At 52.8% G+C, this 57671-nt stretch carries 49 protein-coding genes, 18 tRNA genes, 1 riboswitch and 1 other annotated feature (1 of these 69 running past the window's edge); of the genes, 57 read left to right on the top strand and 10 right to left on the bottom strand.

What is annotated here, in order from left to right:
* Positions 1–3 precede the first annotated feature (3 nt).
* The 18 genes from EKM84_RS10830 (at position 4) to EKM84_RS10915 (ending at position 1673) form a co-directional block, all read left to right on the top strand.
* Positions 4–76: transfer RNA gene (locus EKM84_RS10830), tRNA-Val, on the top strand.
* Positions 77–81: 5 nt separating this feature from the next.
* A tRNA-Lys gene (locus EKM84_RS10835) sits at positions 82–154 on the top strand.
* Between the two features lie 48 nt (positions 155–202).
* A tRNA-Thr gene (locus EKM84_RS10840) sits at positions 203–275 on the top strand.
* 8 nt (positions 276–283) lie between these two features.
* Positions 284–355: transfer RNA gene (locus EKM84_RS10845), tRNA-Gly, on the top strand.
* A 39-nt stretch (positions 356–394) separates the two neighbouring features.
* A tRNA-Arg gene (locus tag EKM84_RS10850) sits at positions 395–468 on the top strand.
* A 6-nt stretch (positions 469–474) separates the two neighbouring features.
* Positions 475–548: transfer RNA gene (locus EKM84_RS10855), tRNA-Pro, on the top strand.
* Positions 549–576: 28 nt separating this feature from the next.
* Positions 577–650: transfer RNA gene (locus EKM84_RS10860), tRNA-Met, on the top strand.
* 14 nt (positions 651–664) lie between these two features.
* Positions 665–738 (top strand) — tRNA-Ile (locus EKM84_RS10865).
* Positions 739–771: 33 nt separating this feature from the next.
* A tRNA-Ser gene (locus EKM84_RS10870) sits at positions 772–861 on the top strand.
* Positions 862–877: 16 nt separating this feature from the next.
* Positions 878–951, top strand: a tRNA-Met gene (locus EKM84_RS10875).
* A gap of 2 nt (positions 952–953) precedes the next feature.
* Positions 954–1027, top strand: a tRNA-Asp gene (locus EKM84_RS10880).
* Positions 1028–1080: 53 nt separating this feature from the next.
* Positions 1081–1153 (top strand) — tRNA-Phe (locus tag EKM84_RS10885).
* 21 nt (positions 1154–1174) lie between these two features.
* Positions 1175–1245: transfer RNA gene (locus EKM84_RS10890), tRNA-Gly, on the top strand.
* Between the two features lie 6 nt (positions 1246–1251).
* Positions 1252–1326, top strand: a tRNA-Ile gene (locus EKM84_RS10895).
* A 4-nt stretch (positions 1327–1330) separates the two neighbouring features.
* A tRNA-Ser gene (locus EKM84_RS10900) sits at positions 1331–1418 on the top strand.
* Between the two features lie 9 nt (positions 1419–1427).
* Positions 1428–1500: transfer RNA gene (locus EKM84_RS10905), tRNA-Glu, on the top strand.
* Positions 1501–1520: 20 nt separating this feature from the next.
* Positions 1521–1594, top strand: a tRNA-Met gene (locus tag EKM84_RS10910).
* 5 nt (positions 1595–1599) lie between these two features.
* Positions 1600–1673 (top strand) — tRNA-Asp (locus EKM84_RS10915).
* 128 nt (positions 1674–1801) lie between these two features.
* Here EKM84_RS10915 and EKM84_RS10920 read toward each other — a convergent pair.
* Both EKM84_RS10920 and EKM84_RS10925 read right to left on the bottom strand, forming a co-directional pair.
* Positions 1802–3016 (bottom strand): DUF2075 domain-containing protein, encoded by a 1215-nt coding sequence (locus EKM84_RS10920; RefSeq protein ID WP_125765784.1) that lies wholly within the window; start codon positions 3014–3016, stop codon positions 1802–1804.
* 112 nt (positions 3017–3128) lie between these two features.
* Entirely contained in the window at positions 3129–3632 is a 504-nt protein-coding gene (locus tag EKM84_RS10925; RefSeq protein WP_125765785.1) for an antibiotic biosynthesis monooxygenase, read from the bottom strand.
* 144 nt (positions 3633–3776) lie between these two features.
* On the opposite strand from EKM84_RS10925, the gene EKM84_RS10930 reads away from it, so the two are divergent.
* The 3 genes from EKM84_RS10930 (at position 3777) to EKM84_RS10940 (ending at position 6000) form a co-directional block, all read left to right on the top strand.
* The gene (locus tag EKM84_RS10930; protein WP_125765786.1) at positions 3777–4517 is read left to right on the top strand and encodes an MBL fold metallo-hydrolase; all 741 of its coding nucleotides are present in this window, start codon (positions 3777–3779) and stop codon (positions 4515–4517) included.
* A gap of 201 nt (positions 4518–4718) precedes the next feature.
* Complete coding sequence (spxA, locus tag EKM84_RS10935) at positions 4719–5132, top strand: transcriptional regulator SpxA (RefSeq protein WP_125765787.1); 414 nt, start codon at positions 4719–4721, stop codon at positions 5130–5132.
* Positions 5133–5271: 139 nt separating this feature from the next.
* Entirely contained in the window at positions 5272–6000 is a 729-nt protein-coding gene (locus tag EKM84_RS10940; protein ID WP_125765788.1) for an adaptor protein MecA, read from the top strand.
* Positions 6001–6099: 99 nt separating this feature from the next.
* Here EKM84_RS10940 and dapF read toward each other — a convergent pair whose 3' ends face one another.
* Positions 6100–7080, bottom strand: coding sequence for a diaminopimelate epimerase (dapF, locus tag EKM84_RS10945; RefSeq protein WP_125765789.1), 981 nt, complete (start codon positions 7078–7080; stop codon positions 6100–6102).
* A gap of 4 nt (positions 7081–7084) precedes the next feature.
* Entirely contained in the window at positions 7085–8452 is a 1368-nt protein-coding gene (locus EKM84_RS10950; RefSeq protein WP_125765790.1) for an aspartate kinase, read from the bottom strand.
* Positions 8453–8627: 175 nt separating this feature from the next.
* Positions 8628–8810: riboswitch (Lysine riboswitch) on the top strand.
* A gap of 88 nt (positions 8811–8898) precedes the next feature.
* Between EKM84_RS10950 and lysA the strand changes: the two genes are divergently transcribed.
* The 11 genes from lysA (at position 8899) to EKM84_RS11005 (ending at position 20649) form a co-directional block, all read left to right on the top strand.
* On the top strand, positions 8899–10200 hold the full coding sequence (gene lysA, locus EKM84_RS10955) for a diaminopimelate decarboxylase (protein ID WP_125765791.1): 1302 nt from the start codon (positions 8899–8901) through the stop codon (positions 10198–10200).
* Positions 10201–10300: 100 nt separating this feature from the next.
* Positions 10301–11005: a 2,3,4,5-tetrahydropyridine-2,6-dicarboxylate N-acetyltransferase gene (dapD, locus tag EKM84_RS10960; RefSeq protein ID WP_125765792.1), complete on the top strand. Its 705-nt coding sequence runs from the start codon at positions 10301–10303 to the stop codon at positions 11003–11005.
* 3 nt (positions 11006–11008) lie between these two features.
* Complete coding sequence (locus tag EKM84_RS10965; RefSeq protein ID WP_125765793.1) at positions 11009–12154, top strand: N-acetyldiaminopimelate deacetylase; 1146 nt, start codon at positions 11009–11011, stop codon at positions 12152–12154.
* A gap of 14 nt (positions 12155–12168) precedes the next feature.
* A complete protein-coding gene (gene dapA, locus EKM84_RS10970; RefSeq protein ID WP_125765794.1) occupies positions 12169–13056 on the top strand; it encodes a 4-hydroxy-tetrahydrodipicolinate synthase in 888 nt (295 codons plus the stop codon).
* The gene (gene dapB, locus EKM84_RS10975; RefSeq protein WP_125765795.1) at positions 13053–13826 is read left to right on the top strand and encodes a 4-hydroxy-tetrahydrodipicolinate reductase; all 774 of its coding nucleotides are present in this window, start codon (positions 13053–13055) and stop codon (positions 13824–13826) included. The genes dapA and dapB overlap by 4 nt, the downstream gene beginning before the upstream one ends.
* Positions 13827–14680: 854 nt before the next feature.
* Entirely contained in the window at positions 14681–15889 is a 1209-nt protein-coding gene (locus tag EKM84_RS10980) for an aminotransferase class I/II-fold pyridoxal phosphate-dependent enzyme (RefSeq protein ID WP_125765796.1), read from the top strand.
* A gap of 6 nt (positions 15890–15895) precedes the next feature.
* On the top strand, positions 15896–16972 hold the full coding sequence (locus EKM84_RS10985) for an aspartate-semialdehyde dehydrogenase (protein WP_125765797.1): 1077 nt from the start codon (positions 15896–15898) through the stop codon (positions 16970–16972).
* Positions 16973–17488: 516 nt separating this feature from the next.
* Entirely contained in the window at positions 17489–18316 is an 828-nt protein-coding gene (locus EKM84_RS10990; protein WP_125765798.1) for an EAL domain-containing protein, read from the top strand.
* Positions 18291–18824, top strand: a complete 534-nt coding sequence (locus EKM84_RS10995) for a hypothetical protein (protein WP_125765799.1) — start codon at positions 18291–18293, stop codon at positions 18822–18824. Before EKM84_RS10990 ends, EKM84_RS10995 begins: the two co-directional genes overlap by 26 nt.
* An 8-nt stretch (positions 18825–18832) precedes the next feature.
* Entirely contained in the window at positions 18833–20158 is a 1326-nt protein-coding gene (locus tag EKM84_RS11000) for a glycosyltransferase family 2 protein (protein ID WP_125765800.1), read from the top strand.
* Positions 20159–20325: 167 nt separating this feature from the next.
* Complete coding sequence (locus EKM84_RS11005; RefSeq protein WP_125765801.1) at positions 20326–20649, top strand: MazG nucleotide pyrophosphohydrolase domain-containing protein; 324 nt, start codon at positions 20326–20328, stop codon at positions 20647–20649.
* 61 nt (positions 20650–20710) lie between these two features.
* On the opposite strand, the gene EKM84_RS11010 is transcribed toward EKM84_RS11005, so the two are convergent.
* Together EKM84_RS11010 and EKM84_RS11015 are read right to left on the bottom strand one after the other, a co-directional pair.
* Complete coding sequence (locus EKM84_RS11010; RefSeq protein ID WP_125765802.1) at positions 20711–21277, bottom strand: class I SAM-dependent methyltransferase; 567 nt, start codon at positions 21275–21277, stop codon at positions 20711–20713.
* Positions 21278–21916, bottom strand: coding sequence for a phosphatase PAP2 family protein (locus EKM84_RS11015; RefSeq protein WP_125765803.1), 639 nt, complete (start codon positions 21914–21916; stop codon positions 21278–21280).
* A gap of 560 nt (positions 21917–22476) precedes the next feature.
* Positions 22477–22678, top strand: a binding site (T-box leader).
* Positions 22679–22749: 71 nt separating this feature from the next.
* Here EKM84_RS11015 and leuS point away from each other — a divergent pair.
* The 4 genes from leuS (at position 22750) to EKM84_RS11035 (ending at position 27472) form a co-directional block, all read left to right on the top strand.
* Positions 22750–25179: a leucine--tRNA ligase gene (gene leuS, locus EKM84_RS11020; RefSeq protein ID WP_125765804.1), complete on the top strand. Its 2430-nt coding sequence runs from the start codon at positions 22750–22752 to the stop codon at positions 25177–25179.
* 433 nt (positions 25180–25612) lie between these two features.
* A complete protein-coding gene (locus EKM84_RS11025) occupies positions 25613–26371 on the top strand; it encodes a hypothetical protein (protein ID WP_125765805.1) in 759 nt (252 codons plus the stop codon).
* Between the two features lie 10 nt (positions 26372–26381).
* Positions 26382–27053 carry an ATP-binding cassette domain-containing protein gene (locus EKM84_RS11030; RefSeq protein ID WP_125765806.1) on the top strand — a complete coding sequence of 224 codons (672 nt, stop codon included), beginning with the start codon at positions 26382–26384 and terminating at the stop codon, positions 27051–27053.
* A gap of 20 nt (positions 27054–27073) precedes the next feature.
* Positions 27074–27472, top strand: coding sequence for a hypothetical protein (locus tag EKM84_RS11035; RefSeq protein WP_164511383.1), 399 nt, complete (start codon positions 27074–27076; stop codon positions 27470–27472).
* A 640-nt stretch (positions 27473–28112) separates the two neighbouring features.
* Here EKM84_RS11035 and EKM84_RS11040 read toward each other — a convergent pair.
* Together EKM84_RS11040 and EKM84_RS11045 are read right to left on the bottom strand one after the other, a co-directional pair.
* Positions 28113–28877, bottom strand: a complete 765-nt coding sequence (locus EKM84_RS11040; protein ID WP_125765808.1) for a flavodoxin family protein — start codon at positions 28875–28877, stop codon at positions 28113–28115.
* Between the two features lie 536 nt (positions 28878–29413).
* Positions 29414–29734 (bottom strand): hypothetical protein, encoded by a 321-nt coding sequence (locus tag EKM84_RS11045; protein ID WP_125765809.1) that lies wholly within the window; start codon positions 29732–29734, stop codon positions 29414–29416.
* Between the two features lie 235 nt (positions 29735–29969).
* Between EKM84_RS11045 and EKM84_RS11050 the strand changes: the two genes are divergently transcribed.
* Positions 29970–31610: a putative polysaccharide biosynthesis protein gene (locus EKM84_RS11050; RefSeq protein WP_125765810.1), complete on the top strand. Its 1641-nt coding sequence runs from the start codon at positions 29970–29972 to the stop codon at positions 31608–31610.
* A gap of 15 nt (positions 31611–31625) precedes the next feature.
* The gene (locus tag EKM84_RS11055; protein WP_125765811.1) at positions 31626–32312 is read left to right on the top strand and encodes a pseudouridine synthase domain-containing protein; all 687 of its coding nucleotides are present in this window, start codon (positions 31626–31628) and stop codon (positions 32310–32312) included.
* Positions 32313–32729: 417 nt separating this feature from the next.
* Here EKM84_RS11055 and EKM84_RS11060 read toward each other — a convergent pair whose 3' ends face one another.
* Complete coding sequence (locus EKM84_RS11060; protein ID WP_125765812.1) at positions 32730–33557, bottom strand: NAD(P)H-hydrate dehydratase; 828 nt, start codon at positions 33555–33557, stop codon at positions 32730–32732.
* A 301-nt stretch (positions 33558–33858) separates the two neighbouring features.
* Between EKM84_RS11060 and pepV the strand changes: the two genes are divergently transcribed.
* Both pepV and EKM84_RS11070 read left to right on the top strand, forming a co-directional pair.
* The gene (pepV, locus tag EKM84_RS11065) at positions 33859–35259 is read left to right on the top strand and encodes a dipeptidase PepV (protein WP_125765813.1); all 1401 of its coding nucleotides are present in this window, start codon (positions 33859–33861) and stop codon (positions 35257–35259) included.
* 30 nt (positions 35260–35289) lie between these two features.
* The gene (locus EKM84_RS11070; RefSeq protein ID WP_125765814.1) at positions 35290–35796 is read left to right on the top strand and encodes a universal stress protein; all 507 of its coding nucleotides are present in this window, start codon (positions 35290–35292) and stop codon (positions 35794–35796) included.
* A gap of 118 nt (positions 35797–35914) precedes the next feature.
* Here the strand turns inward: EKM84_RS11070 and EKM84_RS11075 are convergent, their stop codons facing one another.
* A complete protein-coding gene (locus tag EKM84_RS11075; protein ID WP_125765815.1) occupies positions 35915–36238 on the bottom strand; it encodes a PepSY domain-containing protein in 324 nt (107 codons plus the stop codon).
* Positions 36239–37041: 803 nt separating this feature from the next.
* Here EKM84_RS11075 and EKM84_RS11080 point away from each other — a divergent pair.
* From EKM84_RS11080 to rplT, 17 genes are all read left to right on the top strand, one after another.
* Entirely contained in the window at positions 37042–37374 is a 333-nt protein-coding gene (locus EKM84_RS11080; protein WP_125765816.1) for a thioredoxin family protein, read from the top strand.
* A 23-nt stretch (positions 37375–37397) separates the two neighbouring features.
* Entirely contained in the window at positions 37398–38036 is a 639-nt protein-coding gene (gene ytpR / locus EKM84_RS11085; RefSeq protein ID WP_125765817.1) for a YtpR family tRNA-binding protein, read from the top strand.
* A gap of 197 nt (positions 38037–38233) precedes the next feature.
* Entirely contained in the window at positions 38234–41404 is a 3171-nt protein-coding gene (locus EKM84_RS11090; RefSeq protein ID WP_125765818.1) for a DNA translocase FtsK, read from the top strand.
* A gap of 135 nt (positions 41405–41539) precedes the next feature.
* A complete protein-coding gene (gene murC / locus EKM84_RS11095) occupies positions 41540–42871 on the top strand; it encodes a UDP-N-acetylmuramate--L-alanine ligase (protein WP_125765819.1) in 1332 nt (443 codons plus the stop codon).
* Positions 42872–43181: 310 nt separating this feature from the next.
* Positions 43182–43853, top strand: coding sequence for a nicotinamide riboside transporter PnuC (pnuC, locus tag EKM84_RS11100; RefSeq protein WP_225418190.1), 672 nt, complete (start codon positions 43182–43184; stop codon positions 43851–43853).
* Positions 43854–44007: 154 nt separating this feature from the next.
* The gene (locus EKM84_RS11105) at positions 44008–44712 is read left to right on the top strand and encodes a Bax inhibitor-1/YccA family protein (RefSeq protein WP_125765821.1); all 705 of its coding nucleotides are present in this window, start codon (positions 44008–44010) and stop codon (positions 44710–44712) included.
* 574 nt (positions 44713–45286) lie between these two features.
* Positions 45287–47947 carry a DNA polymerase I gene (polA, locus tag EKM84_RS11110; RefSeq protein WP_125765822.1) on the top strand — a complete coding sequence of 887 codons (2661 nt, stop codon included), beginning with the start codon at positions 45287–45289 and terminating at the stop codon, positions 47945–47947.
* Positions 47948–47967: 20 nt separating this feature from the next.
* Positions 47968–48828: a bifunctional DNA-formamidopyrimidine glycosylase/DNA-(apurinic or apyrimidinic site) lyase gene (gene mutM / locus EKM84_RS11115; RefSeq protein ID WP_125765823.1), complete on the top strand. Its 861-nt coding sequence runs from the start codon at positions 47968–47970 to the stop codon at positions 48826–48828.
* Entirely contained in the window at positions 48821–49450 is a 630-nt protein-coding gene (gene coaE / locus EKM84_RS11120) for a dephospho-CoA kinase (protein ID WP_125765824.1), read from the top strand. The genes mutM and coaE overlap by 8 nt, the downstream gene beginning before the upstream one ends.
* A complete protein-coding gene (gene nrdR / locus EKM84_RS11125) occupies positions 49450–49968 on the top strand; it encodes a transcriptional regulator NrdR (protein WP_125765825.1) in 519 nt (172 codons plus the stop codon). The genes coaE and nrdR overlap by 1 nt, the downstream gene beginning before the upstream one ends.
* Before the next feature lie 3 nt (positions 49969–49971).
* On the top strand, positions 49972–51354 hold the full coding sequence (locus EKM84_RS11130; protein WP_125765826.1) for a replication initiation and membrane attachment family protein: 1383 nt from the start codon (positions 49972–49974) through the stop codon (positions 51352–51354).
* A 3-nt stretch (positions 51355–51357) separates the two neighbouring features.
* The gene (gene dnaI / locus EKM84_RS11135; protein ID WP_125765827.1) at positions 51358–52284 is read left to right on the top strand and encodes a primosomal protein DnaI; all 927 of its coding nucleotides are present in this window, start codon (positions 51358–51360) and stop codon (positions 52282–52284) included.
* A gap of 392 nt (positions 52285–52676) precedes the next feature.
* Positions 52677–54620: a threonine--tRNA ligase gene (gene thrS, locus EKM84_RS11140; RefSeq protein ID WP_125765828.1), complete on the top strand. Its 1944-nt coding sequence runs from the start codon at positions 52677–52679 to the stop codon at positions 54618–54620.
* A gap of 219 nt (positions 54621–54839) precedes the next feature.
* Positions 54840–56327, top strand: a complete 1488-nt coding sequence (locus EKM84_RS11145; protein ID WP_125765829.1) for an MDR family MFS transporter — start codon at positions 54840–54842, stop codon at positions 56325–56327.
* A gap of 296 nt (positions 56328–56623) precedes the next feature.
* Entirely contained in the window at positions 56624–57127 is a 504-nt protein-coding gene (infC, locus tag EKM84_RS11150) for a translation initiation factor IF-3 (protein ID WP_125765844.1), read from the top strand.
* 46 nt (positions 57128–57173) lie between these two features.
* The gene (rpmI, locus tag EKM84_RS11155) at positions 57174–57368 is read left to right on the top strand and encodes a 50S ribosomal protein L35 (RefSeq protein WP_020090102.1); all 195 of its coding nucleotides are present in this window, start codon (positions 57174–57176) and stop codon (positions 57366–57368) included.
* 76 nt (positions 57369–57444) lie between these two features.
* Positions 57445–57671: the 5' portion of a 50S ribosomal protein L20 gene (rplT, locus tag EKM84_RS11160; protein ID WP_125765830.1), read on the top strand. Its footprint extends 133 nt past the window's final position; the window shows 227 of its 360 coding nt (coding positions 1–227); the start codon lies at positions 57445–57447; its stop codon lies beyond the right edge, outside the window.

Genomic DNA, 57671 nt, shown 5'->3' on the forward strand with positions numbered 1-57671 from the left:
TTTGGAGGATTAGCTCAGTTGGGAGAGCGTCTGCCTTACAAGCAGAGGGTCACAGGTTCGAGCCCTGTATCCTCCATATATGAGCCGTTAGCTCAGTTGGTAGAGCATCTGACTTTTAATCAGAGGGTCGACAGTTCGAGCCTGTCACGGCTCATTCGCCTTCGGGCGGTGAGTAAATTAGATACACAATGATACTGACTATGCCGACTTAGCTCAGTTGGTAGAGCACCTGTCTTGTAAACAGGGGGTCGGAAGTTCGAATCTTCTAGTCGGCATTAATTTTGCGGAAGTAGTTCAGTGGTAGAACATCACCTTGCCATGGTGGGGGTCGCGGGTTCGAATCCCGTCTTCCGCTTAATACCGAGAGGTATTAAGCATCACAATTAGATATTTTGCACCCATAGCGCAATTGGATAGAGTGTCTGACTACGAATCAGAAGGTTGTAGGTTCGACTCCTACTGGGTGCATTTTAACGGGAAGTAGCTCAGCTTGGTAGAGCACCTGGTTTGGGACCAGGGGGTCGCAGGTTCGAATCCTGTCTTCCCGATTAAATAAATATATTTTATTTAACACTTCGCGGTGTAGCTCAGCTGGCTAGAGCGTTCGGTTCATACCCGAGAGGTCGAGGGTTCGATCCCCCCCGCCGCGATTAAGACTTGAACTGGACCTTTAGCTCAGTTGGTTAGAGCAAACGGCTCATAACCGTTCGGTCGTAGGTTCGAGTCCTACAAGGTCCATCACCAGAGGGCACTTGTATGGTGTTTTATTATGGAGGATTACCCAAGTCTGGCTGAAGGGAACGGTCTTGAAAACCGTCAGGTGAGTAAAATCACGCGAGAGTTCGAATCTCTCATCCTCCTTTTACCTTAATATTATCGCGGGATGGAGCAGTCTGGTAGCTCGTCGGGCTCATAACCCGAAGGTCGCAGGTTCAAACCCTGCTCCCGCAATTGGTTCGTTGGTCTAGTTGGTTAGGACGCCTCCCTGTCACGGAGGAGATCACGAGTTCGAGTCTCGTACGGACCGTTACCGTGTTTGGTCGCCCGAATACGGTATCCATAATTTCTAAATGGTTTAATGGCTCGGTAGCTCAGTCGGTAGAGCAATGGATTGAAGCTCCATGTGTCGGCGGTTCGATTCCGTCCCGCGCCATTGATTATATCTCACCATATTGCGGGTATAGTTTAGTGGTAAAACCACAGCCTTCCAAGCTGTTGTCGCGAGTTCGATTCTCGTTACCCGCTTTATATGGGCCTATAGCTCAGCTGGTTTAGAGCGCACGCCTGATAAGCGTGAGGTCGATGGTTCGAGTCCATTTAGGCCCATTATGGAGAAGTACTCAAGTGGCTGAAGAGGTGCCCCTGCTAAGGGTATAGGTCGCGGAAGCGGCGCGAGAGTTCGAATCTCTCCTTCTCCGTTTAGTTATGACCCGTTGGTCAAGTGGTTTAAGACACCGCCCTTTCACGGCGGTAACATGGGTTCGAATCCCGTACGGGTCATTTTCACAATTTAATATTATCGCGGGATGGAGCAGTCTGGTAGCTCGTCGGGCTCATAACCCGAAGGTCGCAGGTTCAAACCCTGCTCCCGCAATTGTTGGTTCGTTGGTCTAGTTGGTTAGGACGCCTCCCTGTCACGGAGGAGATCACGAGTTCGAGTCTCGTACGGACCGTCAGTTAAAGTCTTCCTTGTTGGGGAAGGCTTTTTTGATATCTAGATGACAACTTGACCTGTTAACCCAAAGGGACTCACCAGCGTTGTAGGCATTGGCCTGCGCGTTGGTGAGTCCCTTTGTTCGTATTAGTCGTTAGTAGCGAGGTAGTCCCGCAAGCGTGGGTCATGGGCGTAGATGTAGAGTCCCTGTACGCCACGCTTCATTAAGACGTTGATGGAGTTAAGGACTAATTGCTGCTTAATCAGAGTTAACTCATGAGGGTCCGTTAAGTCTGCTCGGTGTTTAAAGGCTTCCACGTCTGTATACTGGTCCAGGTCGATGACCAAGTGATTGTGGTCGTCCAGCTTGACCGGTGGACCGAGAATCACGCCTACGTAGTTCAGGTCAAAGCCCTGACAGGTATAGATAGAGCCCACTTCATTGATGGTCTGCGGTAACTCCGCCCAGGGCGTACTGGTATAGTTGTACTGGTCCCAGGGGAGGTGAAACTTGCCTTCCGTAATATAATGCTTGCCACCATCTAGAGTTGACGGGTAGCCAGATGTCGAGACGATACGTGAGAGCCCCACGGCTTGGTTTCGCTGGACAATGGCTTGGCGCATCTGCTCGGCGTCCGTGAAGACGCGTAAATCGTAATGTTTGCCGGCGGAAGTGGGTAAGGGTCTTAGCCGCTGATGGGTGAAGTCATTGATCCATGAAATCAGTGCGTCACTTGCCTGCATACGGAATTGGTGCGTTAGGCGGATCGTCTCATGCGGATAAGGGGCCAGGAGAGTTTCTAGGCGGCGTTCCGTCCAGAAACTCTTTAGTCGTAGGACCTGGGTCTCGTCAAAGACTAAAATGATGACCTTGGCCGTAGCCATTAGGGCAGTTAACTGATTGTTGCCGTAAAAATTGTTGTAGTGGTCCGCCTGTGAGAGAAGGAGATGGGCCTCGTCGATGACTAGGACGTCCGCGTGCTTCTTTCCCTGGCTAATCTGATTGATTAACGTCGTGGGTCGTTGGAAGTCCTTTTTGAACAGGTGGGGTTGCTGTCCAGCAATTTCCCGGTAGACTTTGAGAATTTCCGGATGATTGACGAGGAAATAATTTTCGGTGTCAGCCAGTGGGCTGGTTGCGTCGGTCCGGGCGGCTGCTTGAATGGCCGCGAAGAGGTGCGCTAAGACAACACTTTTTCCTGTACCGGCGTCGCCATAGATGGTGAACATAGCTGGACCCTCACCAGTTACGTGCGTCGTGGTGAAGGTGAATACCCGTTCGACCAGCTCGGCCTGTTCGGTGGTGAGGGGCAGCAACGGCGAAATCTTGTCCGTCGCTGCGTTAGATGCTGAGAGGGTCAAATAATCGCTGCCTTTCTGAAACAGAATAGTCCTATTGTAACGCAAAAAATAACGCACCGTCAGACCATGCTAATTGGCCCATGGTGCGTTAGGTTGTTTATCCTGATAATGGCTAATGCTGATCCTTTTCCGCCTTTACTTGTTGATACGATGCGGCGTGGAAATGGTTGGCGCTGGTACTGTACACGTCAAATGGCGCGAAGGCCGGTGAGTGGCGCCAGAGAGAGTAGGCCTGACTGTCGGCCCAAATGGTCAGTAGGACGTACTCGTTGGCACTCTTTTGCTTCGTCAAGACGTAGAATGCTGTCATGCCGCTCGGTAAACCGTTGCTGGCAAAGCGGTTAGCCTTGGCGTTGAAGACCTTGGCAGCATCCGGGTCCAGGGTGAAGTAGTTAAAATTAAAGAACCCTTGCCACTGCTGACTTCCTTGATGGAGCTGAACCTGATAGTCCAGATTGCTCTTAAACACACTAGGTTGGCCGGAGACGTCGACTAGCTGTAAGCCCTCGTCGCCACCGGAATCAGCCATTAAAACCAACTGACGGTCTGGATTTTGCGCAATGATACCATCTAACATATCCCGACTCCCAAAAGTTGCTGATACTTGATGAAGCATGCTCATCCCTCCTGACTGGTTTGTTACCTTTATTATAAGGTTCTTCTGAACAAAAGCGAAACGTTTACACTCTGCGGTCAGCGCGCTAAACTAGAAATAAGTAGCGTTGGTGCAACGCGATGATTCGTATGAGAGGATGATTGGATGAAATTAACAGTTCTAGGGTGTTACGGTGGGTATCCCCACAACGGTGTGGGAACCAGCAGTTATTTACTGACCAGCGGCGAATTTAACTTGTTGTTGGATTGCGGAAGCGGGGCGTTGATTGCCTTGGAGAAGGTCTTGGATCCCTTACAGTTGAACGCCGTGTTATTGACGCATTACCATCACGACCACACGGCTGATGTGGGTGTGTTACAGTACCTCTGGCAGTTGAAGCAGGGTCCCCGGGCCGAACCCGTTTTGCCAATTTATGGGCACACGGCGGATCCGCTGAACTTCGGTAGTCTTACCTGGCCCAATGCCACGGTTGGTCAGGCCTATAACCCGGCTGAAACGCTCCATTTAGGGCCCTTTACGATTGATTTCTTACCCACGCATCATCCAGTACCGGCGTACGCCCCACGCATCACGGAGACAGCTACGGGGGCCACGCTGGCCTTCACGGCGGACACGGCTGCCTTTGACGGACTGGCGGAGTGGGCAACCGGCGTGGATGTTTTATTGGCAGACACCAACTTTTTCGCCGACCATCAGGGAACGGCTTGGCACTTGACGTCCACTCAGGCAGGCGATTTGGCTCGGCAGGCGGTGGTTAAACGACTCTTGTTGACGCATTTGCCACAGACGGGGGATCTCCAGCAATTGGCAGCCGAAGCACAGGCGGCTGCTGGGGGGACCACCAAAGTTAGCGTTGTCTCAGCAGGTTCCATTTATAATATCTAATGATTTTTATTCGATAAAAATAAATAGTCCTCAATTGATTAATCGACACAACTGTGGTATTTGAACACGTATTAGCCATTTAGTAGACAACTAGTATAAAATTGTTAATAAAGTTATTTTCAAAAAGGTCTTTCCTTTTTTGTAAAAGTCTGTATAATGAAGCTATTAAAACTTTTATAGACCGTTAAGGAGGAAAAGATTATGACAGTTACGCTCTACACCTCACCCAGTTGTACCTCTTGTCGCAAAGCCCGTCTTTGGTTTGAAGAACACGGTATCGCGTACCGCGAACAGAATATCTTCTCCGAGCCCTTGACGATTGCACAGATTAAATCAATCTTGCGGTTGACCGAGGATGGCACCGAAGAAATTGTGTCCAAGCGCTCGCGGGTTTACCAGGAATTGACCGTCGATCTGGACGATCTACCTTTACGTGAGCTTTACCAATTGATTCAGGCCCATCCTGGCATTCTGCGGCGGCCAATCATGGTCGATGAGAAACGTCTGCAGGTTGGTTTCAACGAAGAAGAAATTCGCCGGTTTCTGCCAAGACAAGTTCGGGCACTTGAGCTCAAGCGGGCCCAACGACTAGTAAATGGCGTAAATGAAGCTTAATTAGTTGCATCTGACCGGATTTGTGAGAAAATGTTACTTGCAGTCCGGTTTTTTGGTATGATGACTTTACAAGCCGGCAAAAATGACTAGAATTAGAATCAAGGACAATACCCAAACCCACGAGAAAGGGGTGTTATTCATGGAATCGGAACGAATCAATGAGAACACGATTCGGGTGGTTATCGGCAATGATGATCTCAGCGAACGGGGGATCACCGTCCTGGATCTGCTCGGTAATCACAAGCAAATCGAAGGCTTCTTTTACAGCATTTTGGAAGAGGTCGACGTTGATCACCAATTTCAAGACAACGAAGCGGTAACCTTCCAGGTACTACCGAACCGTAATGGTCTGGAGTTGTTTATCAGTAAGAATGTGGACGAAGACGACGCGACCATCGATGATAATCAAGGCGACGCGAGTGTCGATAGTGCTCACCCCGATCAAGTATCGGATCAAATTAAGGAACACCTGTCAGCGACGGACGACCAGAAGGATTTCTTCTCTGGGTTTAAGTCTGCGACTGCCAATGACTCCAATGATATCGAGGACTACTTAAGCGACAAGGGTCAACCAACGGCGACCCGCGTGGTTAAGCTACACTCCTTTGAAGATATGATTAGTCTGGCACGGGTGTTGCATTTAGAAAATGCGGCCACGAACCTTTACCGGTACAGTGGCGACTTCTATTTGGAACTGGTCTTCTTCACGAATGAGACCTCACCAGAGTCCATCAAGGACGAATTGGCCGTGGCGTGCGAGTACGCGGATCGAACCAAGGTCGCTCCTGATGTCTTGGCGGAACATGGTCAATTGATCATGGAAAATTCTGCCTTGGAGCTCACAAGATTTCACTTTTTAACTGATTAAAATTAGGCGAGACACTGGTTAACGGTGTTTCGTCTTTTTATTTGCGTAAAAAATGAGTCTGGGGTTCTGTCCCAGGCTCATTTTGTCTAACAATTTACTTTATGCCGTGACCGCCGCCACAAATTCCTGGTAGGCGGCTTCTTCTCCCGTGGGCGTGAGCGTCACGTTTTGTAAGTTGGCCTGGTGGAGGTCGGCCTCGGCGATGGTGAGGGTGGCCGTGAAGGTGGCGTTGCCAATCAACTGAATCTGGCTGGCTGCTGCCGACTGGGCCAGCGTGACGTGCGTCTTGACCAGACCACCGGGATTGAAGACGGTGATGTCCTGTTGCGCGTCAAATTGGTCGGGGTGGAGCTGGGCAAAGGCCAAACTGGTGGCGGACATGCCCGTACCACAGGCGTTCGTGAAGCCGACGCCACGTTCGTACGTTTGGACGAAGAGGGTATTGGTGCCCCGAATCTCAGCGAAGCTCACGTTGACGCCCTCCGTGAAGTAGGGGTTTGCCGCGTTTAGGCGTTCACCCAGCTTGCCGAGTTGCGCGGCGTCAATGTGGTCCACGAAACTAATCAGGTGTGGGTTTGGCACGGCAATGGCCGTGAACGTTTGGCCGGGGATGAATTCCGGTACGGGTTCATCGACCATGGTGGTTAAGTCCTGATAATGGAACGGTAGGTCGGCCGCCGCCAAGGAAATCGGCGCAATTTGAACGCTGAAGGCCGGGACATTTTCGGCTAGACTGGGCGCTTGGTGGACTGGCAAATTGGCTTCCAGGGTGGCGACCTTGAAGGCTGTCTGACCCGTCTTTTCTGCTAAATACCGGCTTACGGTTCGCAGGCCGTTACCACACATCTTGGCTTCGCTGCCATCAGCATTGATGACGCGCATCTGGCCGGCACAGTCCGGTTCCGGGATGTCGCTGATGACCAGGAGCCCGTCCGCACCGTTGTCGACGCCGGTGACGGGCGAACAGAGGCGAATGGCCAGTTGTGTCAGCTCCGCATCAGTTAGGGGCGTGGTGAGGGTGGTTTGGTCGAGCAAGAAGAATTGATTTTCGGACCCGTGGGCCTTGATTAAAGTTGTCATTGATTTATACCTCACTTTTTACGAAAAAGGTGTCATAGATGTGATGGACCGCGGCGGCCGCGTCCTTGCGCTGGGTGCCGATCATGATGGAGATGCGTGAGGCACCCTGGTTGATCATTTGAATGGCGATGCCGTGCTGGGTCAGAGAATCGATCACCTTGCCCATGGTGTCGACGGTGTGGGCAATCCCCTCGCCGACGACCATGATGATGGCGTAATCGTCGATCCACTCCAAGTAATCGGGTTTTAATGTTTCACGAATATCATGGCAAAGGGCCTTGATGGTCGCCGAATCCAATTTACTTTGGTCGAAGATAATCGTGAGGTCGTCGATTCCGGATGGCATATGTTCATAGGAAATACCATACTGCTGGAAAATTTCGAGCAGCTTCAGGGTGAAGCCGACCTCCTTGTTCAACAGGTAGCGGTGCAGGTACAACGCAGAGAACCGGTCGGAACAGGCAATCCCGGTAATCGGATTAGCGGGATTGAAGAGAAATTGTTCCGGCACAATCAGCGTGCCCGGCGCCGTGGGGTTGTTGGTATTTTTAACATTGACCGGAACCTGGCCCTGGACGGCCGGGATAATGGCCTCATCTTGGAAGACAGAGAAACCGGCGTAGGACAGTTCACGCATTTCCCGGTAGGACATCTTGGAGATGACGGCCGGGTGCGGCACGATATGGTTATCGACGGTGTAGATGGCGTCGACGTCCGTGAAATTTTCATAGAGGTCGGCCTTGAGACCGCGACTCAAAATGGCGCCCGTGATGTCGGAACCGCCACGAGTGAAGGTGTAGATGTCGCCGCTGGGACTGTAGCCGAAGAAACCGGGGAAGACGATGCGGGTGGCACTTAGTGAAAGATGACTTAAATTAAGATAAGTTTCATCTAAAACGTCCGCGTTATTGGGTTCCCCATCGACCAGAAAACCGGCTGCGCGGGGGTCTAAAAATTTGGCGGGGATGCCTTGTTCATTCAACACATCCGCCAGTAAAATGGCGTTGAGCAATTCACCGTGGGCTTTGAAAGCCGCCATCAGGTGGTCATCGTCCGTAAAAGTTGTGGTGGCTAAAGCGCCCAGCTTGTGGGTGATGGTTTGGAGCGTTGCGGCCGGTAGCTCAAAGTGGTCACTGATTTCCCGGTAGCGGGTCGTAATCTGGGCCACCGTGGTTGAAAAGTCCTGTTGGGCCAGGACCTGCTGGGCATATTGAATCAGCAGATCCGTCACTTTGACGTCCGCTTTATCCCGTTTGCCAGGAGCCGAGGTCACGATGACCTGACGCTCTGGGTCCGCGCGAATAATGTTAACGACCTTATCAAATTGTTCGCCGGTGGCCAGTGAACTACCACCAAACTTAACGACTTTCACAAAAATCACCTCAAAGTTAGTTTGAAACTCACATTTATTTTTAATGGCAACTTTAGCAGTTTTCCGGATTAAATCAAGCGAAACTTTCTGAATCCAGTTCGTAAAGTTAGAAAACATTGTGAATTTGTGTCAGAAGGCTTGACGGATTATGAGAATTGCTTTAATCTAATAGCAACATCAAATAAGAGGTTGCAACCAACATCAGTACGCAAGGGAGTCCCTGAATGGACCAGGAACTTGTGGAAAGGGGCGGTTGCCGAAGCGTCAGTCGATTCAGCGGCTGATTAGCTGGGACGTGGTTTGAATAAGACGCGGACTGTCGTAGCAAAAATGTCTGCTACGGGGCGCTTACGACGAATACGATGCAGAATGCAAATTTCTGGGATCTCTTTGTTTGTAAGCAAAGAGATCCTTTTTTTGTCCCGTAACGAAAGGGTGGTTGAGAGATGATTAGTCGTGATTTACAAGCCAATGAACAAGGACATCTGTTGTTAGGTGGGGTGGATGCCACGCAACTCGCACGAGACTTCGGCACGCCACTAGTGGTTTACGATGTCGGCAACATTCGCCAACAGATTCAGGACTTCCGGGAAAGCTTTGACCAGAGCGGGCTTCGTTATCAAATTAGTTATGCCAGCAAGGCCTTCGCGACCGTGGCCATGTATCAGGTCATTAAGGAAGAGGGCCTCCACGCCGATGTTGTCTCCGGCGGCGAGCTGTACACCGCGTTACAAGCCGGCTTCCCGGCCGAACGCCTTAGCTTCCACGGCAATAACAAGTCGGTGGCCGAGCTGACCATGGCAGTGGACCACGGCGTTGGCGTCATCATCCTAGACAACTTCCACGAAATTCAGTTGCTCAAGGAAGTCCTCGCGGTCAAGGGAGCCAGCGTCAACGTGATGTTGCGGCTGACACCGGGCATCTCCGCCCATACCCACCGCTACACGCAAACCGGTCAGGTCGATAGCAAATTTGGCTTCGACGTCGCCTCCGGGCAAGCCACCCGGGCCCTGCAGGAAGTCCTGGCGGTGCCGCAGATGCACCTGATCGGGATTCACGCCCACATCGGTTCACAGATCTTTGGGGTCGCCGGCTTTGAAATGTTGGTCCAAAAGTTGGTCAGCATTGCCGCCGAGTGGCGCGATGATTTCGACTTCGTACCGCAAATCCTGAACCTCGGCGGTGGTTTTGGCATTACCTACACGGCCGCCGACGAAGCCATTGGGCCGGACGTCTTCATTCAACACATTGCGGCCACCCTGAAGGCCAATGCGGCGGAAGCTAACCTGGACCTTCCCGAGATTTGGATCGAACCGGGCCGGTCCATCGTGGGTCCCGCCGGCTACAATCTGTACACGGTCGGGTCACGCAAGGACATTCCCAACCTGACCTCCTATCTGAGTGTTGATGGGGGAATGGGCGATAACATTCGACCGGCGCTGTACCAGGCGCAATACGAGGCGGTGGTGGCCAACAAGCTCAACGCCCCGCAACAGGAAACCGTCCATCTGGCCGGAAAGTATTGTGAGTCCGGCGACATTCTGGTTGACCAAGCCAAGCTGCCCCGCACGGAACCCGGCGATTTGATTGCCATGCTGGATACCGGCGCTTACGGCTACTCGATGGCGTCCAACTATAACCGCAACCCGCGGCCCGCGGTCGTCTTCGTTGAAAATGGCCAGGCCAAGGTCGTGGTTCGCCGCGAGACTTACGCGGATCTGACACGATTAGATGAAAGTTATTTATAAAACGGACATGCGGATGAGAACGGCTGAATTTTAAAAATGAGAGAATCGGCCAGCGCAAACTCGGCTGGCACCGGGTGCTTATTATATAGGAGGAAAATTGATGAAAAAGATGACTGCTGAAGAAATTATCACCTACATTGGCACCGCCGAAAAGGTAACGCCCGTGAAAGCTTACGTGCAAGAAAATATTCCAGCCGATAAGGTTCCTGACAGCGTGCAACGCTTTGCCGCTCCCGAGTTTACCCTGTTAATTGGGGATTATCGTGACGTGGCGCCACTCTTGGTTGGCCGGTCGGAAGAAACGTACCACCTCGAGGTGACCGCCCGTAACTCGGCCGTGCCATTACTGGATACGGCCACGACCAACGCCCGCATTGAGCCGGGGGCGATCATCCGTGATCAGGTCACGATTGGTGATCACGCGGTCGTCATGATGGGGGCCATCATCAATATCGGTGCAGAGATTGGGGCCGGCACCATGATCGACATGGGCGCCGTGCTTGGCGGCCGCGCCACGGTAGGAACCAACGCCCACATCGGAGCGAATGCCGTACTAGCCGGCGTGGTGGAACCCGCGTCCGCGACGCCCGTCCGCATCGGAAACAACGTCACGGTCGGCGCTAACGCGGTCGTTTTAGAAGGCGTGCAGGTCGGTGACAATGCCGTGGTCGGCGCCGGTGCCGTGGTCACCAAGGACGTTGCGCCGAATGCCGTGGTCGCTGGTGTACCGGCGCGCGTGATCAAAATCAAAGACCAACAGACGACCGACAAGACCCATATCGAAGAAACCTTGAGGGAGTTGTAAATCATGCTAACGGAAGCGGAACTCATTCAGATTCGTCGCCACCTTCACCAGATACCGGAGCTGGCGCTTCACGAAACGGCCACGCACGCCTATTTGAAAGCGGTGGTCGAGCAGCTGCCAGCGACTTGGTTGACGGTGCGCGAACCCAGCGAGCTCCCAACGGCCTTGCTGGTCAAGGTCGCGGGAAGTCAGCCGCAACGCACGATTGGCTACCGAGCCGACATCGATGCCTTGCCCGTCGACGAGACGGCCAGTTGTCCGTTTCATTCGACCCATTCGGGCGTGATGCACGCCTGTGGTCACGACATTCATATGACCGTGGCACTGGGCCTCCTCAGCTACTTTGCCGAGAATCAACCGCAAGATAACCTGATTTTCTTCTTCCAACCCGCCGAAGAGAGCGAGAGTGGTGGGAAGCAGGCGTATGACCTGGGGCTGTTCACCGGGGCGTGGCACATCGATGAATTCTACGGCTTACATGACAACGCCGACCTGCCCACCGGCACGATTGGCTGTCGCCTCGGCACGTTATTTGCCGGGACCAGCGAGGTCAACGTGACGATTCATGGCACCAGCGGCCACGCGGCCTTTCCCCACCGGGCCAACGATGCGGTCGTGATTGCAGCCAGCTTCATTACCCAGATTCAAACGATCGTTGCCCGTAACATTGATCCCACCGCATGTGGCGTGGTGACCTTTGGCAAAATGACCGCGGGGTCGATTCGCAACGTGATTGCGGGAGAGGCGCGGCTGGAAGGCACGATTCGTGGGCTGACCCAGGACATGATCCTCTTTATTCGGCAGCGCGTGAGTGAGATTGCTGCCGGCGTTGCCCAGACCTACAATGCGCAGATCGACGTGGCGTTTAATCAGGGCGGCTACTACCCCGTGGAAAATGACCCGCAATTAACGGCCAACTTCATCCAGTACATGCAACGGGCCGCCGACGTGGACTTTCAGGAGACCCCGCCAGCCATGACCGGCGAGGACTTTGGCTACTTGTTGAATCAGATTCCCGGCACCATGTTCTGGTTGGGGGTCGACAGTCCGGGCGCGCTTCACGCCGCTAATTTTAATCCCCACGAGGGCGCCATCATCAAGGGCGTGACCGCCATGCGGGGCTTCTTAACTGACAGAATGGCTCATTGAAGGAGAGATTGAGAATGTTTGAAAATGCAGATTTACTCACGGCAATCATCACGCCGTTTACCGCCGATGGGAGCGCCATTAACTACGTTGCTTTGGAGAAATTGACCAATCACCTGCTGGCGACTGGGACCAAGGGCTTCGTCATTGGCGGGACCACTGGGGAAACGCCTACGCTGAGCGAAGCGGAAAAATTAGAGCTCTATACGCGCTTTGGCAAGATGGTCGGTGGCCGGGTGCCCGTTATCGCTGGTGCCGGCAGTAACAACACGCAAGAGACCGTCGACTTCGTCCAGAAGCTGGGTCAGGTGCCCGGCATCGACATGGCGCTGGTCGTGGTGCCATACTACAACAAGCCGAACCAGCGGGGGATGCGCGCGCATTTTCAAACGGTAGCCGACGCGTCGCCACTTCCCGTAATGATCTACAACATTCCGGGCCGAACCGGGGTCTTGATGACCAAGGAAACCGTCGTCGACTTGGCCCAGTACCCCAACATTGGCGGCGTCAAGCAGTGCAATACGATGGCTGATTTCGAGTACATCGTCGAACACACACCGGCAGACTTCCTGGTCTATAGCGGCGAGGATGCCCAGGCCTTATTTGCCACGGCGGTCGGGGGCAACGGGGTGATCTCCGTGGCGTCCCACGTCTACGGCGACCAGATTCGCGAAATGTTAGACGACCTGGCAGCCGGCAACGTCCAGGCCGCCGGGGCCTTACAACGGCAGTTGACGCCCAAGATGGCGGCCCTGTTCATGTACCCGTCACCGTCACCGGTCAAGGCCGTATTAAACGACCAGGGTTACGAGGTCGGAACGTGTCGGTTACCAATTCTGCCACTCAACGCTGAGGAAAAGTCGGCGCTCTATGCAGCCCTCGGCACCAAGGAGGCCCAAGCGTGATTTCAGTAATTGTTGCCGGATTCAACGGCTCGATGGGACAAAAGACCCTCGCCATGATTGCGCAGGCGGCCGATTTAAACCTCGTGGGCGTGTACAACCCCCACGTGACCGACCTGACGCCCGCAACGTATCGGTTAGCTCCAACGGTGGTGGTCGCCAACGACCTCGCCCAGTTACCAGCGGCTGACATTTGGATCGACTTTAGCCTGCCAAGTGGCGTCTACGCCAATGCTAAATTTGCGATTGATCACGGCATCCGACCAGTGATTGGGACCAGCGGCATGACCGAGGACCAGCAGGTAGCGCTCCAACGGGCGGCCGATACGAAGGGCTTAGGGGGCATCATTGCCGCCAACTTCGGGGTCTCCGCCGTTCTGATGATGAAATTTGCTAAGGAGGCCGCGGCCTATTTTGACCACGCTGAAATCATGGAATACCACCATGCGGATAAGCTGGACGCACCGTCCGGGACCGCGCGCAACACGGCCAAACTGATCTACGAACAACAGGGGCATGATGAAGCGACCAATCCGCAGGAACAGGACCCCATGGGTGCGCGCGGTGGCGATTACCACGGGATTAAGATCCACGCCGTGCGGCTGCCGGGCTTTATCGCAGACGAGGAGGTTATCTTTGGTGGGGCCGGTGAGACCTTGACCATCAAGCAGAGCACGACGGACCGGGCATCGTTTATGACCGGCGTGCGCATCGCTATCGACGCGGTCATGCACCGTCAGAACCTGGTCATCGGCCTGGAAAATATTCTTTAAACTTGTCGTTGATGGTGCCTCCGGGCTGGTGAAAACTGGGCCGGGACGCTGTGGGCGCACGTCTGAAGCCGAAGGGCGGTCTCCAGACTTACTTTGAGCCTCTGGGAAGCGAGTCTCAAAGATAGCAGTTGTCTAAGCGGTAAACCGCTAAGACAACTCCCACGGCTGAGCCCATTTTCACCGGCCCTGCGGCTGACACTGGTTTAAAGCAGATTTGCCGGTGACCATGACGCGGGTTATGGGCGGGTCTCAGCGTCTCCAGACTGGTGAAGCTGGGGTCGTGAAGCGGTGGCTGGCCGTTCCCTGCTGTGGGGCCAGTTTCCGCCTGAGGACCGGGCCCCCACCTCAACTTTGAGCCAAAGATCAATTTCAAAGGTTGTCCCATGGGCTAAGTAGCGAAAGTCGTGCTACTAAGGCCATCGACACAGCTGGTCACTAGTATCCACCAACGTGGCCCATTTTCACCGGCCCTGCGGCTGACGCTGGTTTAAAACAGATTTGCCGGTGACCGTGTCGTGGGTTCTGGAGGGGGACTACGTCAATTGTGTTTGGGGTTGTTGTCGGATGACGCCCTGCAATCGGTGGACGTGTTTATGACCATCAGAAATACTGTAGAGATAAGGAAAAGTGTGTCAGCCATAACCCGTCAATCGCAGCCACCACAGGAAATTGAGCGACTACACCAGTATGGTTGCCACGCACAAATGTGAGTGACCAGAGGTGGGCCAAGATGCCCGAGCTGGAAGACCGATTCTCAGGCTGGAAGCGTTCCCCACAGCAGGGCGTCTTGAGCCCACCGCCGGGAACGGCCAGTAAAACAATTTTAAACATAAAGGTTAGGAGAGGTGACCAATTTGCCGCTACTGGATTCGAAACTAAAATCAATTGTTAACCAAACACTTGCGCCAATGGGCGTTTCTCAGATTCGGTTCTTTGCGCAGAAATTTGCGCAGATTCCGGGAATTATTAAGCTGACACTGGGGGAACCCGACTTCAACGTGCCCGAACACGTGAAGGCAGCCGCCATTCAGAGCATTCGGGAGAATCAATCCCATTACTCCGATCAGCGGGGCATCATGGAACTGCGGGTGGCCATCAGCGACTACCTGCAACAACGGTTTCACGTTAGCTACGACGCAGCGTCTGAAATCGTGGTGACCGTGGGGGCGACCGAGGCCATTTTCGCGGCACTGGGTAGTTTAATCAACCCCGGGGACAAAATTCTGGTGGCCACCCCGACCTTTGCCCTGTATTGGCCGGTCATTGAAATTTTCGGTGGCATTCCCGTTCAGGTGGATACCACGGCCGATGGGTTCCGATTGACCGGCAAACATTTGCAGGCCGTTCTCGACCGGGAAGGTGCCGCTAACGTGAAGGCGTTGGTCCTGAACTTTCCTGGCAACCCCACCGGATTCGAGTACAGCCGCGATCAGCTGCAAGAGTTGGCGGACGTCATCAAACAAAACGCCATGTATGTCTTAACCGATGAAATTTATGCGGAATTAACCTATGGTCAGCCGCATACCTCAATGGCCGAGTTGTTGCCGGAACAAACAATTCTGATCAATGGGCTATCCAAGTCCCATGCGATGACCGGCTATCGAATCGGCTACTTTGTCGGGCCCAAGGACTTTGTGGTGAACGCCAGCAAGCTACATGGTTTTGCGGTCACTAGTCCGTCGAATCCAGCCCAGTATGCGGCGTTGGAGGCGTTGACCAACGGCGTCGATGATGCCAAGGACATGCGGCAGGTGTACCAACAACGGCGTGACTACATCGTGCCCAAGTTAAATGCTCTGGGATACGAAACGGCATTGCCGGCCGGTGCGTTTTACGCGTTTGCTAAGATTCCGGCTAGTTTCGGGTTGAGTTCTGTGGCGTTTGCGACGAGACTGGCCGAAGAAGCCAAGGTAGGCGTGACCCCCGGCAGTGCGTTTGGTGCTGGTGGTGAGGGCTACGTGCGCCTGTCCTACGCGTCATCGATGGCGGATCTACAAGAAGCCATGGCGCGGTTGACGGTATTTACGGAAAAGATGCAAACTGAATTAAAAATTAAGGGATGAACGGGTATGAGTGAAGGATTTGTCGTTGCAATTTTAGGGGCCACGGGCGCCGTGGGAACCCGCTTGATTCAACAGTTAGAACAGTCTACGATTCCGGTGAAGAACGTGAAATTATTGGCGTCTTCGCGCTCGGCAGGAAAGGTCTTACAATTTAGAGAACAGGACGTCACGGTTGAAGAAGCCACGCCCGCTGCATTTGACGGGGTCGACCTGGTTTTGGCCTCGGCCGGTGGCAGTGTCTCGAAGAAATTTCTACCGGAAGCCGTGAAGCGCGGAGCAGTCTGCGTGGACAATACCAGTGCCTTTCGGATGGTGCCAGAGATTCCGCTGGTCGTGCCGGAAGTGAACGAATCGGCGTTGTATCAACACCAAGGCATCATTGCCAACCCAAATTGCTCGACGATTCAAATGATGGTCGCCCTAGAACCCATTCGCCAGGCCATTGGGTTGAAGCAGATCATCGTTTCCACCTACCAAGCCGCATCCGGTGCCGGACAGTCGGCCTTGAATGAGCTGTACACTGAGGCCCAGGACTTCCTGGATGGCAAGCAGATGCACGCGGACATTTTCCCAACGAAGGGCGATCAAAAGCATTATCCATTGGCCTTTAATCTGTTGCCACAGATTGACGTGCTGGAGGATAACCTGTACTCCCATGAAGAGTGGAAGATGATTCACGAAACGAAGAAGATCATGCTGGGGGACATGGATGCCAGTGAAATCAAGGTCACGGCCACCTGTGTCCGGGTTCCCGTCCCCATCAGTCACGGGGAATCCATTTGGATCGATACCGGGGACCCCACCGCCACGGTCGACCAATTACGGCAGGCCATTGCGGACGCACCGGGCGCCGTGTTACAGGATGACCCAGCCCATCAAGTCTATCCGCAACCCGTCAACGCGACCGGGACGCGCGACACCTACGTTGGGCGGATCCGGCCCGACCTGGAAAATCCGGGGGCTTTCAACCTGTGGGTCGTGTCCGATAACCTCTTAAAGGGGGCCGCTTGGAATACGGTTCAGATTGCGGAACGGCTGGTTGCCGATGACCTGGTTCATCCGGTGGTGCCGGCAACGAAGTAAAATAGCGGTCAAAGTTTGTCGATTGTAGGTAGCAATTAATCGTGGGACGTTAATTATGCTACATACAAGAAGCCGGTACCACAGCATTTGACCGAATAACGATTTAATTGAATAGCCTATCGACTAAATTTGTGGACAAAATGTCTAACGGAAAAAACAGTTTACTGGTTAAGCCCAAACACTTGGGTAAAACGAGTTAACCCCTGGTACTGCGAGGCCAACGAGCAGCCACCACCACACGCGAATGCGTTTGTGGCGGTGGCTTTTTTGTATCCATTAGTCGATAATCCGTTATTACTATCCATTGTTAACAGGACGTTACATATTCTGGCAAAGAGCTTGAATTCGGCCCCACAAAATATGCAATTAGTGATGATACTGTCTCTGGAAATGCACGTTTACCGGTCGCAAAGACGGGGAGAGGCGCCACCAGAGTCAAACGAGTAGTCATTTTCGACGGCCGTTGCGCAGAAGCGTAACGGCCTAAGAATGGTTCAAAAAGTGAGGACGAAAAGCATGTCGTTAGCCCAATTAGAGTCGGTTTTACTGTGGATCACCCTGGTTGCGGCCGTGATTTTAGTGGTCACGGTGGCAATTTATTTTTGGTATTCGCGGAAAAATTCGAATAACTATTTGGAAAATCAGGAAATAGAGTTACGGTACTTCATTCAAAAGCAGGTCGACTTCCGCGGTCAGACCACCGGGTACGAGTGTCTGCTGCGACAGCACAACAACGATGGGTCTTGGTCGTTGCCCCAAAAGTTGGATTCATTACCCTTACAACGGGTTATCTTTTTATTGGAGGATACCTTCAAGGCCTTGCCCCGCGAAGACATCACCTTGTCGATCAACCTGGAGTACGATCAAATTTTAAGCCCAGACTTCCATTACTTTGTGCGCTGGGCCATTTCAAAAATCACGCCGATGAATTTGGCGGTCGAGTATACGGCTAACGGCCAAGAAGGACGCCTGAATCGGCGGTTATTTCTCAAGCGGATTCGGGATGGGCGGGCGTATGGCATGCGCTTTGACGTGGATAACGTCGGGTCCAGCCTGGAAAACCTAAAGAACGTGAAGTGGCTCTTGCCACAGGTCGATTCGCTCAAGTGTTCCATGCGGAGCTTCAGAAAGGAAGATCCTTCCGTATGGTTGGATTTGAATTTGCAATATTGGAACCGGTTGTCCCAGGAAAATCACATTCAATTGATTTTGATGGGGGTGGAAGACGAGGCGGACGAGCAGCTCGCAGAACAGTTAAGGATTCGGGTCCGGCAGGGGTACCGCTTTGGGCGGCCGGCGAACCCACAGGAGGCAATGGATGACCAAAAAGTCAGCAACAAGTGAGAACGATAGCGCCAAAGTGAAGCAGCAATTGTATACCGACGCTTATTTTGAAAAGGGCCACTGGGGCCTGAAAATTTGGCAAACGCTGGTCGCCATCTTTGGCTGGATCTGCGTCATCGTGCCCGTGGTGATTACGGTCACGTCCTTTTGGGCCGCGTATGACCCGAAGATTCCTCACCTGTGGTCGTACAACGAAGGAATCTTTGAAATCAAGTTTATTGGGATCATCCTGTTGTTTGCCTTCGTGATGGTCTGGCTGTTTGCCGTGGGGATGACGATCATTCAAAACCGTAAACGTGACCGGGTCGTGGAGCAGTGGCCGACGTTTAACCCCATCAATCAAAAGAAGCGGGAGACGGCCCTGGAAAAATTCATGGACGAGCGGTTTGGCGACGAAGAATTTCGCCACAACGTTCGGACCTACCAGGTCAAACCCGAGCAAAATCTCGATACGGATCAGATTCACGACCTGTACGAGAAACATGATCTAAATGATTTGGATGACTAGGAGGTCCCATGTTTAACGTCTTTATTGATAGCATTTTAAAAGCGACACTGGGGCAGACCTTGCTGAACATTTTTCTACTGATTCTCTGCCTGTATCCGGTCGTGGGGTCGTTCTTTTGGTTTGCGGGCGCGCTGTCGTACCGCTTTTTTAAGACTAATAAGCGCGACTACGACTGGGAAAATATTCCGGTGGATCAGCAGCCCATGATCACCATTATGATTCCGGCGCATGACGAAGAGGTCATGATTGAAGAAACCATCACGTACCTGTTTGACCAGCTGAACTATGACAATTTTGAGGTGCTGGTGATGAACGATGGCTCCAGCGACGATACCGGAGCTATTATTAGCCGTTTGCAGGAAAAATATCCGCGGCTGCGGACCGTTGAAATTTTGAAAAATAAGGGTAAGGCCCACGCCTTTAACATCGGCATGTACTTTGCCAAGGGTGAGTACATTCTGAGCGACGATGCCGACACGATTCCCGAGCCCGACGCGCTGATGAAGTATATGAACTTTTTCATGCGCGACCGGGACATGAACACCTCCGCCGTGACCGCCAATATGGACGTGCAGAACCGCTCCAGCCTGTTGGGCAAGTCGCAGACGGTGGAATTTACCAGTATCGTCGGGGTCATCAAGCGTAGTCAGACGGCCATTAACGACTCGATGTACGCCTACAGTGGGGCCAACACCCTGTATAAGAAGGACTTTCTGATCGACGTCGGGGGCTTTCGGCAGAACCGGGCCACGGAGGATATCAGTATCGCCTGGGACCACCAGATGATTGGTGCCGTACCGCGGTTCGCCCCGAACGTGATCTTCCATATGAACGTGCCGGAAACGATTCGGGATCTCTACAAGCAGCGGAAACGCTGGGCGCAGGGGGGCACCGAGGTCTGGCTGACCAATATTAAGAAATTTGTCTTTCATCCGATTCAGCACCGCTACCAGATTTCCATGTTCGTGGACTCCACGCTCTCCATTCTGTGGTCGTTTTTCTTCACGCTGACCTCGCTGTCATTTCTGGCAACGATGGCGATGTTCCTGTTTACCGGCAACTACGAGCGGGTCATCCACGGAATCGTGATTTCATTTATCTTCGTGACCTTTGAAATTTTCGCCGGCTTTATGCAGCTATTGGCGGCATTACTGTTGGACCACCACGGTATCAAGCTCAAGTACATCCTGTTTGCACCGCTGTACATGCTGTTTTACTGGATGGTCAACCCGATTACGGTCGTGATGACGTTCATCCCCGCCTTGAAAACGATTTTGGGCTTTGGCTCGGGAACCTGGGTCAGCCCGAAACGGAAGTCGTTGCAGAAAAAATAAGCGTGGGACAAACGAGTCTGGGGGGGGAAACTCCAGGCTCGTTTTTGCGTAAAGCCACCGCCACTTGGTATAACTAAATTTGTAAGACGTGGTGGGTTGTCGGGGCCAAGCAATATGGTACTGTTAGAGGAGCGACAAATTTTCACGGCAGACAGGGAGGTCGTCACATGGAGATTGATGAACATCAACGGTGGTTAGTGGACTTTTACAAGCAACGGAATTGGTATGATTACTCGCCCTTCATCCATTTGAATTTCTTGACGGAAGAGGTCGGTGAACTGGCGCGGGCGGTTCGCGCCATTGAGATTGGGCGCGACCATCCCGGCGAGGCGCACAAGTCGGCGGCCGTTTGGGAAGCCAATTTGCAAGAAGAGCTGGCGGACGTCTTGGATCAGGTGTTGATGGTCGCCAGTCAGTACGGCGTCGACCCGCAGCAGCTGTTGCAGGCCAGCCAGGATAAATTGACCAAGCGATTTCACACCGAAAAATAAATAGCTGAAACGAAAAAGCGTTAGCCAATGTCCCGGTGGGGATAGTGGCTAACGTTTTTGCTTACCGTCGTTCAATCGCGAGCAGGAACGGTGGGGTGTGAATTTGATTGATAAAACCATATTGCAGGACCTGATACGCCTTTTGCGGCAGTGCCTGGCAGAAGTCCACCACGGCCTGGCGTTCTGTGGGGCCACCGGGGTGACCGGCGTAGACGACCAGGATGATGCGGCCGCCACGAGGCAGGTGGGGTAGCAACGTTTTCACCGCGGCCAACGTGGTTTCCGGTCGGGTGATGACGGATTTGTCACCACCGGGCAGGTAGCCCAGGTTAAACACGGCCGCCGTGACGGGTTCATCGGGCGTTAGGAACTCACCGACGTGTTCGTGGCCGGTCGCGTGGAGCTCGACCTGAGCGCCGAGGCCAGTCAAGGTTAATTGCTGCTGGGTCGCGTCGAGGGCGGCCTGTTGAATGTCAAAGCCGATGACGCGACCGGTCTTACCGACTAAGTTGGCGAGAAAGAGGGTGTCGTGGCCCTGACCAACGGTGGCGTCAACCACGGTCATGCCGGGACCAACGATTTCAGTTAAAAGTGTATGACTATAAGTTAAGGCATTTGGTAAGTTCATTTATAAAGCATCTCCATAACGGGTTAAGTACCATTGGGTCAAAGTCAGGAGGACAAAACCGAGCGACCAGCCGCCAATCACGTCGGTCGGGTAGTGCACGCCCACGTAGATTCGCGTCAGGCCAATGATGACGATCCAGATACTCAGTAGGAGGGTCACCACCCAGCGCGAATTTTTATGCTGGCGCAACGACCAGCCCAGTAAAACAATCAGCGAACCCCACAGGAGCATGGCCGTAATGGAGTGGCCGCTGGGAAAGCTGTAGGAGCTGGCACTGACGAGGCGGTCAACCGTGGGCCGCGGCCGTTGGACCAGATGTTTAATCACGCTGTTGCCGATCCCCGCCCAGATTAGGACGTTGACTGCCAAAAACAGCGCGCCCCGATAACGTCGGAGGATCACTAAGGCGGCAAGTAGTAGTAGCGTGACCCAGGTTACGGGCTTGGGATTACCGGAGTGGGTGATCCAGATAATGGCGTGCGTCAAGCCGGTGGGTAAGGGCTGTCGAATCCAACCGATAATCAGCTGGTCAAACGCCTTGAGCCACGATTGCTGGAAGATAACGCCGAAAAGGTCAATTAAAAAGAGAATTCCCGCGGCCCAGGTAAAGCGCCAGCGGGTTTGTGAAATGGTCGTCAAAAAAGGAGACCTCCTGTGAAATGTAATCATGACGTAAGAACTGACTAATGTTGATGCGAAGGTGTGGCCAGTTCTTCTGATAATAATTTTAGTATAGCACAGGGGGGTCACGAATAAGCGGCTGAGTTGATTGCCTATTGAAAAATTAATATAGACTGGGACTCAAATATACTGGGGATGAAATAAGGGCGGAGATAGGTAGTTGAAATTGTTAAGGGGTGAATGAGTCTAATAAACTTAAAGAAAGTGAAACGTGGTTCTGACGCTCCAAACTAGTGTACGCCGCAGGGCCGGTGAAAATGGACTCAGCCGTGGGAATTACCTTAGCGGCGATCCTAGCCGCTTAGGTAATTGATATCTTTGAGACGCGACAGCGGCTCAAAGTAAGGCGGAAGACCGCCCTGTGGCTTCCGCCGTTCGCCCACAGCGTCCCGGCCCATTTTCACCGGCCCGGAGGCACTGTTTTAGGACACAGAACAGAATGGAATTATTCGCGGAAATGCCGGGCTGGCCCTTGCTTTTCGCGAAGGGGTTTGCTAAGATGAAAACAATCTGATTAAGCAAAGACGTTGATGAGAAGTAGTAGTTTGACGGGGTATTCAGCAAGCGGATGGTCGCTGTGAATCCGTTACCCGGTCGAACGAACTTGTCTCGGAGTCTTCTCCGCTGCAAAGTGGGCGTTTGGCGACGTTATCAGCCGTTAATGAGCCTCGGTACAAGACCGGGGAAATGTAGGTGGTACCGCGCTGACACGCCCTACAGAAGCTGAATTTTGGGCTTCTGGGGGCTTTTTTTGTGGCTCGACGTTGAAATTGAGAAAGGGAGCGAACGATTTGGCATACGAACACCAAATAATTGAACGCAAATGGCAACATTACTGGCGGGTCAATGAAACATTTAAGACCTCTGACAATCAAAGCAAACCGAAGTATTACGTGATGGATATGTTCCCATACCCTTCAGGTCAAGGACTCCACGTGGGTCATCCCGAAGGTTACACGGCAACCGACATCATGGCCCGCTTGAAGCGGATGCAGGGCTTCAACGTCTTGCACCCAATGGGCTGGGACGCTTTCGGTCTGCCCGCTGAACAATACGCCTTGAAGACGGGGCACAACCCCAAGGACTTCACCGCACACAACATCAAGAATTTCAAACGACAAATCCGCTCACTTGGGTTCTCTTACGACTGGAGCCGCGAGGTCAACACGACTGATGAATCCTTCTACAAGTGGACGCAGTGGATCTTTGAACAAATGTACAAAAAGGGTCTGGCTTACGAAGACAAGATCATGGTCAACTGGGCGCCTGATTTCATGGGTGGCACTGTTGTGGCCAACGAAGAAGTTGTCGATGGGAAGACGGAACGGGGTGGCTATCCCGTTTACCGCGTGCCAATGCGGCAATGGGTGCTGAAGATCACGGCCTACGCTGACCGTTTGCTGGATGACTTGGACGACCTGGACTGGCCGGACAGCATCAAGGAAATGCAACGTAACTGGATTGGCCGTTCCGAAGGGGCCAGCGTCTTCTTCCCCGTTGCTGGGCAGGAAGATACCAAGGTCGAAGTCTACACGACGCGTCCTGACACCTTGTTTGGCGCGACCTACATGGTCTTAGCACCAGAACATGCCTTGGTTGAAAAAATCACGACACCGGAACATGCCGACGAAGTTAAGGCTTACCAACAGGCCATTGACAGCAAGTCTGACCTGGAACGGACTGATTTGAACAAGGACAAGACCGGGGTCTTCACTGGGGCCTATGGAATTAACCCAATGAGCGGTGAGAAATTACCAATCTGGATTGGGGATTACGTGTTGTCTTCCTACGGGACTGGGGCCATCATGGCCGTGCCTGCGCATGACGACCGGGACAACGAATTTGCTCAAAAATTCAACCTGCCAATCGTGCAAGTGATTGCGGGGGATGACGATACCGACGTGCAAGCCGCTGCCTACACGGGCGATGGCAAGCATATCAACTCCGACTTCCTGGACGGTTTGAACAAGAAGGACGCCATCGCTGCGGCCATTGACTGGCTGGAGGAACACAAGGCTGGCCACAAGAAGGTCAACTTCCGTCTGCGAGACTGGATCTTCTCCCGTCAACGTTACTGGGGTGAACCGATTCCCGTGATTCATTGGGAAGATGGCGAGACCACGTTGGTTCCGGAAGACGAATTGCCATTGAAGCTGCCCGCAGCTAAGCAACTCGAACCTTCTGGGACCGGTGAAAGTCCATTGGCTAACCTGGATGACTGGGTGAACGTCGTGGATGAAAACGGACGTAAAGGGAAACGTGAAACCAACACCATGCCACAATGGGCGGGGAGTTCATGGTACTTCTTGCGTTACATCGATCCACACAACGACCAGGCCATTGCTGATCCTGAGAAGCTGAAATACTGGATGCCAGTCGACCTCTACATTGGTGGGGCCGAGCACGCCGTACTGCATTTGCTGTACGCGCGGTTCTGGCACAAGTTCCTGTACGACCTCGGTGTCGTGCCAACCAAGGAACCTTTCCAAAAGCTGGTTAACCAAGGGATGATCCTCGGGACCAACCACGAAAAGATGTCCAAGTCCAAGGGTAACGTCATCAACCCCGACGAAATCGTCGACAAGGTTGGGGCCGACACCCTGCGTCTGTACGAAATGTTCATGGGGCCATTAGAAGCTTCCAAGCCATGGAGTACGGAAGGTATCAACGGTTCCAAGCGTTGGCTCGACCGCGTTTGGCGTCTGTTGATCGATGATAACAACCATCTGCGTGACCGGGTCACGATGATCAACGATGGTACGTTGGATAAGATCTACAACCAAACCGTTAAGACGGTGAGTGAAGACCTCGAGGCTATGCGTTTCAACGTAGCCATTTCTCAATTGATGGTCTTCGTCAACGAAGCCTACAAGGCCGACAGCCTGCCATTGATCTACATGGAAGGTTTCGTCAAGATGATTTCGCCAATCGTTCCCCACATTGCCGAAGAACTTTGGGCATTGATGGGTCACGACGACACGATTTCCTACGCCAAGTGGCCAACGTACGATGCCAAGCAATTGGTTGAAGACGTGGTCGAAATGGTCGTTCAGGTCAACGGTAAGGTCCGGGCCCACTTGAAGGTGGCCAAGGACGCTGCTAAGGACGACATCGAAGCCCAAGCTTTGGCTGATGAGACGGTTAAGGCTCACACGGATGGCAAGACGGTTCGGAAGGTCATCGTCGTCCCAGGCAAGCTCGTCAACATCGTCGCCAACTAAGGCAACTCCTGTCCTTGCCGCCTCGGCGGTCAGGTACGCCACCCCCTATGGGGACCGACCGAAGCCACAGAGCGGTCTTCGGTCTCGGTTGTAAGCCGCGAAGAATGCGTCTTACAACACGTCCCGTATTCTAAGACCGGAAAGTCGCCGGCCTAAGAATACCGACACAGGGGGTTCTGTACCTGACCGCCTTCGGCTAGGACTGTGTGTTGAAGTTACTTGGTGCGCGTTGGATTGGTTTCAGCGTTATGAAATGAGCCCAATATAACTAGGTTAATCACAATCTACTTGAAAACTTAAGTGTCAGTCACTTTCCTAATCGAAGGTGGCTGGCACTTTTTGTTTGGCATGGTAGGTTTGATGTGGATAATGAGGGTCATCAATGCGGATCTTTTTGTTTGACGGCGTTGGTGACAGTGAGGAGGGATTCGGAATGTGGCGAAGATTGAAGATTCTTAGTCGCTTTGAGTTGCGGCAGACTTGGGACGAGAAGGCGATTCTTTTTTACACGTTGGTTGCGCCCACGATTTACTTTGTGATTGCGACCGTTAGTTCCGGTGGCCATCCATTTGGCCTACACAACGTGGCGTATCAATTACTGGGGTACTGGGCCTACATCGTCCTGGTTGGCGTGCTGAACGGGTTTCAGTTCGGGCTGATTGGGATGCGAGAGAGCAATTTTCTAAAAATGTTTACGATTATCGCCGGGGACAAGCGGTTGATTTTCTACAGTAATTTGCTGGTCCAGATTGTATTTATTCAGGTTGAAATCGTGGTGTTTGACATCATCGTGCTGCTGTTAAATCCGGCCTCACTGAGTCTAGCTCCCTTGATGGTGGGCGGTTTCTTGCTGAATTTCCTGTTGATTCCGATTGTGGCGGGCTTCACGAACTTTATCTTGATGCTGCCAATCAAGCTCAACGTGGTGTCGCTCATGATGATGGGGTACATTTTCCTGGGAATGCTCCTGATCAATCTGCCGTTTAATCCGGATTCGGCGTTGGGCATCGTGTTGACGGCCCTGAATCCCTGCAGTTACATGATTGTGGCGTACGGGATGCTGTTTAATTTGATGGGGCCGGCGACCGGGATGATGCTGGGCGTGTTGGGCGTCGTTGCCCTGTTCTACTTGGCCGTGGGTTTCTACCCCGTCCGGCACATGAAGCTACAGTCGTACACCAGTCGCTATTAGGAGGCGCACCATGCAAATTGAAAGTTTTTCGTACCAGTTACCCGATGGTCGCCAACTATTTGACCATTTAACGGCGACATTTGAACCGGGGAAGCTCAATATTCTCTTAGGCGTGAACGGCGTGGGCAAGACGACGCTCCTCGACTTGATTTCCGGAGTCAGCGAGCAACGACACTTACCATTCACCGGCTTCCCAGCCATGCAGCGCATCGCTTATCACATGCAGGGCGCACCGTTCACCGGGACCGCCACGGTTTTTGAGACGATTAAAATGATGGCGGATCTGGATCGACCATCAGAGAATTTTCAAGTCGACCAGTTACCTGCGAATCTTCAGGTGATTGCGCAAACGCGATTAAAAGACCTGTCGGGCGGTCAGCGGCAGTTGGTCTTGTTGGCGGGTGTTTGTCAGCTGGAACGCGATTTATATCTGTTCGATGAACCCGAGAGCGGACTGGACGTGAAGGTGGCCGTCGCGGTTATTGACCAGATTAAGCAGCTGGTCGCGCGGGGCAAGACCGTCATCATGACGACGCACCAGTTCCGCAATCTGCCAACGGAAAACGTTCACGTCTTGGTTTTGGCGGGCCAGTGCATCGCGTTTAGTGGCAGTCCGGCCGAGTTAATGGCCGAGACCGACGCCGAGACGTTGGAGGATGCTTATTTGAAAACGGATGCCTAAAAATTGGGGGAGGCACAGCGATGATGCAAGATTCAAAGAGAGTGTTTATGACATTGTCGGCCACGGAGCTGGCTCAAATTGATTTGCTGATTGACCAGGGGATCGTGCACTCACGCACAGAATTCATCCAGCGGGCCATCAAAGAGGAATTAAAGGCCAACCGGGCTATCATTCAAACGGTCAATGCGGAAACATTTCACGGCCGCACGTTGGAAACCCTGGTCGGCAATTATACGTACACCGACGAGGACATCAACGACCGTCTGCGGCGGAAGGGTGCCAGTCAACTGTTCATCGTCGGGCGGCTGGACCTGTCACAGATTCGCCAGGAAGATAACCTGTTTAGAGCCATTAAATCGCTGACGGTCGTTGGCAAGTTGGTGGCCAGTCCCACGATTCAGGCACATTATGAGGACTAGCAAAAAGGGTGATGACCCAGCCAACCGGCTCAGTCATCACCCTTTTAGTGTTGAACAATTTTATTCGCCTCCAGGCTGGTGAAAACTGGGCCTGGTCGCGTCCGTTCCCGGCGGCGCGCTCAAGGAGCCCTACTGTGGGGTCGGTTCCAGCCGAAGGGCGGGCTTCCACCTCAACTTTGAGCCTGAGGTGCGGTCTCAAAGGTTGTCCCGTGAACTAGGCTGGAAAATAACTCCAGCCAAGGTCACCGACACAGCCGGGCACCTTGGCTCGCCTCTGGTCACTCCCACGACTGGCCCAATTTTCACCAGCCCTGCGGCTAATATTGGTTTAACCCGTGGATTGCTTACCTAACACTACTGTTTGGAAGTTGTTTAAATAGTAGTGTTAGGTGTTTCCCCTAAAACGGAAAGGATAAAAACAAGGGAAATGCCGGGGTTAAGCCAGTCTAAGCCGTGAGGACGGCAAAAATGGACTCAGCTGTGGGAATTAAAAAAGCGGCTAGCCGCTTCTTTAATTGGTGATTTTGAGACATGATTCTGTGGCTCAAAACAAGCTAGAAGACCGCTCTTTGGCTTCTAGCGTCCTGCCCACCGCGTTCCGGTCCATTTTTGTCGTCCGGTAAGACGCACTAGAACTGGCTTAACGCCGGCGGTGACGGACGAAGGTGAAGAAGTGCAGGATGCTAGCCAGCAGCACGTAGAAAATCACCACAAACGTTGCGTACGTCAGCCAGAATTTACCAGCCGCAAAGACCCCGAACCACCAGGCTTGCAGGCCCATGGTGATCAGCGCCATGATGGCAATCATAAAGAATAAAAGTATGTAGCGTTTCAACGTGTTATCATCCTTTCGTGGCCGGTCAGCGATTTTCTTGCCCCAGTGCTGACACTCGGCAATTTTTTCGGGTCGGGGCGCGTGGGTCCCCCACGTTCCGGTGCCGACAAATTCGCCGACCTTGATCAGACCGGCTCCGGTTAAGATGCGGTCAATCGTGACGAAGGTCTGGTCGGTGATGCCGGTGAAGAAGTTCTCCGTGGAGCTGATGAAACAGGTGGTCATGCTTAAGTAATGTTTATCCTTATATTTGCCGGGTAACGTGTCGGCCACGGAATTCATTTTGACTAAACGGAATCGCATGCAGTCAAAGAACTGCTTCATCACGCCGGACATGCCGCCCCAATAGGTTGGTGCGCAAACAATCCAGAAGTCACTGGCCGCCATCTTGGCTTCAATTTCATCCAACGCCGGGCAGGCCTGTGCCTTGGTGTCCGGGTAAATGTCGTAGTCCCGAAGAAACACGGTCTCCACCTCGGCCGAAGCGGGCAGGGCATCTAAAACAGCCTGCAAATAGCCGGCGGTGATGCCTTGGCGTTCGTGACTGCCTAACAATGCTAAATAACGCAAACAAATCGCCTCACTTATCACTCATTCTCAGTGTAACAAAAAAGTCGCCACACTAAGTCATTCACAGGATAAGTATACCGCATTTGGAAACGGATAATCCTCTGAAAGACTGACTTAGCAGGCGATAAGGCGGCTTCAGTGTTGTAATTTCAGTATTCAAATTTAGACGGAGGGACGTCCAGATGACTACTTGGTAGTGGACTATTAGTTATGTAATATTGGCTGCCGAAGGTAAGTTTATGAGGACACGCTAGTGAAAATGGCTGGTCGATGTGAGTGACTAGAGGCGGGCCAAAGTGACCAGCTGTGTCGATGGTCTTAATAGAGTGATTTTCTCTATTTAGAGCATGGGACAAACTTTGCGACCGTTTCTCAGGCGCAAAGTTGAGGTGGAAGCCCGTCCTTCAGGCTGGAACCGACCCCACAGCAGGGCACTTTGAGCTCGCCGCCGGGAACGGCAAGCCAGAGCACCCATTTTCACCAGCGTAAAAAAATAAACCCCGTCGGCCAATTGGCTAACAGGGGAGAAACAAACGCTAAAGGATTTCAGTTAAAATAGCAAAGAACCGATGACTGACAACGGCTTCTTGGCCGCTCTTAGAGAGTTGATAGTTTAATAAATGCCGGTCGAATTCGTGGAAGAAGACGTTGGCCATTGTTTGATAATCACTATCATTCGTCTGATCAATACGCTTAAAGCTGCGCCACGTGGAATAAATTAACTGGGCATCTGGAATCGATGCTAACTCTGGGAAGTGGGCCCGAATACTCTTGGTCATCGTTACGACCTGTTTTGCTCGTTCTGGTGACATCTGCATCTTCGGTGCTGCGCTGGAACCAGCTGTTGCCTGCGTCATGTTGGCATTCCTCCTTGAATAATTACTGTTTCTCGACTAATTCAAGCATACCACTGTTAGTGGCATCCGGTAAGCAAGATGCTGAGAAACTGCCAATAATCCCGAAATCTTTACCGAAACCTGATATTTACCAGGGAAATCCTATGGTATAATGTTTGTTTGATTAGCTCGGCCATTTTCGGGTCGGGACAAACGATGAATTTTGAAATTTTAGAAATTGAAAGTAGGGTGTCAAATGGCGGCAAGGTCAAATCAAACCGGAAACCAAGGAAGTGCGCAAGACCAGATGGTTGCCGGGTCGGCGTGGATGACGGCCGGGAGTATTTTTTCTCGGATTCTCGGCGCCGTGTACATTATTCCCTGGAATATCTGGTTCGGTGCATTTTATCTACAGGGTAACGCGCTCTATGGGAAGGGTTATAACATCTATAGCTTCTTCCTGATTGCGGCGATTGCGGGGGTACCTTCGGCGATTGCCAAGCAGGTGGCCCATTACAATGCCTTAAATGAATACGGCATTAGTGTCCGGTTGTACAAACGGGGGCTGGAAATTGCGATTGTCACCGGGATCTCCATCGCGCTGCTGATGTACTTGGGGGCGCCGCTCTTTACCGGGGGCGATGCGCACCTGGTGCCCGTCCTGCACTCACTGGCCTGGGCCATCCTGATCATCCCCACGATGAGTTTGACGCGCGGGTATTTCCAAGGCTTCCAGCAAATGGCGCCGTCAGCGATTTCCCAATTCGTGGAACAGCTGGTTCGGGTCGCCTACATGCTGATCACGGCCTTCATTATCATGCGGGTCTTGAATGGAAACTGGGTCACGGCCGTGTCGCAATCCACCTTTGCGGCGGCCATCGGGGCCCTGGGTGGCCTGCTGATTCTGGGCGTCTACTACTGGCGTCGGCGGCATTATTTCCGCGACTTAGTAGCTAACAGTAACAATGAGTTAGTGGTCCCTGCCAATCAATTATATAAGGAAATCATTGCGCAAGCCGTGCCGTTTATCGTTTTAGGGGCCGGCATTACCATCTTCCAATTGATTGACCAGTACACCTTTGCGCCCATCATGCACATGGCCGGTACCTACACGGATGCCCACCTGAATGACTTATTCGCGTTGTTCGGGGTTAACGCCAACAAATTAATTATGATTACCATTTCACTCGCGTCGGCCTTGGCCGTGACGGTCGTGCCGTTACTGTCCGAGTCGTATACGCGGGGGAATAAGTCTGAAATTTCTGCGCAACTATCCAACGCGTTTTTGATGTTTGAATTCGTCATGATTCCCAGTGCGTTGGGGATGGCCGCCATTGCTGGTCCGTTGAACCTGGTCTTTTATGGCCGGTCACACGCCGCATTGGCCGCCTCCATCCTGGCCTTCTCGTCTTACTTGTCGATTTTACTAGGCCTGTACACGGTGGTTTCCGCGCTGATGCAGGGGATTTCGCAAAATAAACGCGCGGTCCGGTACTTCCTAGTCGGGACCGTCGTGAAATTTATTGTCCAGTGGCCACTGGTTTACTTCTTTGGGGCCTTTGGACCACTGATTGCGACCGGGATTGGTTTCACCGTGACCTGTTACCTGATTATCCATTCACTCGATGTCCAATTTGGGATTAACTTTGCCCACATTGCCAAGAAGACGAACGGGATTCTGTTGACCTCGATTGGGACCTACATTTTAGCCCGCTTCGTGGCCTGGGTCGGGGCCTTCAGCGGCAGTCAGGGCCGGGTCATGAACTTCTTGATTGTGATGGTCGCGGTTATCGTGGCCGGTTATTTTTACGTGTACGTCGTTCTGCGAACCCGATTAGCGGATTCCATTTTGGGCCCACGAATTGCTGGGCTGCGGCGGCGGTTGCACATTCGTTAGAGGAGGCAAAGTGCGATGAACATTGAACGTTACTTAACGGAACATCGTCAGGGCACCCCGGGTCAGATTTTCCGGTTGCTGCGGCAGGGCCGAGTCACCGTCAACGACTTTGTGGTGGACTCGCCCCGTGAAAACGTGGTGGCGACCGACCAAGTCCGCGTCGATGGGCTAGCGGTCACGGGCCGGCAACCCCAGTATCTGGCGTTTAATAAGCCGGTGGGATTCGTTTTGAATCTGGAGCCGACCAGTCAACGGAGTTTAGGTAGCCTGCTCAACGCGTTAGACCAGCAACGGTCACTCAAAGCCTTGGCAGATTTGCCTAAGGAAGCGGTGGGATTGGTCGTGGCCAGTGACGATGAGCACTTCTTAGCCGACGTGACGGCGCAGAACTGGGACAGCACGCTACAGGTTAGTTTGAGCGGGACAACGGTGCCGACACTGACAACGAATGCGGCATTCAAGCAGGTCACCTCAAGCGTGGACCAGGTGCACCAGAATGTGACGCTGACGCTGGTAACCAGCGATGTGCCGGCAGGGATTGCGGCGTTGACCGCCTTGCCGGGCGTGAACGGCCCCGTCAGCCGCACGGCACTCGGTCCCTTAGCGTTGCCGGTGGATCTACCAGTCGGCACGTACCGCGGACTCTTCGCCGAGGAAATTGATGCGGTGGGCTCGTTGGAAAAGATTGCGACACAGAATTAGACTTAAAAATGACAAAAATAGGACTGATCAGTGATTCCCTGAGGGAAGGCTGATCAGTCCTTTTCTGTATGCATTTGGTTTTGAGGTTAGTGTTACTTGATACAGAGAATGGATTGTTGATGGACTAGTTTAGTGTTGACTGGACAAAGCAACGTAACCTATCAGACTATTGATAATTAACGATATTACGTCAGTGACCAGAGGCGGGCCAAAGCGACCAGCTGTGTCGATGGTCTTAGCTGAGTGATTTTCTCAGCTAAGACCATGGGACGACCTTTGCGACCGTTTCTCAGGCGCAAAGTCGAGGTGGAAGACCGCCCCTCAGTCTGGAACCGGCCCCACAGCAGGGCACTTTGAGCCCGCCGCCGGGAACGGAAGTCTCAACTAACCGTCATTACGCTAATTTTATGGTGTAAGTTATTTAGCTTCGTGTTGTTTCATAAACGTGGGGAGGGCCGCCGCAATCTGGCTGGGCAACACCACGTACTGCGTCTGTGCCAGCTCTTCAGCGATGGCACTGTGGCTGTAGACCGCGGCACAAACGGCCGGGTCCGTGGGATGGAATTGCGCCACGAAGCCGCCGATCATCCCCGCGAGCGTGTCGCCCATGCCACCGGTCGCTTGGGCGGGGGTACCGAGTGGATTGACGTAGGTTTGGTCCGCCGTGTAAATTTCAGTCCGGTGGGACTTGACCACGACCGTGGCGTGTAACTGATCCACGGCTGCCCGATTGGCGACTGCCGTTTGGTCCGCGATGGCGATGCCACTGAGTCGTTGCCATTCCATTTGATGGGGCGTGAAAATCAGGTGGGCTTGCGGCAACGACAGATGGTCTTGGGCGACTAACGTGATGGCTGATCCGTCAATGACCAACGTCTGCTCGGGCATCACGGCACTGAAGACATTGGCCAGCACGGCCTGCGCCTGGTTGTCAGTCCCGAGGCCGGGGCCAATGACCACCACATCGGTGCCCTTGATCAGCGATTGTGTTTGGGCAAAGTCCGTGATGTCCGCGAACATGGCCTCAGGGAGTCGCGCGTGCAGGCTGCCCTGATTGCTGGCGTCGGTGATGGTCGTGACCAGCCCAGCACCGGCGTACACGGCTGCGGCGCTCGCCATTAGGATGGCACCGCCAAAGTTGCGGTTGCCGCCAATCAGGGTGATGCGGCCGTAGGTACCCTTGTAGCTGTCCGCCGGGCGCTGGCGAATCGTTTCGGTTAAAATTTTATCGGTTAAAGTTTCCATATGAGTGGGCCTCCTCGTTCACCATTTTAGTATAGCACGGCCGGTCGTAGGCGCACGTGTCAAATCAACCGGAACAGCGCTCAGCTACTTCACCGAGTGAATAACAAATTTCCGCAATGAAATCGGCTTACAATTGCGGGGCGGTATGCTAGAATTGACGGTAGGTCACTGAATGAACATTGCGGCAATTAGCAGTCTCTTTTTTCGGCTGATTGGGCCACGCAAATTGACAGCGTTATTTTTAACTCATCCACAGCAGTGATCCGGACGTTAAGTCCAATAAAATGAAGGAGGTCCAATCATGGCAATTGATTGGCAAAAGCTATCTGAACAGTACCAAGAGGACTACCTGGCAGACCTGACAACGTTGGTCGGTATCGATAGTGCTCGTGATGATTCACAGGCCACCGATGAGTACCCACTGGGTCCCGGTCCGGCTAAGGCTTTGATTGCATTTTTAGGCTTAGCACAACGCGATGGATTTAAAACGAAAAATTTAGACAATTTAGTCGGCTACGTCGAATTTGGCGAAGGGAATGACACCTTAGCCATCCTCGGTCACGCTGACGTGATGCCAGCTGGTAAGGGGTGGCACACCGATGCCTTCACCTTGACGGAAAAGGACGGCAACCTGTACGGTCGGGGAACCTCCGACGACAAGGGGCCTTCACTAGCCGCCTACTATGGCTTGAAAATGTTGAAGGACCAAGGCATCTTACCTAAGATGAAGATTCGCTTCATCATTGGGACCGACGAAGAAAGCGACTGGACGGGGATGAACCACTACCTCGACCTCGAACCAGCCCCAACGCTGGGCTTCTCACCCGACGCTGAATTTCCCCTGATCAACGGTGAAAAGGGGAATGTGACCTTCACCACGACCTTTGCCGGGACCAACGGCGACGCGGATTTCCTACAAGAATTCGACGCTGGCTTGCGGGAAAACATGGTGCCACGGGATGCCGAAGCTATTGCGCAGGTTGCCAATGGCGACCAAGTTGTCGCTGACTTTAACAGTTTCCTGGCTAACGCTCCCATTACGGGTGAAGCCACCGTTGAAGCCGACGGCGTGCATTTCCACGTGATTGGGAAGGCCGCTCATGGGATGGAACCGAAGAACGGCATCAATGCCGGGACTTACCTGGCCACCTTCCTGAACGGTTTGAACTTTGGCGCCGACGCAGCCGATTTCTTAGGCCTGTTAGCCAACCAGTTGCATGATGATTCACGGGCAAACAAGTTGGGCATCGCTTACACGGACAAGGTCATGGGTGACCTGACCATGAACGTGGGGGTTCAAACCTTTACGGCCAACAAGGCGGCCTTGATCAACACCAACTTCCGTTACCCAACTGGTACCGGTGCGGCAGACATTCAGACTGGCTTAGCCAAGGCAACCGCTGACATGAACGTTGAACTCAAGCAGGGCCGCGAAATGGTACCACATTACGTTGATCCAAGTGACCCAATCGTGGCCACGTTGATGGACGTTTACCGGCAACAGACCGGCGATATGGATGCCCAACCCGAAGTTGTGGGTGGCGGCACGTACGGCCGGCTGATGAAGCGTGGCGTGGCCTTCGGGGCCTTATTCCCCGGCACGGCTGACACGATGCATCAAGCCGATGAATTTCAACCCAAGGCCGACCTGTTAAAGGCGATGGCCATTTATGGTCAGGCCATTTACGAGCTGACCAAGTAAGCCACCGAATTTGGCGAAGGAGTGAGAGAAATGGCCGCAGAATACAAGCGTATTTTAGTGGGGGTCGACGGTTCCCGGCAGGCACGACGGGCAATTGACAAAGCGATTGCCGTTGCCGTGCGGAACCAGGCTGAACTGATTATCGTCACGATTATGAGTGGCGGGGATTACGTGGGTTTGGGAACCGATACCCAAGTTGGTTTCGGGTACGTTGATCAACAGGTGATGGACGAAGCCCGTCAGGATCTGGAAGCTACCGTTGATAAATATCGGCGTAAGGCCCAGGAAGCCGGTGTGAAAGAAGTCGTGACCTCCGTGTTCTATGGGCACGCGAAGGTGGATTTGGCCAAGACGTTGCCTAAGGAATATCAGGCCGACTTGATCATGCTCGGTGCGACCGGGGTCAACGTGGTCGAACGGATGTTGATGGGGTCCACGGCGAGTTACGTGGTCGCCAACGCCGTCTGTGACGTCCTGATTGTGCGGACCGATATTCACAACCAAGCCAAGAGTTTGAAGACCTTGCCAACGGATTAACTTTTAGACAAACAAAGAGGACGAAAACCGCAAACTGGTTTTCGTCCTTTTTAATTTGAGTAGTAAAAAAGCGCTAGCTAAAGAAAATAGTCAACGCCAAGGTTTATTCGGGTTAAGATTACAGCCGGTGAATGTCTAAGACACTCCCGGTTTCGGCATCGGCCACGAACTGGTACTGAACCAGCTGGTCGTCTTCATAGCGGTTAATGCCGCCATAGTAAACGCGGGACTTTACCGCGAATTTTTGAAAGGGAACCGCGTGCTTTTCAATCCAGGCACCCTCGATGGGTGATTCTTGCCGGAATTGGCGTTTGACCTGTTCCAGAATGTCATCTGGATTGAGCCGGTTGGCGCCGAAGAAACGCGTGACGAAAACGCCCATTAAGCCGCCGAGCACACCGGTGAGACTTAGTTGATACAATTGTCCGTTTTTAGCAGTCATACTACCGCCTCCTACATCATTAAAATTATGGGCAAGTCAGATACGATAGTGGAGAAGTGCCTCCGGGATGGGGAAAATAGGCCGGGACGCTGTGGCTTGTTCGTTCCCGGCGGCGGAGCAAGGTGCCCTGCTGTGGGGAACGGTTCCAGCCTGAGAAGCGGTCTGCCACCTCGCCTTTGAGCCCTAAGTTCGGGTCTCAAAGGGCGTCCCAGGTTCTAAGGTGAGAAGAACACTCGCCTAAGAACCTCGACACAGCTGGTCGCCTTGCTCCGCCTCTGGTCACTAATCACTGATTGACTAAGGCCTATTTTCGCCATCCTGTCGGCCAATACTGACTTGGCCCTGATACATGTTGTGTTGCGACCGGCATTGCCAGATGACAGGTTTTAGTTGCACATCATCATGCTTCACAGTCATTGTCACCAGGTAACGCAATATCCCATCGCTTCTGCCCCTAGTATAGCAATGATTGAATGGAAGTTCCCGTAAAAAGGCAGAAATTATGGAAAAATTCGGGTGACGCTTACAGGTCGGTTGTGCAGGCGCTGGGTTCTAGCACCAGAGTGGGAGAATCTGGGTAGAATTTACCACGTCTTTAGCCGATTAACGGTCACGTTGAGGCGGTGCGAGGAGCCGGCTCGGACGCTTGCTAGGTTCATGGTGTTGGCCGGCACAGCTTGGAACGCCGTCTGAATTTGTCGTCCGCATGGGTCGCGCTCAAACAAAACCCGTGTATATTTTGCCAGTCATGCTATAATGGTTCTTGTTAACTTTCAAAACTAACCTAAAAGGAGTGCTTATTCATGGAACAATTACCCAAGATGACTGCGGCTGAATTGCAAGACGTTGTGAAGGACGGCAAGACGATGTTATTCTTCTCCGCTACTTGGTGCCCCGACTGCGCGTTCATCAAGCCAGCCATGCCAGAAATCGAAGCCGAATATTCTGACTACAAATTTGTCGCGGTCGACCGTGATGAAAACATTGATTTGGCGATCGAACTCAATGTCTTTGGCATTCCTAGTTTCATCGCTTACGAAGATGGCAAAGAAATTGGCCGTTTGGTAAACAAAGATCGTAAAACTAAAGCAGAGGTAGAAGAATTTATTAATTCTTTGACGACCAACGCCAACTAAAACCCGTTGGAAAGGATTCAAACATGTTAATTGCTAGTTACAATCCCCAAGAATTAGGGGATACTTTGATTGTTGTTGTTGCGCAGGATGTTGAGACCCAAGCCCACACGGTGCGGGATAACATTGCTCGGATCTACGACGCCGCAACTGAAAAAACGTTAGGCTACAACTTCTTAGAAATTTCGAGCATCTTACCCGAGATCAGTGGTAATGGTCAAATCGACCTGTCCGTCGAAGACGTTGCGGCTTTGAACACTGCCCTGGAAGCCGCTGGTTTTGCCGGCGAACTGGTTGCCGAAACCGCTTCACGCTTCATCGTGGGCTACGTTAAGACGGCCACGCCACACCCCGATTCCGACCACTTACTGGTCACGGAAACGGTGGTTGACAACGATGAATCACTCCAAATCGTGAGTGGGTCACCGAACATGCAGGCGGATATTAAGGTCGTCGTTGCTAAGGTTGGCGCTATGATGCCCAACGGTCTGATTATTTGGCCGGGTGAGCTGCGGGGTGTTGCCAGCAACGGGATGATCTGTTCCGGTCGCGAATTAGGCTTGGCCAATGCACCACAAAAACCAGGCGCTTTGATTTTACCCGATGATTACGTTGTTGGGGAACCATTTGACTTCGAACGGGGCCAAACCATCTTTAAAGATTAAGAAGATTATTACAAAGCAGGTGAACCCTTGTCGGTAACCTGCTTTTTTGTGTACAATAGGGGAGACTAACAATTATGGATTTTATGAAACTAAAAAGAGAGATTCAGGGAATGAGTTAAGTGGCCGCTAGGTTGGCGGCGTCTCCTCCCAGGAGTCATTAATTTCGACGGGTCCGCTCGTCAAGGAGGAAGAAACACATGGAGCACTATGATGGACCGGCATTTTATCGAAAATTTCCGGTAGAACCGACCCCTGAACAAATGGATGATACCACGGATGAACGGTCTGAACGACAGGTCCGGCTTCGTAAAGAACGCAATGACCGGTTACGCCTCCGCCAACAGCGCGAGGAAAAACGGAAAACGGCCGCGCAGAGTGCTGCCCAGGCCGTGTTACATGAAACCAAACAGCCCAGCCGGCCAACGGCGACCAAACCAACACCGGCGCCGACAACCAGTGCCACGACACCGGAAGCGGCAGCTGCGGCGGCTAGCGCGAACTACCGGCCGTTTGCGGTCACGCAGATTCCCAAGCAACGGTCACGGGTGTGGCAACCGGCCGTTTTGCGCAAACGTTATCAGCGGTTAATCGCTAGTTTTCACAAGGACGATGCCAGTTTTCTGCTGTACGGCACGGCGGCGGATGAAGCCGCTCTCAATGCGCCGGCCACGGATACGTCGACGAGTCAGGCGGCCCCAACGGTCGTCTTCACGCCAGATAGCGCGGCAACGGCTAGCAGTCAGGCTGTTACGGTCCGGTCAGCGGCAGACGTTGTCGTGCAACAACCGGCGGCCACACCGGTCGTTCAGGCTGAGTCGGTCACAACTAGTGTCGCTGGACCGAGCGCTGAACCAACCGAGTCAGTGGCGGCTAGTGAAGACGAAACGACATCAACTGACGAAGCCACGGCACCTGCCGTAGAGACGACCGTTGATGAAGCAACGCCTGTTGCCAGTGAGGCCCCAGATGGGGGAACCGGTAGCACTGACTCGTCAGATTCGGCTGAGACGCCAGTAGCCGATGAGCCACAAGCAACGGCGGACGACCCGGAGACTGAGACCTCAGACATATCTGACGTAGCGTCAGAGTCGGTCGCTGATAACAACAATAATAATGAAACCGTTGATGCTGCGGAAGCAACCACGGTGGCTGGTGAACCAGCCGCTGTGTCGACAACTGATCAAATGACCAGTGAAACCGAGTCAGCGGACGTGACAATGGCAGCGGGTGATTCGAAGCCAGCTGAATCGACAGCGGTCGTTGAACCCGCCCCAACCGAAATTTTCTATCCGGAACAGCCAACCGACAGTGCCACCAGTCAGGCCTATTTACCCGTGGACAATCAGCCCGCGCCGGTAGGGGAGGCGGCTGATGCCAGCACCATTGACGCCGAAACGGTTGCCAATGCGGCATCGGTGGACCAACAAGATGCTACTGACGCTAACGCCACCGAGACGACAGAACCTACTGAGCCGTCAGCTGATGAGGATGAACCGGCCACGCCAGTCGAGGAGACCGCTGTGTCTTCAACGGCAACGGAGCCAACGTCAGCGGCCACAGAGGAACCGACCACGACCCAACCAGCCGAAGTCACGGAGCTTTTACGGCGGGCCGAGGCACCGGAATCTGAAGCGTCAACTACGCCGGAGTCAAATCAGTCGGTTATGAGATCAGAAACGGATTCTATGACCAATCCTGGGGATGTCGAAGACACGGCGGATCCGGCTGAAACTGACTCGACCGCCAACACCGCGCCACAGCCAGCCAAGCCGGTCATCAAGGCTAAGGCTAAGCCGACGCGCGGGTTGGGCCACTCCTTAGGCGATATCATGCAAGAGGAGGGGAATGACCAACGCAACCTGGCCCTCTTTGACCGGCCCGTAGCGACGCCTGCACCGGCAGAGGAAGCCACACCAAAACGCGGTTATCATTTCCCAGACCTCTCGCTTTTGCCCAAGCCAGTGGTGCCCGATGAAGAGGCCTTGGATGAGTGGATCGAACACCAGGCCGAGGTTTTAGACGCCACGTTGAGTGCCTTTCATGTGGATGCCCACGTGACCGACTGGACGGTCGGGCCCACCGTGACGCAGTTCCAGATTAGCCTAGCACTGGGCGTCAAGGTCAACAAGATTACGAACTTGAACGATGATTTGAAATTGGCCTTGGCCGCTAAGGATATTCGAATCGAAGCGCCAATCCCAGGGAAGACCACGGTCGGCATTGAAATTCCGAACGTGAAGTCACGCCCAGTCATGTTATCAGAAATTTTAAATTCAGCTGCTTTTAAGAATAGTGAGTCACCATTAACGGTAGCCCTCGGGGTCGACCTCTTCGGGAAGCCACAAGTGACCGACCTGCGGAAGATGCCGCATGGCCTGATTGCTGGGGCGACCGGCTCCGGGAAGAGTGTGTTCATCAACTCCCTGTTGCTGTCCATCCTGTACAAGGCCACACCGGCACAGGTCAAACTGTTGCTGATTGACCCGAAGGCCGTGGAAATGGCGCCATACGACGCGTTGCCACACCTGTTATCACCAGTCATTTCCGACCCCAAGGCCGCTGCGGCAGCCCTCAAGTGGGTCGTCACGGAAATGGACGAGCGGTACGAGAAGCTGGCCGCGGCGGGCGTCCGCAACATCGAGCAGTTTAACGACCGCGCCGATGCCAACGACGAACCGAGCCTGAAGATGCCATATATTGTGATTATTATTGATGAATTGGCCGACCTGATGATGATGGCCGCCAGCGAAGTCCAAGATTACATCGTGCGGATCACCCAAAAGGCCCGAGCTGCCGGGATTCATTTGCTGGTCGCTACGCAACGGCCGAGCGTGGACATTGTCACGGGGACCATCAAGAACAACATTCCGACCCGGATTGCCTTCATGGTCTCCAGTCAGATTGACTCGCGGACCATCCTGGACACGGCCGGCGCCGAAAACCTGCTGGGTCGCGGGGATATGCTGTACTTGGGCAACGGGGCCAGTCAGCCGATGCGGCTGCAAGGGGCCTTCGTGGAATCCGAAGTCGACGGGGTCACTGACTTCGTGCGGACTCAGGGTCAACCACACTACGCCTTTGAACCCAAGGGCTTGCTCCAACGCGAAACGGCCGAGGAGAACCAAGATGAGTTGTTGCCGAAAGTGCTTGAATATATTGCGCAAGAAAAATCGGTTTCAACGTCTAAGCTTCAACGGGTCTTCTCCATTGGCTACAACCGCGCTGCCAATTTGATTGACGACCTCGAGCAACACCACTACGTTTCACCACAACACGGCTCTAAGCCGCGTGAAGTTTACCTGACACCAGAAGACTTGGGTAAGGACCTGCCGGAACCACACGACCAGGGTGCACCATTTTCATCTTAGCTTGAACAGGCCTCACCGTCTTTCTCCGCCGACTTCTTTTAAGGGGTGGGGGGATATGCTAAAATGAATAGAGAGTCACTCGGCCGGTGAGGGGTGTCGGAGCCTTGCCGAAAGAGTAGAAAAGAGGATCATTTAATGGATAACGCAACGGTTTACCACTTTGTTGGGATTAAGGGATCAGGGATGAGTGCCCTCGCTCTGATTTTGCACGATAAGGGCTTTAAGGTTCAAGGTTCAGATATTACCCAGTACACGTTTACGCAACGCGGTCTGGAACAGGCTGGCATCGACGTCATGGCGTTTGATGAAGCTAACATTCACGAAGGGTTGACGGTTATTGCCGGGAACTCCTTCACGGATGATCATCCTGAAATTAAAAAGGCCCGGGAGATGGGCTTACCCGTCTACCGGTACCATGAATTCTTAGGTCACTTAATCGAAGGCTATACCAGCATTGGTGTTGCCGGTGCCCACGGGAAGACCAGTACGACTGGTCTGTTGTCACACGTGTTAAGCGGTGTGGCCCCAACCTCTTTCTTAATTGGTGATGGGACTGGGAAGGGGACGCCTAACGCCCGCTTCTTCGTTTACGAAGCCGATGAATACCGGCGTCACTTCCTGGCCACCAAGCCAGACTACGCCATCATGACGAACATTGACTTCGATCACCCCGACTATTACACGGGTATCGACGATGTTTACAGCGCCTTTGAAACCTGGGCTAACCAGGTCAAGAAGGGCATCTTTGCCTGGGGCGATGACCCTGAGCTGCGGAAATTAAAGACGGACGTGCCAGTCTACTACTACGGGACTAGCGACCGCGATGACTTCCAAGCCAAGAACATCAAGCGCTCAACGACGGGCTCGAACTTTGACGTTTACCATGGCGATGAATTCTTAGGCAACTTTGAAATTCACCTGTACGGCGAACACAACGTGCTGAACAGCCTGGCTGTCATTGCCGTTTCCTACTTTGAAAAGGTCAACATGGATGAAATCAAGCATGAATTGGCCGACTTCAAGGGGGTTAAGCGTCGGTTCACGGAACGTAAGTTAGCTGACATGACCATCATTGATGACTACGCGCACCATCCATCCGAAATCAAAGCCACATTGGATGCTGCTCGGCAAAAGTATCCGGACAAGGAAATCATTGCGGTCTTCCAGCCACATACGTTTAGCCGGACGATTGCCTTGATGGATGACTTCGCTAAGAGCCTTAACTTGGCCGACAAGGTCTTCTTGACCAACATCTTCAGCTCTGCTCGGGAAACTGCCGGTGCGGTCTCCAGTAAGGACTTAGCTGCCAAGATCGTTAAGGGCGGCGAAATCTTAACCGTCGACAACATGTCACCATTACTGGACTTCCATGACGCGGTTGTGGTCTTCATGGGTGCCGGGGATGTACAAAAGTACGAACGGTCTTACGAAGAATTACTGAGTCATTTATCACTTAAAAACAACTAAATTTATGGGACGCTGGTTGACGAATTGACGCTGACCGGCGTCTTTTTTATTGCCAGAATTATGGCGCACGGGAAACTGTAAACAAATTCCAGTTGAAATGGATGGGTCGTCGAAATACTGATGGGACAGGCGGTGAATGGGCTTAACCCATTAGTTAGAAATGAGTTGCACTTCACTTGAGAACCTGTATTCTAATAAATTAAGGGCTCAGGGGAGTCCAATTTATTTTGGGGAGAGAATGCAAGTGAATACAGCAACGCAACACAATTGGTGGTACAACCAGTTGTTTACCAACTGGAAAAAGTTTGAAATGATTTACGTGTCAATTTTGCTTTTGTTACAAGTCGTGGTCTACGTGATCGTTCCCGATAGTATTATCGGAATGATTTCCGGAGTCGGGGGCGTCTTGTGCCTGGTCTACGGGATGAAGGGCCGCAAGATTTCATTTATCTTTGGGTTCATTCAATGTGTCGCCATGACGTACGTCGCCTGGATCAGCCACGCGTATGGGTCGTTTGCTATGGATATTATTTATGTTATTTCGCAACCCATCGGCTGGTACATGTGGGGCCATGACGAGGCCACACGGTCATTTAAGAAATCAACGCGGAACTGGATCTTTGCGGCGGCCTTTGTGGCCTGGGCCGCTGGCTGGTTGGTCCTGTCCTTATTACACGGGCAATTACCTTACTTTGATTCCGTGAACTTTGTGGTGAGTTTGATTGCGCAATTGCTTTACATCCTGAAGTTCAAAGAAAATTGGTCGTTGTGGATCGTGGTTAACGTGGTCAACGTCGCCTACTGGGGAATCTTAACCTTCCAGATCATGACGGGCGCCACCAACGTCGGGACGCTGGGCGCCAACCTCTCACAGGTGGCCTTACAAATTGCCTTGCTCTTTAACGCGGTTTACGCCAACAAAGTCTGGGCAAGTGGCGAGGCGGACAACGAGGGTGGTGCCGGTCAGTCACCAATCAAGTAGCAAGGAGTCATTAGCGTGCCATCTTTTAAAATCTGAACACATTACTTGTGTTTACTATTAGATTTGGTAAAATGTATTCTAATAACCCGCAACTAGCCGGCCAATGGTGGCGGACTAAGCCGGGAATTGATTTGAAAAAAGAAGGAGCGTTTCAATGAACAACTATGATCAGCAACCCCGGACGACGGTGAACACTGAGGTCGGCCTCAACAGCTTCATGACTAAAATGTTTGGCTGGATGGGTGCGGCCGTGTTGGTCTCTGCTGTGACGGCATTCATGATGACCCCCATGGCTTCACAACTCAGCAACTTGCGTGGTGGCAGTCTGTGGATTCCACTCATTGTGTGGTTCATCTTACCATTCGTGATTAGTGGGCAATCCATGAAACGGCCGACTGTTGCCTTAGTTGGGTTGTTCGTTTACGCAGTCGTTACGGGTGGTGTGATTTCCTTGTACGCACTGGTCTATACACAGGCAACCATGACCGCCGCCTTCGTTTCTAGTTCCGCTATCTTCATTACCATGGCGGGTATCGGAGCCTTTACCAAGCGCGACTTAACCAAGATTGGGACACAGGCAACGGGTGCTTTGATTGGGTTGATCGTGGCAATGGTGGTGAACATGTTTTTACGTTTGCCACTGGCTTCCTTGATCTTCTCCTTTGTTGCCGTGATCATCTTCGCGGTCTTAACCGCTTGGGATACGCAACGGATGCAAAAGATGTACCTGCAATACGGTGACCAAGTCTCTACGACTGGGCTAGCCGTCAACGGGGCTTTACAACTGTACTTGGACTTCGTTAACTTATTCTTACAACTCTTACAAATCTTCGGTATCTTTGGTGGGAACAACGACTAAGGTTACTGACGGGAGCACTGGCAAATTCAGCCAGTGCTTTTTTGTCGTGAAAATGGGGTGGTGGCATTTCGTTCCCGGCGGCGGGCTCAAGCCGGCCTGCTATGGGGAACGACTCCAGCCTGAGAAGCGGTCTTCCGTCTCGCCTGAAAGACTGGAAGATCACCAGTCTCTCAGGTCGTCCCGTGCCTTAACCTGAGAAGCCCACTCAGCTAAGGGCACCGACACAGCTGGCCAGCTTGGCCCGCCTCTGGTCACTGACATGGCGCACGCATTTTCACTTGTTCCGTGGTTGCGTTGAGGTGAATTTTTGCAATTCTTTATGGGGAACGACTCCAGCCTGAGAAGCGGTCTTCCGTCTCGCCTAAAAGCCTGGAAAATCACCAGTCTATCAGGTTGATTTTGGTTAGCTCAGAGATGGATAGCCGATCACTTGATTCAGAATTCAGTTCGTCTAAAAGTAATCGTCTCCGGCCAACCAGTTTCGCTAGATTTCGTTTCGGGTTTGCCCTAATGTTTGGTAAAATAGACACAGAATACTCGAGCGCGGCTGACCGTTGCTCGAAAGGAGCGTAACATGGCGGAAAAACGATTATTATTAATTGATGGTAACAGTGTCACGTTTAAGGCCTTCTTCGCGTTGTACACGGCTTTAGGCAAGTTCACCAACAGCGAAGGCCTGCACACCAACGCCATTTACGGGTTCAATACGATGTTGGAAACCATGCTGGACACGGTCAAACCAACCCACGCGTTAGTGGCGTTTGATGCCGGCAAGAAGACATTTCGGACCAGAATGTATGACGATTACAAGGGCGGCCGGGCCAAGACGGTGCCGGAACTTTCCGAACAATTTCCCTATGTGAAGGAATTGTTGGCTGCGCGGGGCATTCAGACTTACGAGTTGCCCGACTACGAAGCCGATGACATCATCGGGACTCTGGCCAAGCAGGCCGAGGACAACGGCTTTACCACGACCATCGTGACCGGGGACCGCGATTTGACCCAGCTGGCCGATGACCACACCACGGTCTCCATTTCTAGAAAAGGGGTCAGTGACATTGAGCACTACACCCCCGCCTATGTGAAAGAAAAAATGGGCGTGACGCCCGAACAAATCATTGATATTAAAGGGTTACAAGGGGACAACTCCGACAATTATCCTGGGGTGACCGGCGTGGGGCCTAAGCGCGCCGTTGACCTGATTGGTAAGTATGGCAGCATTGAGAATCTTTATGACCATATTGACGAAATCACCGCTAAAAAGTTAAAGGAACACTTGGTTGCCGACCATGAAGAAGCCTTGCTATCTAAGAAATTGGCGACGATTCTGCGGGATGCGCCCGTTGAAAAGCAGGTAGAAAACCTGGTCTATGAGGGCGATGACCAAGAAAAATTGGTCGAATTCTATCAACGGATGAACTTTAACCAATTTTTGAGCAAGATGCAGATTGATGGGGAGACCCCAACGGCAACCCCTGGTCTGAAGGACATTGATTTCACCGTACTGAAGGCCGACAACCTGAACACCTTGCCAACCTTTACCGATGGCTGTGAATTTTACCTGGAAATGCTGGGTGACAACTACCATTTGGCCGAAATGGCGGGCTTTGTGATTGGCCACGAGGATCACTGGTACGTTAGTCGTGACGTGAGCCTCCTGCAACAGGCACCACTCAAGGGGATACTGGAGTCCGCAGACGTGGCGAAGCAGGTCTTTGATGCCAAGCGGACCTACGTGGCCTTGAACCGGTTGAACATCACACTGGCCGGGGTCGACTGTGACCTGTTGATTGCCTCATACCTGTTGAACACCTATGACAACAGCAACGACCTGGGGCGCGTGGCCATGGAACACGGCTATCACCAGGTGGCAACGGATGAGGACGTCTACGGTAAGGGTGCCAAGGAAGCCATTCCAGCCGATGACGTGGACTTTTTCTCCCACCTGGCGCGCAAGGCGCGGGCTATCGAGAACCTCCGTCCCGAACTGATTAAGGACTTGGACACCAACGAACAGACGCAACTCTATCGCGAGATTGAACTGCCAATGGCCTTTGTCCTAGCCCGCATGGAAATTGCCGGAATCACGGTTGAAGCCAGTGAACTTGAGGCCATGGGCAGCAAGTTTACCGAACAACTCGCTGAAATCGAACAGACTATTTACAACGAGGCCGGTGAAGAATTTAACATCGGTTCACCTAAGCAACTGGGCCACATTCTGTTTGAAAAGATGGGCCTGCCACCGATTAAAAAGACCAAGACGGGATACTCGACGGCGGTCGGGGTCCTGGAGAAGCTCGCCGCAGAAGCGCCAATTGCGGAGAATATTTTGAAATATCGCAAGATTTCTAAGATCCAGTCGACCTACGTCGAAGGCCTGCTCAAGGTGATTCATCCCGACGACCACAAGGTCCACACCCGTTACCTGCAGACGTTGACGCAGACCGGGCGGCTGTCCTCCGTGGACCCGAACCTACAAAACATTCCGGTCCGAAACGAAGAGGGTCGCGCAATTCGGAAGGCCTTTGTTCCCCGGCATCCGGGTTGGCAGATCTTCTCATCTGACTACTCACAAATTGAACTGCGGGTCCTGGCGCACATGAGTCATGACGCCAACATGCAGGAAGCCTTCCGTGAGGGTGAAGACATTCACGCGGCAACCGCACGGCGAATCTTTAAGATGGGACCCGACGAAGAGGTCACGCCAAACATCCGACGTCAGGCCAAGGCGGTCAACTTCGGCATTGTTTACGGCATCAGTGACTTTGGCTTGTCGCAAAACATTGGTATCACCCGGAAGCAAGCCAAGAACTTTATCGACACCTATTTTGAAGAATATCCAGGCGTTAAGGCCTACATGGACCGTATGGTGCAACAGGCCAAGGAACAGGGATTCGTGGAAACGATTGCCCATCGTCGGCGGTACTTGCCAGACATTAATTCCCGCAACTTTAATCAACGGTCCTTCGCTGAACGGACGGCGATGAACACGCCAATCCAGGGGAGCGCGGCGGATATCATTAAGATCGCCATGATTCGGATGGAGGACGCGGTCAAGGACTTGCAGGCCACGATGCTCTTACAAGTGCACGATGAACTGATCTTTGAGGCACCAGCCGATGAGATTGAAACGCTAGAAAAATTGGTCCCAAGTGTCATGGATTCCGCCGTTGACCTCGAGATTCCGTTGAAGGTGGAAAGTCATTTCGGACCGACTTGGTATAACGCCAAGTAGCGGCAAAAGGAGAGACGGTTATGCCAGAATTACCTGAAGTTGAAACGGTTCGGCGCGGGCTGACCAGCCTAGTAGCGGGGGCAACTATCGACCATGTCGATGTGTTCTACCGCAAGATGGTCACCCCCGACGCGGAAGTCTTTACCGCGGAATTGATTGGCAGAAAAATTGAGCGCATCGACCGGCGGGGCAAGTACCTGTTGTTTCGATTCAGTGGTGAGCTGACCATGGTGTCACACCTGCGGATGGAAGGGAAATACGATGTCCAACCCCAGGGGAGTCCTGTGATCAAGCACACCCACGTCATTTTCTATCTGACGGATGGCAGGGAGCTGCGGTACAACGATACCCGTAAGTTTGGCCGGATGCAGTTAGTCCCAACCGGAGACGAGGCAACAGCCTTGCCATCTCTGGGTAAACTGGGACCGGAACCCACGGATGAGGCCTTGACGTTGGCTTACATGCAACAGATTTTTGGCAAATCTCACAAGGTGGTCAAGCCCTTCCTGTTGGATCAGTCTAAAATTGCTGGGCTGGGCAATATCTACGTGGATGAGGTCCTGTGGCTGTCGAAAATCAATCCGTTGACGCCAGCCGATGAGTTAAGCACTGACCAGCTAGCCACGCTGCGTCGCAACATCATTGATGAACTGGCGCAGGCCATCAAGGGCCACGGGACGACCGTGCATTCCTTCTCAACGGCCTTTGGCGAGACGGGACAGTTTCAAAATCACCTGCACGTCTACGGGCGTGAGGGGGAACCCTGTGAGCGGTGTGGCACGGAAATTGTGAAGATTAAGGTTGCCCAGCGTGGCACGCACTATTGTCCGCACTGTCAGCCCGTTCCCTTAGAAGCACTGGAGGCGTTGACCGATGACTGAAATCTGGGGGCTGACCGGGGGCATTGCGACCGGTAAATCAACTGTGAGCGCCTGGTTACGAGCGGCCGACCTGCCCGTGATCGATGCCGATATCATCGCCCGTCAGGTGGTCGCACCGGGATCGACCGGTCTCGCGCAGATTGGCACGACCTTTGGGGCAGACTACCTGACCGCAGACGGACTGGACCGAAAAAAGCTGGGCCAGTTGGTGTTTACCCATCCGGAAGAACTGGCCCGCCTCGAGGCCATTACCACGCCACTGATCAAAGCCGAACTTCAGCGGCAACTGGCGGACTATCAAGCGCGGCAGGTGCCCGTGGTTATCATCGATGCGCCCACTTTCTTTGAGGTCGGCTACCTGATTCACCTGGTCGATCACGTGATGGTCGTGGCGACCGACGTCACGACCCAGCGGCAACGGTTAATGGCCCGCGATGGACTATCGGCGGCCGATGCCCAGGCGCGGATGGACCGGCAATGGCCCATCGACCGGAAGATTGCGCAAGCCACGGTGGTCATTGATAACGGGGGCACGATTGCCCAAACGCGTCAACAAGTGGTAAAATGGCTTGACGCCAATAAATTTGGCAAGAGTAACCATTTAGAACGAGGTGACCAATAATGCAGTGTCCACACTGTCATCATAATGGATCGCGGGTCGTCGACAGTCGGCCCACCGACGACGGCCGCGTGATTCGTCGGCGTCGTGAGTGCGAGAACTGTGGTTTTCGGTTCACGACGTTTGAGCGCGTTGAAGTGACGCCGCTGTTGGTAATTAAGAAAAACGGGACCCGGGAGGAATTTAACCGGGAGAAAATTCTACGAGGTATCATCCGCTCCGCTGAGAAACGACCAGTGGGGATGGACGTGATGACCAGCATCGTGGATGAAGTTGAAAATAAAATTCGCGCGCTGGGGGTCAACGAAATTTCCAGTCAATTGATTGGAGAATACGTGATGAACCGGCTCGTGGATGTGGATGAAATCGCTTATATCCGTTTTGCCAGTGTTTACCGACAATTCAAGGATACCGGGGTGTTCTTTAACGAGTTGAAGGACATGCTCGATAAGGATAAGCAAAAGGCCCAACAGGACTCTGACCCAGATTCAGGGGACCAGGGGCAAAGTGAGGGGAAATAACGCATGGAGGATTCCTGGCATCAATTAAAACCGCGAACGGGATTCCTGGTGCGGCTAGCGGACCGCTTGACGGATCAAAGTTGGCAGACGTTGACCCAGCTTTATCAGCCAATCATTGGACCGAGTGCCGCGGGGCTATACTCGGCCCTTTTTTGGCTCCCCGAACGGGCGACGTACACCCGTCACGCCACCTTGTTGGGGCTGCTGGGGATGGACCTGGCGCACTTCTATGAGGCCCGGTTACGCCTGGAGGCCGCGGGTTTACTGACGACTAAGGTGAAGACGGCTAACGAGTTGACCAGCTTTGTCTATGAACTGCGCGCGCCACTTCAGCCGGCAGACTTCTTTCGCGATGATCTGTTGAGCGTTCAGTTGCTGGGCGTGGTCGGTGAGGAGGTCTACCGGTCCCTGGTCACCCACAACACGCCGCAGGCCACCGATTCTGCGGATGAGGTGGATATTACCAAGAACTTTTTGGACGTTTTTCACGTGGATGGGCAGGAACTCAAGCAACTCCCAGCGGCTATCACGGCGACACGGGATGAGCTGCCCGTCGACACCAGCGCACCAGCCCTGAAAAACAGCAGTCATGATGATTTTGATTTTAAACTATTAGGCGATATCTTAGAGCACTCATTCATTGACACCCGGGCCTTACGGAGCCAACGCCAGCTACTGTTGACGGAGCACGCGACGTACGGCCTGGATGAGGTCACCATGGCCCGGTACGTGGGTGAAGCAACGGATTTGGCAACGAATCAATTTGACCCCGAACAGTTCAAGCGCGTGATTGCCCAGAGCTTTGGGCAACAGCACCGGGCTCAACCAGCGGCTAGCGAACAGGCGCCCTCTGCCGCGGAACTGGCCCAGGCATCAACAGCTCAGCACCTGAGCTCCGCCGAGCAGGCCTTGATCAAGGTGGCCAATACCACGGTGCCCGCAGTCTTCTTGCAGGCCATCAAGCAGAAACGGGGGGGCTATATCACTGACGGCGAGCAGCGGATCATTCGCGACCAGGTTAGCCGCCAGCTGTTCCCCCAGTCAGTGTTAAACGTCTTGATTTATCACATGCTGGTGGATTCGGACAAGCCGACGCTGTCCAAGGCCCTGATGGATTCAATCGCCAACGACTGGAGCATGAAGAAAATTCAAACACCCCAGGCGGCTATCAAGGAGATTCGCGAGCACCAACAGGCAGCCAGCAAGCCGCGGCAGTCGCGTAACCGCCAGCCGACGGTCAAGGAGACGCTACCGGACTGGGCCAAGAAACCAGCCGCAGCCCAATCACAGACGACCCAGGCCAAGCTGTCACCAGCCCAACAACAGAAATTACAAGAGCGCATTGCGCGGCTTCAGGAACGCACCGCGGATGGGAAGGAGGATTAACCGATGGAAGATTTAAGTAAAACTATGCAGCATCTGATGAATCAGCGCCATTTAAACGACAACTACCGACAACTGATGGCTAAAGTCTACGACGACCCAACCGTGACGGCCTTTTACCAGGCCCACAAGGAGGAGTTGGCGGAAGACGTGATGACCCGTTCGGCGGCCAAACTCTATGAATTTGTCAGTGAACGGGAAAAGTTAGCCAATGGGGGCACGACCTTTGCGGCGGGGTATGAACCCCAGCTCATCGTGTCCAATCACCTGATCGACGTGGCCTACGTGCCAACCAAGGCGACCCAGGAGAAACAAGCCCAACAGCAATTGCGACAACGGGTGAAGTCGATTGCCATGCCCAAGAGTATTCGTGAGGCGGACTTTAAAAACTTTGATCAGGATTCCGACCGAGCCGAGGCTTTGATGGCGGCGCTAGATTTTGTCGACGCCTACGAAGCCAGTCCCAACCGGCGGCACCAGGCCCTGTACCTGCAGGGAAGCTTTGGCGTAGGCAAGACCTACTTGCTGGCGGCCATTGCCAATCAACTCGCGACGGATGGCTTCTCCACCACGTTAGTTCACTTCCCCAGTTTTGCGGTGGAAATGAAGAACGCGATTGCCAAAAACGGCGTCGCGGAAAAACTAGACGCGCTCAAGAAGTCACCGGTCTTAATGATCGATGACATCGGGGCAGATGCCATGTCTGCTTGGGTGCGCGACGATGTACTCGGCGTCATTTTGGAGTACCGGATGCAAGAAGAGTTACCGACGTTCTTTAGCTCCAACTTCTCGATGGAACAGTTGGAGAAGGAACACTTGCGCATCTCCACGCGTGGGGATGACGAACCCTTGAAGGCGCAACGGTTGATGCAACGGATTCGCTTCCTGGCACGAGAAATCACGATGGTCGGTGTGAACCGGCGACCACAATAAATATTTTTTGGAAGGTAGGGCGGTGGCCTTGCCTTTTTAGTTTGACGCACTCTTTTTTTGCGTAGGTCCTTGACAACTTTCGCTGGCAAGTGTTTAATAGTCTTTGAAACCAAAGAGCTATGACGAAAGACATGGTGTTGGTGGGATCGTTCACAGGAAGAGTTGGCCTTGCTTGGAAGCCGACTTAGCGACCACTAGCATTACCGCTTTCCACAAGCTGTCGAAAGGAAATTTTCGGCCGGTCCGTTCCGTTATCGACGATTAGAGTTCACGGGACCAGTCTCGTGAAAAATATCGGGTGGAACCACGTTATTGACGTCCCCAGTGCCTATTGCAGGTGCTGGGGACTTTTTGCGTAATTTACCCAAATTTCAATAAGGGAGATCATCATTATGGCAGATATTTCAATCAAATTCCCCGATGGCAAGTCTAAGGACTTCCCAGAAGGCACGACGCCCGCTGACGTTGCGAAATCCATTTCTATCAGCTTAGCTAAGAAGGCCGTTGCCGGTAAGTTAAACGGCAAGTTGGTCGACTACTTGACCCCATTGTCAGGCGACGGTGCTATCGAAATCGTGACCAAGGACAGCGACGAAGGCTTGAGCGTTCTGCGGAACACGACCGCTGCCTTAGTTCGGATCGCGTTGAAGAAGCAATTCCCAGCCATTCGTTTGGGTGAAGTGAGCGCCGATGAAGACGGGTTCTTCGTGGACACTGACAAGGACGACCAACAAGTGAGCGTTGATGAACTGGACGCTTTGTCTGTGATCGTTGAAAAGTTAGTTAGCGACAAGTCAGACATCGAACGGATTTCTTTGAGCAAGGCCGATGCCTTAGCCACTGCCAAGGATGACCCTTACACCACTGAATTGATCAATGCCGTTGATGGCGACGCCGTTTCCTTCCTGAAGATTGGTGACTACCAAGTCCTCAGCGACGGTGCCCAATTAGCCAACACGGGTGACGTGAAGAAGTTCAAGTTGCTCTCCGTTGCCGGTGCTTACTGGCAAGGTAAGTCCTCAAACCCAATGCTTCAACGGATTTACGGGACGGCCTTCTACAAGCAAGCTGACTTAGATGCTGATTTGACTAAGCGCCAAGAAGCCCGCGAACGTGACCACCGTGTCATTGGGAACCAACTGGACTTGTTCTTCGTTGATCCTAAGGTCGGCGCCGGTTTACCATACTGGATGCCAAATGGTGCCACGATTCGTCGGACCATCGAACGTTACATCATCGACAAGGAAGTTGCCAACGGTTACCAACACGTTTACACGCCAGTTCTGGCCAACCTGGATCTCTACAAGCAATCTGGTCACTGGGCCCACTACCGTGAAGATATGTTCCCACCAATGGACATGGGTGATGGCGAACAACTTGAATTACGGCCAATGAACTGCCCAAGCCATATTCAAATTTACAACCACCACATCCGTTCTTACCGTGAGTTACCATTACGGATCGCTGAATTAGGGATGATGCACCGTTACGAAAAGTCCGGTGCCCTGAGTGGTCTGCAACGGGTTCGTGAAATGACCTTGAACGATGGTCACACGTTCGTTGCCCCAGAACAAATCCAAGATGAATTCAAGAGCATCCTGGACTTGATGGTCAAGGTTTACAAAGACTTTGACATCAAGGATTACACGTTCCGTCTGAGCTACCGTGACCCTAAGAACACGGAAAAGTACTTCGATGACGATGAAATGTGGAACAACGCGCAAAAGATGTTGAAGGGGGCCATGGATGACCTTGGCTTACCTTACGTTGAAGCTGAAGGGGAAGCTGCCTTCTACGGTCCTAAGTTGGACGTCCAAACTAAGACGGCCCTGGGGAACGAAGAGACGCTCTCAACCATCCAATTGGACTTCATGTTGCCAGAACGCTTCGACTTACACTACGTCGGTGCCGATGGTGAGGAACACCGTCCAGTCATGATTCACCGTGGCTTGGTTTCAACCATGGAACGGTTCACCGCTTACCTGACTGAAATCTACAAGGGTGCTTTCCCAACCTGGTTGGCGCCTAAGCAAGTGACCATCATTCCTGTTTCCGAAGAAAAGCATGGTGCTTACGCTGACAAGTTAGCTGCTGAATTAAAGGCCGCTGATGTGCGGGTCAACGTCGACAAGCGTGGTGAAAAGATGGGTTACCTGATTCGGGATGCCCAAACGCACAAGATTCCATACACGTTGGTTGTTGGTGAAGACGAAATGGCTAATGGCACTGTCTCTGTCCGGAAGTACGGGGAAGACGACAGTAAGTCCATGAGCAGTGACGCCTTCGTCAAGGAAATCCTCAGCGACATTGCTTCATACAGTCGCGAAGAAAACTAAATTTAAACGTTTCTGGTCAACAACCAGAGAATAGAAGGAACGGGGTCGTCGCTAATGACGGTCCCGTTTTTGTTTGGGTTGCGATGTGTAGGCAAAACGATGCCTGTCGAGAAGCTAGCTAGAGTGGTAGACTAAAATTTAAGCGGGTTAAACGTCAGCCGGTTAGTGAATTGCTAGCGCTGACTGTAGAACTTGCGCTTTAGAAGGAAGATGTTTGGGATGTCACAGTCAAAGACCAACGTGCTGGCCGTTACGATTGCCATTTACGTGGCGACGTTCGTGAGCGCGGTGGAGGGGACCATTGTGTCGACGGCGCTGCCAACCATTGTGGGAAGCCTACATGGGGTGGCCCTAATGAACTGGGTCTTTTCGATTTACTTATTGGCGACGGCCATGGTGACCCCCATTTATGGCAAACTGGCCGATGTGATTGGTCGTAAACCCGTCATGCAGTTCGGGTTAGCCGTGTTTATCGTGGGGTCGGCCATGAGTGGCTTGTCCCAGACGATGCCGGTGCTGATTTTCTGGCGCGCCATTCAGGGAATTGGGGCCGGGGCCTTACTGCCGGTGTCCATGACCATCATTGCCGATATCTATTCGCTGGAAAAGCGGGCCAAAATTTTGGGCATCACCAACTCCGCCTGGGGAATTGCAGCGGTACTGGCGCCCTTACTGGGTGGCATCATCATTGATAAACTCAGCTGGCACTGGATTTTCTTCATTAACGTGCCCATTGGGTTGTTGACCATGCTCTTATTTCAATTATACTTACACGAACCCAAGCGCCAGCACGCGGCCAGCATCGACTACCTGGGAAGTTTCTGGCTAATGCTGTGTCTGCTCACGTTGATGCTGAGCTTTCAGGTGCTCAGTAGCCAACCGATTCACTGGGGCGTCTTCGTAGCCGGACTGGTGGTCAGCGCTGTTAGCCTGCTGCTATTTATTCGTCGCGAACGGCGTGCGGTCGACCCGATTATTTCGCTGGAACTCTTTAAGAATCGCCCCTTCATTGTCCAAAATGCCATTGCGGCGCTGATCAATGGCTACCTGATGGCCTTGACCGTCTACGTTCCCACCTGGGGTCAGGGGATTCACGGGGGTTCCGCTTCGGTCGCAGGACTAGCCCTGACGCCTAACTCGTTGATGTGGGTCATCGGCGCCTTTGCGACCAGCTACTTTCTGGCCCGCTGGACGCCGCGGCGAATTCTGTACTTCAGTCTGTCGTTTATTTTGGTGGCTGGCCTGGCGTTGGCCTTACTGCCACTGCAGGCGTCATTCGGCTGGTTCTTCATTATTACGGCCATCAACGGCTTCGGCTTTGGGATTGCGATGACCACGACGACCCTGACGTCCCAGCGGTTGGTTTCAGCCGAAAACGTGGGGGTGGCGACCTCATTTAACACGCTGGGCCGGACGATTGGCCAGACACTGATGGTCTCCGTCTTTGGCATTATCCTGAATACGGGGATGCAACGGGGACTGGCGCGCTATGCCGGGACCAGCATGGCCATGATGAACCGACTGATCAATCCCCAGACGGCGAGCCAGCTACCGGAAAAGTTGTTGCCAGCCCTGCGGCACATCCTGTATAATGGGTTGCACTGGGTTTACGTGATTGGCTTTCTGATTGTGGTGTTAACCTTCGTGATTAATCGGTTGGATCACAGCGACCAGGTTCTGGGCACCGGGGCCAATTCGGCGGATTAGCGAGTTAGACCGTCTCAGTGATATTTCTGCCGGTTGTCTGAAAAAATGGGGAAGACCCGTTGACAGGTAACCGGGTAGCTGGTATGATGGTTAAGTTGAGAAATTAAGCAGAGGCTTCCGCTTCTCGCCCTGTGGCTTACGCTGCTGGGCTGGATATGCACGTTAGTTCAATCTTTTGATTGGATTTCATGCGGGAGCCGTTTGATTGTGATCAAAGGTTCCCGCATTTTTTGTGAGTGAGATTTCTGCAGTTCTCGAGATTAATTTGGAGGTGGATTACCATAGCAAACGACACGATTGTCAACGAGGGTATTCGCGCACGCGAAGTTCGATTGATTGCCGATGATGGTGAACAATTGGGTATTAAGTCCAAACACGATGCTTTACAGATCGCCGAAGACGCAAACCTCGATTTAGTTTTGGTTGCACCGAAAGCTAAGCCACCAGTAGCCCGCATCATGGACTACGGGAAATACCGTTTCGAGTTGCAAAAAAAGCAACGCGAAGCTCGTAAAAAGCAAAAAGTGGTCAGTGTCAAAGAAGTACGGTTAAGTCCTACCATTGATACCAACGACTTTAACACCAAGCTGAAGAACGCTAAAAAGTTCTTGGCTAAGGGTGAAAAAGTTCGGGTGTCAATTCGGTTTAAGGGCCGGGCTATTACTCATAAAGACATTGGTCGTGAGGTGCTCAACCGGATGGCTCAGGAAACTTCTGATGTCGCCACGGTTGAACAACGGCCTAAGATGGACGGTCGGAGCATGTTCTTAATGCTTTCGCCCATCGCAGAGAATAAGTAATTGATTGGGTAGCCCAGCTACCGATTTAAGGAGGATATTTCGTATTATGCCAAAGATGAAGACTAACCGCGCCGCAGCTAAGCGTTTCAAAGTAACTGCCAAGGGCGGTATCAAGAGTGCCAATGCATACACATCTCACCGTTTCCACGGTAAGACCAAGAAGCAACGCCGGAACCTTCGTGGTACCCGGATGATGAACGAAACGACTATCAACACTTACCGTCAATTACTGCAAAAGTAATCAGTAAGCTGGTCACATATTTTCGGGTCGACGAAATGTCGACATAATGTTTGAATTGATTTAGGAGGAAAAGATTATGCCACGAGTTAAAGGCGGTACTGTTTCACGCGCACGTCGCAAGAAGGTTTTAAAGTTAGCTAAGGGTTACCGTGGTTCAAAGCACCGTTTATTTAAGGTAGCTAAGGACCAAGTCATGAAGGGCCGTCAATACGCCTTCCGTGACCGTAAAGCCACTAAGCGTAACTTCCGGAAGCTTTGGATTGCCCGGATCAACGCCGCAGCCCGGATGAACGGTCTGAGCTA

The sequence above is a fragment of the Levilactobacillus mulengensis genome, assembly GCF_003946045.1.
In the GTDB taxonomy this organism is placed as follows: Bacteria; Bacillota; Bacilli; order Lactobacillales; family Lactobacillaceae; genus Levilactobacillus; species Levilactobacillus mulengensis.

Excerpts from the sequence above, each read along its gene's own strand:
- EKM84_RS10925 (WP_125765785.1), bottom strand. The coding sequence starts at position 3,632 with ATGCTTCATCAAGTATCAGCAACTTTTGGGAGTCGGGATATGTTAGAT.
- EKM84_RS10930 (WP_125765786.1), top strand. The coding sequence starts at position 3,777 with ATGAAATTAACAGTTCTAGGGTGTTACGGTGGGTATCCCCACAACGGT.
- spxA (WP_125765787.1), top strand. The coding sequence starts at position 4,719 with ATGACAGTTACGCTCTACACCTCACCCAGTTGTACCTCTTGTCGCAAA.
- EKM84_RS10940 (WP_125765788.1), top strand. The coding sequence starts at position 5,272 with ATGGAATCGGAACGAATCAATGAGAACACGATTCGGGTGGTTATCGGC.
- dapF (WP_125765789.1), bottom strand. The coding sequence starts at position 7,080 with ATGACAACTTTAATCAAGGCCCACGGGTCCGAAAATCAATTCTTCTTG.
- lysA (WP_125765791.1), top strand. The coding sequence starts at position 8,899 with ATGATTAGTCGTGATTTACAAGCCAATGAACAAGGACATCTGTTGTTA.
- dapD (WP_125765792.1), top strand. The coding sequence starts at position 10,301 with ATGAAAAAGATGACTGCTGAAGAAATTATCACCTACATTGGCACCGCC.
- EKM84_RS10965 (WP_125765793.1), top strand. The coding sequence starts at position 11,009 with ATGCTAACGGAAGCGGAACTCATTCAGATTCGTCGCCACCTTCACCAG.
- dapA (WP_125765794.1), top strand. The coding sequence starts at position 12,169 with ATGTTTGAAAATGCAGATTTACTCACGGCAATCATCACGCCGTTTACC.
- EKM84_RS10985 (WP_125765797.1), top strand. The coding sequence starts at position 15,896 with ATGAGTGAAGGATTTGTCGTTGCAATTTTAGGGGCCACGGGCGCCGTG.
- EKM84_RS10990 (WP_125765798.1), top strand. The coding sequence starts at position 17,489 with ATGTCGTTAGCCCAATTAGAGTCGGTTTTACTGTGGATCACCCTGGTT.
- EKM84_RS10995 (WP_125765799.1), top strand. The coding sequence starts at position 18,291 with ATGACCAAAAAGTCAGCAACAAGTGAGAACGATAGCGCCAAAGTGAAG.
- EKM84_RS11000 (WP_125765800.1), top strand. The coding sequence starts at position 18,833 with ATGTTTAACGTCTTTATTGATAGCATTTTAAAAGCGACACTGGGGCAG.
- EKM84_RS11005 (WP_125765801.1), top strand. The coding sequence starts at position 20,326 with ATGGAGATTGATGAACATCAACGGTGGTTAGTGGACTTTTACAAGCAA.
- EKM84_RS11010 (WP_125765802.1), bottom strand. The coding sequence starts at position 21,277 with ATGAACTTACCAAATGCCTTAACTTATAGTCATACACTTTTAACTGAA.
- EKM84_RS11025 (WP_125765805.1), top strand. The coding sequence starts at position 25,613 with ATGTGGCGAAGATTGAAGATTCTTAGTCGCTTTGAGTTGCGGCAGACT.
- EKM84_RS11030 (WP_125765806.1), top strand. The coding sequence starts at position 26,382 with ATGCAAATTGAAAGTTTTTCGTACCAGTTACCCGATGGTCGCCAACTA.
- EKM84_RS11035 (WP_164511383.1), top strand. The coding sequence starts at position 27,074 with ATGATGCAAGATTCAAAGAGAGTGTTTATGACATTGTCGGCCACGGAG.
- EKM84_RS11045 (WP_125765809.1), bottom strand. The coding sequence starts at position 29,734 with ATGACGCAGGCAACAGCTGGTTCCAGCGCAGCACCGAAGATGCAGATG.
- EKM84_RS11050 (WP_125765810.1), top strand. The coding sequence starts at position 29,970 with ATGGCGGCAAGGTCAAATCAAACCGGAAACCAAGGAAGTGCGCAAGAC.
- EKM84_RS11055 (WP_125765811.1), top strand. The coding sequence starts at position 31,626 with ATGAACATTGAACGTTACTTAACGGAACATCGTCAGGGCACCCCGGGT.
- EKM84_RS11060 (WP_125765812.1), bottom strand. The coding sequence starts at position 33,557 with ATGGAAACTTTAACCGATAAAATTTTAACCGAAACGATTCGCCAGCGC.
- pepV (WP_125765813.1), top strand. The coding sequence starts at position 33,859 with ATGGCAATTGATTGGCAAAAGCTATCTGAACAGTACCAAGAGGACTAC.
- EKM84_RS11070 (WP_125765814.1), top strand. The coding sequence starts at position 35,290 with ATGGCCGCAGAATACAAGCGTATTTTAGTGGGGGTCGACGGTTCCCGG.
- EKM84_RS11075 (WP_125765815.1), bottom strand. The coding sequence starts at position 36,238 with ATGACTGCTAAAAACGGACAATTGTATCAACTAAGTCTCACCGGTGTG.
- EKM84_RS11080 (WP_125765816.1), top strand. The coding sequence starts at position 37,042 with ATGGAACAATTACCCAAGATGACTGCGGCTGAATTGCAAGACGTTGTG.
- ytpR (WP_125765817.1), top strand. The coding sequence starts at position 37,398 with ATGTTAATTGCTAGTTACAATCCCCAAGAATTAGGGGATACTTTGATT.
- EKM84_RS11090 (WP_125765818.1), top strand. The coding sequence starts at position 38,234 with ATGGAGCACTATGATGGACCGGCATTTTATCGAAAATTTCCGGTAGAA.
- murC (WP_125765819.1), top strand. The coding sequence starts at position 41,540 with ATGGATAACGCAACGGTTTACCACTTTGTTGGGATTAAGGGATCAGGG.
- pnuC (WP_225418190.1), top strand. The coding sequence starts at position 43,182 with ATGATTTACGTGTCAATTTTGCTTTTGTTACAAGTCGTGGTCTACGTG.
- EKM84_RS11105 (WP_125765821.1), top strand. The coding sequence starts at position 44,008 with ATGAACAACTATGATCAGCAACCCCGGACGACGGTGAACACTGAGGTC.
- polA (WP_125765822.1), top strand. The coding sequence starts at position 45,287 with ATGGCGGAAAAACGATTATTATTAATTGATGGTAACAGTGTCACGTTT.
- mutM (WP_125765823.1), top strand. The coding sequence starts at position 47,968 with ATGCCAGAATTACCTGAAGTTGAAACGGTTCGGCGCGGGCTGACCAGC.
- coaE (WP_125765824.1), top strand. The coding sequence starts at position 48,821 with ATGACTGAAATCTGGGGGCTGACCGGGGGCATTGCGACCGGTAAATCA.
- nrdR (WP_125765825.1), top strand. The coding sequence starts at position 49,450 with ATGCAGTGTCCACACTGTCATCATAATGGATCGCGGGTCGTCGACAGT.
- EKM84_RS11130 (WP_125765826.1), top strand. The coding sequence starts at position 49,972 with ATGGAGGATTCCTGGCATCAATTAAAACCGCGAACGGGATTCCTGGTG.
- dnaI (WP_125765827.1), top strand. The coding sequence starts at position 51,358 with ATGGAAGATTTAAGTAAAACTATGCAGCATCTGATGAATCAGCGCCAT.
- thrS (WP_125765828.1), top strand. The coding sequence starts at position 52,677 with ATGGCAGATATTTCAATCAAATTCCCCGATGGCAAGTCTAAGGACTTC.
- EKM84_RS11145 (WP_125765829.1), top strand. The coding sequence starts at position 54,840 with ATGTCACAGTCAAAGACCAACGTGCTGGCCGTTACGATTGCCATTTAC.
- rpmI (WP_020090102.1), top strand. The coding sequence starts at position 57,174 with ATGCCAAAGATGAAGACTAACCGCGCCGCAGCTAAGCGTTTCAAAGTA.